The organism is Blautia acetigignens, assembly GCF_025566865.1.
Classification (GTDB): domain Bacteria; phylum Bacillota; class Clostridia; order Lachnospirales; family Lachnospiraceae; genus Blautia_A; species Blautia_A acetigignens.
In genome coordinates, this window is record NZ_JAOQJM010000012.1 from 1 (window position 1) to 57671 (window position 57671).

At 47.3% G+C, this 57671-nt stretch carries 52 protein-coding genes, 4 tRNA genes, 1 rRNA gene, 1 other RNA gene and 1 pseudogene (1 of these 59 running past the window's edge); 44 read left to right on the forward strand and 15 right to left on the reverse strand.

The features are described from left to right. Both OCV70_RS13345 and OCV70_RS13350 read left to right on the forward strand, forming a co-directional pair. A 23S ribosomal RNA gene (locus OCV70_RS13345) occupies positions 1-141 on the forward strand; the annotation flags it as partial. A gap of 178 nt (positions 142-319) precedes the next feature. Beyond that, positions 320-390, forward strand: a tRNA-Trp gene (locus OCV70_RS13350). A gap of 80 nt (positions 391-470) precedes the next feature. Here the strand turns inward: OCV70_RS13350 and OCV70_RS13355 are convergent. Continuing rightward, complete coding sequence (locus OCV70_RS13355) at positions 471-737, reverse strand: hypothetical protein (protein WP_021925679.1); 267 nt, start codon at positions 735-737, stop codon at positions 471-473. 182 nt (positions 738-919) lie between these two features. On the opposite strand from OCV70_RS13355, the gene OCV70_RS13360 reads away from it, so the two are divergent. Then, positions 920-1132: a hypothetical protein gene (locus tag OCV70_RS13360; protein WP_262579766.1), complete on the forward strand. Its 213-nt coding sequence runs from the start codon at positions 920-922 to the stop codon at positions 1130-1132. Here the strand turns inward: OCV70_RS13360 and OCV70_RS19865 are convergent. Next, positions 1102-1335, reverse strand: a pseudogene (locus OCV70_RS19865) (DUF6783 domain-containing protein). The gene OCV70_RS13360 and the pseudogene OCV70_RS19865 overlap by 31 nt on opposite strands. After that, on the reverse strand, positions 1317-1766 hold the full coding sequence (locus OCV70_RS13365; protein ID WP_262579767.1) for a DUF6796 family protein: 450 nt from the start codon (positions 1764-1766) through the stop codon (positions 1317-1319). The pseudogene OCV70_RS19865 and the gene OCV70_RS13365 overlap by 19 nt, the downstream one beginning before the upstream one ends. 39 nt (positions 1767-1805) lie before the next feature. On the opposite strand from OCV70_RS13365, the gene OCV70_RS13370 reads away from it, so the two are divergent. After that, positions 1806-2039 (forward strand): hypothetical protein, encoded by a 234-nt coding sequence (locus OCV70_RS13370; protein ID WP_262579768.1) that lies wholly within the window; start codon positions 1806-1808, stop codon positions 2037-2039. A 23-nt stretch (positions 2040-2062) separates the two neighbouring features. Here OCV70_RS13370 and OCV70_RS13375 read toward each other — a convergent pair whose 3' ends face one another. Genes OCV70_RS13375 through OCV70_RS13385 form a run of 3 tightly spaced genes read right to left on the reverse strand, consistent with a single transcriptional unit; the run spans position 2063 to position 5264 of the window. After that, complete coding sequence (locus OCV70_RS13375; protein WP_173768035.1) at positions 2063-3211, reverse strand: ABC transporter permease; 1149 nt, start codon at positions 3209-3211, stop codon at positions 2063-2065. Continuing rightward, positions 3198-4322 (reverse strand): ABC transporter permease, encoded by a 1125-nt coding sequence (locus tag OCV70_RS13380; protein WP_186900676.1) that lies wholly within the window; start codon positions 4320-4322, stop codon positions 3198-3200. Before OCV70_RS13380 ends, OCV70_RS13375 begins: the two co-directional genes overlap by 14 nt. Positions 4323-4334: 12 nt before the next feature. After that, positions 4335-5264 (reverse strand): ABC transporter ATP-binding protein, encoded by a 930-nt coding sequence (locus OCV70_RS13385; RefSeq protein WP_334292268.1) that lies wholly within the window; start codon positions 5262-5264, stop codon positions 4335-4337. 197 nt (positions 5265-5461) lie between these two features. Here OCV70_RS13385 and OCV70_RS13390 point away from each other — a divergent pair, with 197 nt between their 5' ends. The 3 genes from OCV70_RS13390 (at position 5462) to OCV70_RS13400 (ending at position 8228) form a co-directional block, all read left to right on the forward strand. Continuing rightward, positions 5462-6532 carry a sensor histidine kinase gene (locus tag OCV70_RS13390; protein WP_117853573.1) on the forward strand — a complete coding sequence of 357 codons (1071 nt, stop codon included), beginning with the start codon at positions 5462-5464 and terminating at the stop codon, positions 6530-6532. A gap of 36 nt (positions 6533-6568) precedes the next feature. After that, a complete protein-coding gene (locus OCV70_RS13395) occupies positions 6569-7189 on the forward strand; it encodes a response regulator (protein ID WP_021925551.1) in 621 nt (206 codons plus the stop codon). Positions 7190-7358: 169 nt separating this feature from the next. Beyond that, on the forward strand, positions 7359-8228 hold the full coding sequence (locus OCV70_RS13400; protein WP_117853514.1) for a DegV family protein: 870 nt from the start codon (positions 7359-7361) through the stop codon (positions 8226-8228). Positions 8229-8297: 69 nt separating this feature from the next. Here OCV70_RS13400 and OCV70_RS13405 read toward each other — a convergent pair whose 3' ends face one another. Next, complete coding sequence (locus tag OCV70_RS13405; RefSeq protein WP_408610243.1) at positions 8298-9101, reverse strand: polysaccharide deacetylase family protein; 804 nt, start codon at positions 9099-9101, stop codon at positions 8298-8300. Between OCV70_RS13405 and OCV70_RS13410 the strand changes: the two genes are divergently transcribed. The 23 genes from OCV70_RS13410 to OCV70_RS13520 all read left to right on the forward strand — a co-directional run bounded on the left by OCV70_RS13410 (position 9012) and on the right by OCV70_RS13520 (position 33873). After that, positions 9012-9263, forward strand: a complete 252-nt coding sequence (locus OCV70_RS13410; RefSeq protein ID WP_243000270.1) for a hypothetical protein — start codon at positions 9012-9014, stop codon at positions 9261-9263. The two genes, OCV70_RS13405 and OCV70_RS13410, sit on opposite strands and share 90 nt — an antisense overlap. A 517-nt stretch (positions 9264-9780) precedes the next feature. Beyond that, entirely contained in the window at positions 9781-10854 is a 1074-nt protein-coding gene (locus OCV70_RS13415) for a M24 family metallopeptidase (RefSeq protein WP_021926595.1), read from the forward strand. Positions 10855-10902: 48 nt separating this feature from the next. Then, positions 10903-11319, forward strand: a complete 417-nt coding sequence (locus OCV70_RS13420; RefSeq protein ID WP_021926594.1) for an ACT domain protein — start codon at positions 10903-10905, stop codon at positions 11317-11319. A gap of 137 nt (positions 11320-11456) precedes the next feature. Beyond that, the gene (gene eno, locus OCV70_RS13425; RefSeq protein WP_173768039.1) at positions 11457-12776 is read left to right on the forward strand and encodes a phosphopyruvate hydratase; all 1320 of its coding nucleotides are present in this window, start codon (positions 11457-11459) and stop codon (positions 12774-12776) included. A gap of 118 nt (positions 12777-12894) precedes the next feature. Beyond that, on the forward strand, positions 12895-13131 hold the full coding sequence (gene secG / locus OCV70_RS13430) for a preprotein translocase subunit SecG (RefSeq protein WP_117853505.1): 237 nt from the start codon (positions 12895-12897) through the stop codon (positions 13129-13131). A gap of 278 nt (positions 13132-13409) precedes the next feature. Further along, positions 13410-15809: a ribonuclease R gene (gene rnr / locus OCV70_RS13435; protein ID WP_244096275.1), complete on the forward strand. Its 2400-nt coding sequence runs from the start codon at positions 13410-13412 to the stop codon at positions 15807-15809. A 54-nt stretch (positions 15810-15863) separates the two neighbouring features. Further along, on the forward strand, positions 15864-16334 hold the full coding sequence (smpB, locus tag OCV70_RS13440; RefSeq protein ID WP_021926591.1) for an SsrA-binding protein SmpB: 471 nt from the start codon (positions 15864-15866) through the stop codon (positions 16332-16334). A gap of 12 nt (positions 16335-16346) precedes the next feature. Next, on the forward strand, positions 16347-16835 hold the full coding sequence (locus tag OCV70_RS13445; RefSeq protein WP_021926590.1) for an acyl-CoA thioesterase: 489 nt from the start codon (positions 16347-16349) through the stop codon (positions 16833-16835). A gap of 188 nt (positions 16836-17023) precedes the next feature. After that, the gene (locus OCV70_RS13450) at positions 17024-18973 is read left to right on the forward strand and encodes a GH36-type glycosyl hydrolase domain-containing protein (RefSeq protein WP_262579771.1); all 1950 of its coding nucleotides are present in this window, start codon (positions 17024-17026) and stop codon (positions 18971-18973) included. Next, positions 18970-20400 (forward strand): phosphoglucomutase/phosphomannomutase family protein, encoded by a 1431-nt coding sequence (locus tag OCV70_RS13455; protein ID WP_117853501.1) that lies wholly within the window; start codon positions 18970-18972, stop codon positions 20398-20400. The genes OCV70_RS13450 and OCV70_RS13455 overlap by 4 nt, the downstream gene beginning before the upstream one ends. Next, positions 20400-22055 (forward strand): ABC transporter substrate-binding protein, encoded by a 1656-nt coding sequence (locus OCV70_RS13460; RefSeq protein WP_021926587.1) that lies wholly within the window; start codon positions 20400-20402, stop codon positions 22053-22055. Before OCV70_RS13455 ends, OCV70_RS13460 begins: the two co-directional genes overlap by 1 nt. A 137-nt stretch (positions 22056-22192) precedes the next feature. Then, positions 22193-22996: a carbohydrate ABC transporter permease gene (locus OCV70_RS13465; protein WP_173768059.1), complete on the forward strand. Its 804-nt coding sequence runs from the start codon at positions 22193-22195 to the stop codon at positions 22994-22996. A gap of 43 nt (positions 22997-23039) precedes the next feature. Then, positions 23040-23876 carry a carbohydrate ABC transporter permease gene (locus OCV70_RS13470; protein WP_021926585.1) on the forward strand — a complete coding sequence of 279 codons (837 nt, stop codon included), beginning with the start codon at positions 23040-23042 and terminating at the stop codon, positions 23874-23876. A gap of 135 nt (positions 23877-24011) precedes the next feature. Next, entirely contained in the window at positions 24012-24752 is a 741-nt protein-coding gene (locus OCV70_RS13475; protein ID WP_262579774.1) for a response regulator transcription factor, read from the forward strand. A gap of 180 nt (positions 24753-24932) precedes the next feature. After that, complete coding sequence (locus OCV70_RS13480) at positions 24933-25901, forward strand: hypothetical protein (protein WP_202031113.1); 969 nt, start codon at positions 24933-24935, stop codon at positions 25899-25901. Between the two features lie 38 nt (positions 25902-25939). After that, a complete protein-coding gene (gene pyrH, locus OCV70_RS13485; RefSeq protein WP_117853560.1) occupies positions 25940-26635 on the forward strand; it encodes a UMP kinase in 696 nt (231 codons plus the stop codon). Positions 26636-26724: 89 nt separating this feature from the next. Further along, positions 26725-27279 carry a ribosome recycling factor gene (gene frr / locus OCV70_RS13490; protein ID WP_021926581.1) on the forward strand — a complete coding sequence of 185 codons (555 nt, stop codon included), beginning with the start codon at positions 26725-26727 and terminating at the stop codon, positions 27277-27279. A 71-nt stretch (positions 27280-27350) separates the two neighbouring features. Continuing rightward, entirely contained in the window at positions 27351-28097 is a 747-nt protein-coding gene (locus OCV70_RS13495; protein ID WP_262579786.1) for an isoprenyl transferase, read from the forward strand. A 1-nt stretch (position 28098) separates the two neighbouring features. After that, positions 28099-28893 (forward strand): phosphatidate cytidylyltransferase, encoded by a 795-nt coding sequence (locus tag OCV70_RS13500; RefSeq protein ID WP_021926579.1) that lies wholly within the window; start codon positions 28099-28101, stop codon positions 28891-28893. A gap of 72 nt (positions 28894-28965) precedes the next feature. Next, positions 28966-30108: a 1-deoxy-D-xylulose-5-phosphate reductoisomerase gene (dxr, locus tag OCV70_RS13505; protein WP_262579775.1), complete on the forward strand. Its 1143-nt coding sequence runs from the start codon at positions 28966-28968 to the stop codon at positions 30106-30108. 1 nt (position 30109) lies between these two features. Beyond that, complete coding sequence (gene rseP / locus OCV70_RS13510) at positions 30110-31396, forward strand: RIP metalloprotease RseP (protein WP_262579776.1); 1287 nt, start codon at positions 30110-30112, stop codon at positions 31394-31396. Positions 31397-31565: 169 nt separating this feature from the next. Further along, on the forward strand, positions 31566-32648 hold the full coding sequence (locus OCV70_RS13515) for an NAD(P)H-dependent flavin oxidoreductase (RefSeq protein ID WP_262579777.1): 1083 nt from the start codon (positions 31566-31568) through the stop codon (positions 32646-32648). A 133-nt stretch (positions 32649-32781) separates the two neighbouring features. Next, positions 32782-33873, forward strand: coding sequence for a glycoside hydrolase family 172 protein (locus OCV70_RS13520; protein ID WP_416795315.1), 1092 nt, complete (start codon positions 32782-32784; stop codon positions 33871-33873). 78 nt (positions 33874-33951) lie between these two features. Here OCV70_RS13520 and OCV70_RS13525 read toward each other — a convergent pair whose 3' ends face one another. Further along, on the reverse strand, positions 33952-35226 hold the full coding sequence (locus tag OCV70_RS13525) for a peptidoglycan-binding domain-containing protein (RefSeq protein WP_021926574.1): 1275 nt from the start codon (positions 35224-35226) through the stop codon (positions 33952-33954). 137 nt (positions 35227-35363) lie between these two features. Between OCV70_RS13525 and OCV70_RS13530 the strand changes: the two genes are divergently transcribed. Next, positions 35364-36503 carry a ComEC/Rec2 family competence protein gene (locus tag OCV70_RS13530; protein ID WP_021926573.1) on the forward strand — a complete coding sequence of 380 codons (1140 nt, stop codon included), beginning with the start codon at positions 35364-35366 and terminating at the stop codon, positions 36501-36503. Positions 36504-36613: 110 nt separating this feature from the next. Here OCV70_RS13530 and OCV70_RS13535 read toward each other — a convergent pair whose 3' ends face one another. After that, the gene (locus tag OCV70_RS13535; RefSeq protein ID WP_173768052.1) at positions 36614-37087 is read right to left on the reverse strand and encodes a hypothetical protein; all 474 of its coding nucleotides are present in this window, start codon (positions 37085-37087) and stop codon (positions 36614-36616) included. A 388-nt stretch (positions 37088-37475) separates the two neighbouring features. Between OCV70_RS13535 and OCV70_RS13540 the strand changes: the two genes are divergently transcribed. Continuing rightward, a complete protein-coding gene (locus OCV70_RS13540; RefSeq protein WP_021926571.1) occupies positions 37476-39407 on the forward strand; it encodes a nucleotidyltransferase family protein in 1932 nt (643 codons plus the stop codon). 334 nt (positions 39408-39741) lie between these two features. On the opposite strand, the gene OCV70_RS13545 is transcribed toward OCV70_RS13540, so the two are convergent. From OCV70_RS13545 to OCV70_RS13555, 3 genes are all read right to left on the reverse strand, one after another. After that, positions 39742-39826, reverse strand: a tRNA-Leu gene (locus tag OCV70_RS13545). A 56-nt stretch (positions 39827-39882) separates the two neighbouring features. After that, positions 39883-39967, reverse strand: a tRNA-Leu gene (locus OCV70_RS13550). A 67-nt stretch (positions 39968-40034) separates the two neighbouring features. After that, positions 40035-40119 (reverse strand) — tRNA-Leu (locus OCV70_RS13555). Between the two features lie 213 nt (positions 40120-40332). Here OCV70_RS13555 and OCV70_RS13560 point away from each other — a divergent pair. From OCV70_RS13560 to rnpB, 7 genes are all read left to right on the forward strand, one after another. Further along, on the forward strand, positions 40333-41343 hold the full coding sequence (locus OCV70_RS13560) for a deoxyguanosinetriphosphate triphosphohydrolase (protein WP_021926570.1): 1011 nt from the start codon (positions 40333-40335) through the stop codon (positions 41341-41343). Between the two features lie 373 nt (positions 41344-41716). Further along, positions 41717-43510 (forward strand): DNA primase, encoded by a 1794-nt coding sequence (gene dnaG, locus OCV70_RS13565; RefSeq protein WP_021924995.1) that lies wholly within the window; start codon positions 41717-41719, stop codon positions 43508-43510. Positions 43511-43548: 38 nt separating this feature from the next. Then, the gene (rpoD, locus tag OCV70_RS13570; protein ID WP_117853489.1) at positions 43549-44676 is read left to right on the forward strand and encodes an RNA polymerase sigma factor RpoD; all 1128 of its coding nucleotides are present in this window, start codon (positions 43549-43551) and stop codon (positions 44674-44676) included. Between the two features lie 10 nt (positions 44677-44686). Beyond that, positions 44687-45421 carry a tRNA (adenine(22)-N(1))-methyltransferase gene (locus tag OCV70_RS13575; RefSeq protein ID WP_173765749.1) on the forward strand — a complete coding sequence of 245 codons (735 nt, stop codon included), beginning with the start codon at positions 44687-44689 and terminating at the stop codon, positions 45419-45421. After that, entirely contained in the window at positions 45408-46190 is a 783-nt protein-coding gene (locus OCV70_RS13580; RefSeq protein WP_021924992.1) for a Nif3-like dinuclear metal center hexameric protein, read from the forward strand. Before OCV70_RS13575 ends, OCV70_RS13580 begins: the two co-directional genes overlap by 14 nt. Before the next feature lie 79 nt (positions 46191-46269). Then, on the forward strand, positions 46270-47934 hold the full coding sequence (locus OCV70_RS13585; RefSeq protein ID WP_021924991.1) for a nucleoside kinase: 1665 nt from the start codon (positions 46270-46272) through the stop codon (positions 47932-47934). Between the two features lie 71 nt (positions 47935-48005). Continuing rightward, positions 48006-48356: RNase P RNA component class A (gene rnpB, locus OCV70_RS13590), an RNA gene on the forward strand. A 160-nt stretch (positions 48357-48516) separates the two neighbouring features. Here the strand turns inward: rnpB and OCV70_RS13595 are convergent. From OCV70_RS13595 to OCV70_RS13605, 3 genes are all read right to left on the reverse strand, one after another. Then, a complete protein-coding gene (locus tag OCV70_RS13595; RefSeq protein ID WP_021926459.1) occupies positions 48517-48954 on the reverse strand; it encodes an aspartate carbamoyltransferase regulatory subunit in 438 nt (145 codons plus the stop codon). Then, positions 48948-49871: an aspartate carbamoyltransferase gene (gene pyrB / locus OCV70_RS13600; protein WP_117853487.1), complete on the reverse strand. Its 924-nt coding sequence runs from the start codon at positions 49869-49871 to the stop codon at positions 48948-48950. Before pyrB ends, OCV70_RS13595 begins: the two co-directional genes overlap by 7 nt. A gap of 77 nt (positions 49872-49948) precedes the next feature. Next, entirely contained in the window at positions 49949-50338 is a 390-nt protein-coding gene (locus OCV70_RS13605) for a putative ABC transporter permease (protein ID WP_021926461.1), read from the reverse strand. Positions 50339-50598: 260 nt separating this feature from the next. Here OCV70_RS13605 and OCV70_RS13610 point away from each other — a divergent pair, with 260 nt between their 5' ends. The 5 genes from OCV70_RS13610 to OCV70_RS13630 form a co-directional block, all read left to right on the forward strand. Continuing rightward, on the forward strand, positions 50599-51891 hold the full coding sequence (locus OCV70_RS13610; protein ID WP_173765751.1) for a bifunctional folylpolyglutamate synthase/dihydrofolate synthase: 1293 nt from the start codon (positions 50599-50601) through the stop codon (positions 51889-51891). Between the two features lie 52 nt (positions 51892-51943). Further along, entirely contained in the window at positions 51944-53074 is a 1131-nt protein-coding gene (gene pheA, locus OCV70_RS13615) for a prephenate dehydratase (RefSeq protein WP_173765753.1), read from the forward strand. 143 nt (positions 53075-53217) lie between these two features. Then, a complete protein-coding gene (locus OCV70_RS13620) occupies positions 53218-54528 on the forward strand; it encodes an ATP-binding protein (RefSeq protein WP_173765755.1) in 1311 nt (436 codons plus the stop codon). A 77-nt stretch (positions 54529-54605) separates the two neighbouring features. Beyond that, positions 54606-56141: a Ppx/GppA phosphatase family protein gene (locus tag OCV70_RS13625; RefSeq protein ID WP_021926466.1), complete on the forward strand. Its 1536-nt coding sequence runs from the start codon at positions 54606-54608 to the stop codon at positions 56139-56141. Between the two features lie 11 nt (positions 56142-56152). Further along, positions 56153-57671, forward strand: the 5' portion of a protein-coding gene (locus OCV70_RS13630; protein ID WP_173765757.1) for an RNA degradosome polyphosphate kinase. The gene runs 641 nt beyond the window's last position; only the first 1519 of its 2160 coding nucleotides appear in the window; its start codon is at positions 56153-56155; its stop codon lies off the right edge, out of view.

Genomic DNA, 57671 nt, shown 5'->3' on the forward strand with positions numbered 1-57671 from the left:
AAGCGTGAAGCCCCCCTCAAGATGAGATGTCCCATTCGAAAGAAGTAAACCCCCTTGAAGACGACGAGGTAGATAGGGCAGGGGTGGAAGTGTAGTAATACATGGAGCTGACTGCTACTAATAGGGTGAGGGCTTGACCAAAGCGCAAAGCGCACAGGTCGTTCCATTGAACGAAGCGAGATGGAGCTTCCAGGTTATTCGCAAGGTTGAAGAATGATTCAGAAAAGATTCCAGACAAGGATATGGCATGTATGTAGTTTTGAAGGTACAAAACTTTCAATGAATTGTGACTGCTAATAGTCACTTTTCTTTATAAAATAGGGGATTGGTCAAATGGTATGATAGGGGTCTCCAAAACCTTTGGTGGGAGTTCGATTCTCTCATCCCCTGCTGCAAAAGGGATATGAAATAGCTGAGTGCTGTCTCATATCCCTTTTTCGATATTATGCCGCAGGGGAATTCTGTGACATTTAACTAAGCTTAATTTTAATCACGTTTTGTGCCTGCGCCATATCTTTTTTCTCCACGAGAATTTCATACTGCTTGGATTGATCTGCCGGAATACCCGCACTTCCCACAGATCCGCGGAAGGTTCCGCTTCCGTTCCAGTCTCCTAATCGGTCTTTTACCTTATACTTGTACGGAATCCCCTCTCTGTCCAGAACATCTCGGATTTCATTAAATTTTTTCATATCCGTTCCAGTCCAAATGCTTTCTGAATGAAATATCGTAAACATTGTTCTCCCTCCTTTTCAGGTACATGATTCATATACTTTTTCAGTAAATTTTGATGTTTTTTTCATTTTACCATATTGTTATTGAAAAAACTATCTTATTTAATCCGCATTGTAACTTTGAATAGTCTATATTATAATGATTATACATTAATAGATTCGTGTTAGCTAAAGAGGAGTGAACTATGAAAGAAGGATTCATTATTAAGCTGAACTGGATCGTATATAAAAATGAAATAATCAAAAACATTCCCTTATTAACAGCTGAAAATCCCCAAAAAGTATATCAGAATGCAAGAAGTATCTATAAGCAGGCATTAAAGCAGATGGATGAGTATGGGCCAGGAGTCAATGAACTGCGGGAATTTTACCGGAAAGTAGTACTAGAGCGTGTTTGAAAAATCATTCCTGCAATCTGCACGCCCCACTTTGCGGTATATTTTGCCCGAATTCAGTTGCCGTAGCCCGCTACGGCGCCCTCATCCGGACAAAATCTCCCACAAATTGTGACGCACATCTTGCAGAAAGCCTTTTTCAAACACGCTCTAGCGGGCATGCTCCGTTTTTTTATGCAAATAAATTTCAGATCAGAATCATCCATGCCAGCATAGAAATCATAGCAGAGATGTGCAGGGTGCCGATGATTTTAAATGGAAACAGGATAATAAATATGGGTAGTATGGTAAAGATTGCTGCCCAGAGGGGCAGGGCTGCGATTCCGGTAAGAATGGCGATGATTAAAGTGATGATAAACACAATGTAACCAAGGTAGCAGATTTTGGTGATGGGAGCGCTGTTAAACAGGTCCAGCATCATGGTGTGAGCTTTTTTGTCTCTTCCAAGACGGAGAAATACATATTCTGCAAACCCGCATTTCACGTGGTGCCCAGCCCCGATCACAATAAACAGCAGGATGGCAAAAAATAAAACAGAACCATACACTGCAGAATGCGCATACACGTAAGCCGAAATTGCAAAATACCCAAGTGCCTGCAGAAACAGTGCAAAGACACCCAGTATGGCAGAGCGCATAGGAACCTTCGCAGATTTTCGTTCCTCTCCAAAGAATCCATGCGAAACCAGTTTTGCACAGACCTGTACACAAAAGTAGGGGAAAAGATCCAGACACCGGGAACTACGATCCATGTCTTTTACGCGAAAAAAATGGGGGAAAAATATCTGGAGCGTTATCACAAATATTTTGCGGATCCGGATATCTGCGAATACGACCTGCAGCACGAGGAACTGCTTCTGGATGCAGACCGCTGGACCAAAGAAGTGTGCCGCGTCTGCCAGATCCATTAAGTAGATAAGAAAAGAAGGGTATCTCACCCTTCTTTTCTATATCTGGAAACCACCAGGATCAGACTGATAAAAGCTGCGGCAAACAAAAGCTGAATGCCAATTCCAATCAGAACCTGTCCAAGAAACTCTGGACTTAAGGTGTGGTGCCTGCTCAGGATCTCATTCACCTGTTCATACCAGTAAACAGGCAGAAACTGTGCGAATTTCAGCACGGATTTGTCCATCACATCCATAGGAACAAACACGCCGCAAAGGAAGCACATGGCAAGGGAGACCAGGTTGGCCACACCGCTTAGAAGGTTGCTGTTTGTGATAAACATACCGATCAGATAGGAAAGGGACAGAGCCACTATCAGCATGGTAAAGGTATTCAAAATATAATAAACACAAAGTCCCGACTGCCAGAAGCGGCTTCCATACATGAAGGTCACGCCCAGGAATCCGATCAGCCACAGTATTACGCCGATCATTCCCGTAGCCAGCAGCCCTTCCACAGACTGGCGTCTCACAGAAATGGCAGAAGCCTCCATTCTTTTCTGAATATCCCCCTTCTTGAATGCCATCAGAATATATCCCATGGTGTAGCACAAAGCCCCCAGAAACAGATAAGGAATATAGCGGAAGTAATAAGTATAAGGGGAAGTATCGCTGGTTCCGGAATCAAAGGTAAGCTTGGTAACCGGCTCATGGGTCTCTTCTTTGACTGCCTGGATGGCTTTCTCCTGGGAAAAGCCGGCAGCCAGATAGGTCTGAATGGTGTTCAGATAGCTGCTGATCTGCTGATCCACATAAAAGGAACTGTAGGATCCGGGAACCTTTGTTACCTTCAGGCTTTCCCCGTTTACCATGCAGGTCTCATAGAAATCAGCCGGAATCTGAAGGATATATTCCACATTGCGGTAAAAAAGATTCTCCTGAAGTTGTTCCGGATTATTGTCCATAAGCATAACGTGATGGATGCCGGACAGATAATCCACAAGCCCCTGGGCTAAGGTTCCCCCATCCTCATTTACCACTCCAAGATCAATGCTTGCAGTTTCAAAAAGACTGTCCTCGCTTTTTCCTGCAGCAAACTGCATGACTATGGCTACACTAAAAAAAATAGCAAGATACATGATCACAAGTCCGATATTTTGTCTCAAAATTTTCATGTAACACTTAAATACTGTCATAGCTTTCCCTCCGAATCAGTAAAAAGGAAGCAGTTACCAGAAGCACGCTCATCAGGGCAAGGGTGATCAGATTCCGGTAATAGCGTCCCATATCGTCATACACATTGATGCAGTAAAAAGCATCGGAAATCAGCGCTGCCGGATTAATCCGGTTGAGAAACGGCGCATTTTTTTCCACCAGATCCTTCATGGTGTTGTTCATCAGTCCGGAAAGGAAACTGCAGACCATGGAAATGCCAAGGATAATTCCGATTTTGATGCCCTCCTTCATTTTTCCAAGGCTTCCCACGAAAATACCCATGGAAACGCCGATCAGGGAGCCAAGGAAGGAAATGAGAAGCATCCGCCCTATCTGTCCCTCAAAATCCAGCTTCAGAATATAGCGAAGATAGAGAAGCAGCACGATCACATCAAAGTATCCCAGCAAAAAGGCAGAAATCTGCTCGGAAAGGATCAGCTTCAGCTTGTGTGTGGGCGTGACGCAGCGCCTTGCAGCCAGGGCTGTGATATTGGCCTGCAGGCTTACCGCAGAACCAAACCCGATAAAGCATCCGTACAGGCAGGCCATTGCGATCAGCGCATAGAAAAACTGGGCGTTTCCGTTGATGGTCCGTCCGCCAAGGGAAACCTCAGTAAGAAACTCCTGACGGTTCAGCATCTGCCGGATCCCTGCCCATAGGCCGGAAGGATGGGTGCGCACAATGGTGCGGATGGTGGTTTTGCCGGTTTCGTAGCTGGAAAGAACGGACTGCAGGATACTTTGGGGAATGCCGCTTGCAGAAACGGTAAGGGAAGGTGTTTCTCCAACCACATAAATACCGGAAATCTGCTCATTTTCCAGCTGGCTGCATGCCTCATCGTAGGTCAGCTCCTTTGTGGAGATCAGCTGGTCTGCATTGTTTTCCACCTGGTCCAGAAACATCAGAAACAATGTATCTGCCTTTTCCTGGCGGACAACGGCTACGGATACCGTCGCGAAATCTGCATCGTTAATGTTTCCGAAGGCGAAGTAAAACATGGTTCCCAGAAGAATGGGAAACACAAGGGGCCAGAAGGTGGTGCCGAAATTTTTCAGCTTTACAAGAAGATTATATTTGATTAAGTGCAGCATAACAAATCCTCCCTAGTCTCTGAGCTGTTTTCCGGTGATTTCCAGAAAGACGTCATTTAAGGTGGGAAGCTCAGAGGAAACCTGGCCGAATGTGATATCCTGGCTTTGCAGGTAATTCAAAAGCCGGATCAGGTTGTGCCTGGCTCCTGTGCAGCGGACGGTGAGAACCTGGTCCTCATAGTGCAGGTCAAAAACATGGGGAAGAGTCTGGATTTCTTCCAGATTTTTTTCCGTGAGAGGAATGGCCTCTATGGTAATGGTTTCCCCGGTTTTGATCATTTTTTTCAGCTCTTCCCTGGTGCCGGAGGCGATTACATGGCCGTGATCCATAATGGCGATCCTGGTGCAGATCTGCTCCACCTCTTCCATATAATGGGAAGTGTAAATAATGGTGGAGCCCTGTTCATTCAGCTTTTTGATCCCTTCCAGGATCTTATTGCGGCTTTGTGGGTCAACGGCTACCGTTGGCTCATCCATAATGATCAGACGGGGCTTGTGGGCAATTCCGCAGGCAATGTTGAGACGGCGGAGCAGTCCGCCGGAAAGCTTTTTTGGGTGCATTTTGCGGTAATCGTCAAGGCCTGCAAAGGTGATGGCTTCCTCCACAAGGGCCTTCCTTTTTTTCTTGTCCGGGATATAAAGCCCGCAGAAATAGTCAATATTCTCATAGACAGTCAGTTCATCAAAAACAGCCACATTCTGCAGAACGATTCCAATCTGCTGTTTTACTTTATAATTATCCGGCCGCATATCTTCGCCAAAAATCCGGATGGTTCCCTTATCATATTTCAAAAGGGAAAGCATGCAGTTGATGGCTGTGGTCTTGCCGGAGCCGTTTGGTCCAAGCAGTCCGAAAATCTCGCCCTCTGCAATTTTTAAATTCAGGTGGTCAAGGGCTACTAAGTTTCCATATCTTTTTACCAGATTTTCAATCTGAACAATATTCTCTGACATCATTTTCCTCCTCGTTCTTACGATACCATCAGTATAAAAGAAAAAGCCGAAGGATCCAAGTGCCGGATGTCACAGCCTTCACATGACAAATGTCATAAAATGCCAGAAGTTTCTTTACGAGCAGGCATCTGTATACTATAATGAACAAAAGCCTGACGCAAAATAAGAAAAAAGAAGGTGGTAAAATGGGATACTTCACAGATTGCGGACTGCTTGTGCTTCTGAGCTTTTTGCGGCTGTTTTACCGTCTGCCGGATGCAGGATTTCTGATCGCATTTTTGTGCACGGTGATTCTGGTGTGCAGCACTTATGCCCTGGGGAAAAAATGTATCCGTATAGTTCTTGGCGCAGGAATGGGACTTCTGGCTCTTGTGATCCCGGAAATGTTTTTCTTTTATCCCTGCCTTTTTTATCTTTTTTTCTGTGAAAAAATGCCCCTTCTGGCCCTGGGAGCCTGGGCGCTTTTGGTGTGCCGGACTATGGGAAGCTGGGAAAACGGCCTGTTTTTTGCGGCAGCAGGAAGTCTTGGCCTTTTGTTTGCCTTTTTTATGGAAAGAAACACAAGAAAGTGCAGTTCCCTGGAAGAAGAGCTAAAAAGAACCAGGGACGATTCCAGGGAGCGTGACCTTCTTCTTTCCCAGAAAAACAAGGCTCTCCTGGAAAAACAGGACTATGAGATCTATAACGCCACCTTAAAAGAGCGAAACCGTATCGCAAGAGAAATCCACGACAATGTAGGCCATGTGCTTTCCCGGTCCATTCTCATGCTTGGGGCAGCCAGGACCATGAACAAGGAAGCCGGGCTTGCAGCTCTTCTTGAAAATCTGGAGGACTCCCTGAATTTTGCCATGAACAGCATCAGAAGCAGCGTCCATGACCTTCATGATGAAGCTGTGAATTTAAGAGAAGCAGAGGAAGGGCTTGTGCGGGACTTTACTTTTTGCCAGGCAGAGCTGACTTACGACATGACGCAGGAAATCCCACGGGAAGTGAAATACTGCTTTATCAGCATTACCAAGGAAGCTTTTGCCAATATTATGAAGCACAGCAACGCCACAAGGGTGCAGCTGATCCTGCGGGAGCATCCTGCCCTCTACCAGATGTGCGTGGAGGATAACGGGACCGGTGTCGTGTATGATCCGGGAAATGCGGGAATCGGCATCTTGAATATGAAGGACCGGGTGAAGGCCCTTGGCGGAACTTTGCAGATTTCCACCAGAAAGGGCTTTCGGATTTTTATCACCATTCCCAAGTGAGTGGTTTGCAAAAATGCAGCATGGAAGGATAGTTGAATGAAAATCATAATCGTAGACGATGACTGCCTGGTGGCAGCAGCATTAAAAACCATTCTGGAAGTAAACGAGGACGTGCAGGTAGCGGCAACAGGCGTAAATGGAAAGGAAGCCTGCCAGCTTTATGAGGAATATCAGCCGGATGTGCTTCTCATGGACATCCGCATGAAAGAGATGGACGGATTGGAAGCTTCCCAGAAGATCCTGGAGAAATTTCCAAAGGCCAACATTTTGCTTCTGACTACCTTCGCAGATGACGAATATATTGTAAAAGCCCTGCGGCTTGGGGCAAAAGGCTATCTTTTGAAGCAGGATTACGGAAGCATTCTTCCTGCCATCCGGGCTGTTGATTCCGGGCAGACAGTATTCGGAACCCAGATCACTTCCAGGCTTCCGGAGCTTCTCATGGGAAAACAGGGCTTTGATTATGGAAGCTATGACATCAATGAACGGGAGCTTGAGATCATCCGGCTGATCGCCAACGGGTGCAGCAATAAGGAGATTGCGGCGGAGCTTTTCCTCAGTGAGGGAACGGTGCGCAATTACCTCAGCTCCATTTTGGAAAAGCTGCAGCTGCGGGACAGAACCCAGGTAGCCGTATTTTATTATCAGCACAGATAGGAGAAGCCGGGAATGAACAATGAGCTTCCCATTCCGGAGAAAAAGTACACCTCAGTGAAGAACACGCTGCAAAAACTGTTACAAAATCAATGAAAATGTAAAAAAATACACATTCCAGGGGAAAAGTATGTTATAATGGGCTCACTTAACCAAACAAGGAGAACCGATTATGAGTGAATATGTAATTATAACAGATACTTCCGCAGATATTCCTGCGTCTGTTCTGGATAAAGGTCAGATCCATCTGATCCCTATGGTATATCAGTTAAATGGAGAGGAGCATCCCCATAAGGACCCGGGAAGCTGGGACAGCAAAGCCTTCTATGACCAGCTTCGTAATGGAGGTACCGGAAGCACCTCCCAGATCTCCCCGGCTGTATACACCGATTATTTTGAGCCCTTTTTGAAAGAGGGCAAGGATATCCTCTATATTTCCCTTTCCGGCGGTCTTACTTCCACCTGGCAGAGTTCCCATCTGGCAGCCACAGACCTGATGGAAGAGTATCCAGAACGTAAGATTTCCTGTGTGGATTCCCTTGCAGCCACAGGCGGACAGGGTATTCTGGTGATCCTGGCAGCACAGAATCAGGAGAAGGGAATGTCCCTTGAGGAGAATACCGCATGGCTGGAAGAGAACCGTCTGCACATCTGCCACTGGTTCACCGTGGATGACCTTGATTTCCTTAAGAGGGGCGGACGCATTTCCCCGACCATCGCCTGGATCGGCGGCAAGCTGAAGATCAAGCCGGTGCTTCGCATTGCAGAAGATGGTACCCTGGCAATCCCGGAGAAGGTGCGCGGTTCCAAGGCTGCCATGAATACCATCGTTTCCAAGTATGTAAGCTCCGGATTAAATGAGGAGCATCCTTATGTATTCCTTTGCCATGGAGATGCTCTTGAGCAGGCAGAGAAAGCCAAAGCAGCCATTTTGGAAGCTGTGCCGGGCGCGCAGGTTACCATTATGCCAATGAGCCCGATCATCGGAATCCATACTGGTCCTGGTGTGCAGGCTGTGATTTATTTCGGCAATAACCGCTAGAGCGTGTTTGAAAAAGGCTTTCAGCAAATTGTGACGTGCAGATTGCGGGAATGATTTTTCAAACACGCTCTAGAACTCACTTAAAGTTCCAAATGTATATCCCATTTCTTCCCATTTGCCCAGCAGTTCATCCAGAATCTGCCCGTTTGTGGAAGAAGTATTGTGAAGCAGGACAATGGCACCCGGGTGGATCCGTTTCAGAAGCTTATCAAAGGCTTCCTCTTTGGTCGGCTGTTTGTCCTGGTACCAGTCTACATAGGCAAGGCTCCAGAAGAAGGTTTTATACCCAAGCTCCTTTGCCATAGACAGATTGGTGGTGCTGTAAATTCCCTGAGGCGGCCGGTAGAATTTCGTCATGGATTCTCCGGTCGCTTCTTTATACAGATTTTCCACGCCCTCCAGCTGCTTCTTAAAAGCCTCCATAGAGGAGATCCCGGACATATCCGGGTGGGTGAGGGTGTGATTTCCTACCGTGTGTCCTTCTGCGATCATTTCTTTTACCAGATTCGGATTGTCTTTGATAAAATTTCCAACTACGAAAAAGGTGGCTTTTGCATTGTGTTTCTGCAGCGCGTCAAGAATCAGAGGGGTATTCCCGTTTTCATATCCGCAGTCAAAGGTAAGGTAGATTTTTTTCTCCTGAGTATCTTTGGCAAAATAGGCATCATAGGGGGCAAGCTCCTCCATGGAAGCGTTTCCCACAGGGCGTTTTCCTTCCTCCTGGAAGCTCAGTCCCCAGCTGTTGCTGCCAGACGCAGTGGTTACGGCCTCCGGTGTCCGAAAGTGCTGAACTGTGACCCGGGCCGCCTCACCTGCAAGAAAAGACAGGGCAAAAAGCAGGGGGACGCCAGCATAGTGGAGGAAATCTTTGATTACCGGGATTTTTTCAGAGGAAAAATTAGAAATCTGGGAGGGAAGCCTAAAAGGGCGTTTAAAAAAAGAAGGTCTGGAGAATTTCATGGAAACCTCGGGATGGGTTTTCTAAAGATATATGAGAGAAGAAGAGCGGGTATGCCAAAAAGGAAAGGCCTGTAAGGAACCGGGGAAAAAAGGGCATCAATTAAGCCACCAGCATCGACGTTTACTGGTGGCTTAAATCTGATCCATATCCAATGGAATGTACCTCACTTTCTTAAAATAGATTATGCGTCTAAAACAATTGGAATTAAAGGCTTAAGTTCTTGGTGGACTGTACCTTCCTTTGCTTAAATTATAAAAGAATTAAGATAAAGCGTTTAGGTTTCTGGTGGTCCGTACCTCTCTTTCTTAGATTATAAGTGGTAAATTATGTTTTCGGTGGTCTCACTCCTTTTTGTTTTATTTTGTTCTCCCTTTTGTTTTATGAGCTTACTATAACAGATTACTTCTTATTTGTCAACAAATAATTTGAAAAAATATTATTTTATTTAAAATAAAAAGTTTATATGCATAAAAAGAATACAAAATTCAGACAATATTATAGCGAAGAATGTGGTATGATGTGACTGATAGGAAATATAGTTTTTCAACGCGCTAAAGTGTATGAGGAACAAAAGATGAGGAGGAAAAAAAGATGTTGAACAATATTCTTGACGAATTAAAACTGAATGCTCTTGTAATCACAGATCCTTATAACATGCGTCATGTTAGCGGATTTCGGGGAGGAGAGGGCGCTTTATATATTTCTGCCACCCAGAAGGTGCTGATCACAGATTCCCGTTATACCGAGCAGGCTGGAAAAGAAAGTGATTTCACAGTCATCGAGGAGAACCGTGCCCACAACCGTCAGACCATTTTGAAGGAGTGCATGGAGAAAGAAACTGTGAGCGGTGATTTCCACATGGGATATGAAGACCAGTCCATGCTCTGCTGCGAGTTTGACCGTATGAAGGCTGCCCTTCCGGTTCAGGTCTGGACTCCGCTTGGAACCAAGATTGATGATCTGCGCCAGATCAAGACCGAGGAGGAGCTGACTTATCTTGCAAGAGCAGAGGAAATCGGCGACAAAGCATTTGAAAAGCTTCTGAAGGTAGTAAAGCCAGGCATGACAGAGCTTGAAGTTGCTGCAGAGCTGGAATACCTGATGAAAAAAGAGGGTGCTGAGGATTTAAGCTTCAATACCATCATCGCTTCCGGCTTGAATTCTTCCATGCCTCATGCCATTCCAGGATACAAGAAACTGGAAGTGGGGGATTTCGTTACCTGTGATTTCGGATGCAAATACAAGGGATACTGCTCCGATATGACACGTACTTTTGTCCTTGGAAAAGCAAGCGAGAAGCAGAAAGAAATCTACAATGTGGTATTAAAGGCACAGCTTGCAGGTCTTGCAGCCGTGAAGGCTGGAGTCAGCGGCTCAAGCGTGGATAAAGTTTCCAGAGATATTATCGCAGAGGCCGGATACGGCGAATATTTCGGACATGGACTTGGACACAGCGTTGGTCTGTTCATCCATGAGAGCCCCCGTCTTTCCCCGGCTGATGATACTATTCTTCAGGCTGGCATGATCGAGACTGTTGAGCCTGGAATTTATGTACCTGGCTTTGGCGGCGTGCGTATTGAGGATATGGTAGTGGTAACAGAGGATGGCTGCCGCAACCTGGCACACTCCCCGAAGGAGCTGATTGAGGTTCCGATAGAAGAATAAATATTAAAAAGTTAATATTGTTATTGAAATGCAGAAAGGAATAAGAAAATGCTGAAACAATTATCAATTTTCGCGGAAAATACAAAAGGAAGAATGCAGGAGGTAACCGGAATCCTTCTCCGGGAAGACATCAATATTTTAGGATCCGTTACCAATGACAGTGCAGAATACGGAATTGTCCGCATGGTAGTGTCCAAGCCGGAGAAAGCACTGGAGGCGCTTACCAAGGCTGGTTTTATCTGCAAGCTTAGCGATGTACTTGGAATCGAAGTAAAGGATGAGGTTGGTAACCTGAACAACCTTCTTCTCAGCCTTCAGGAGAGCAACATCAACATCGACTATCTGTACCTGTCCTTTAACCGTGCAACCGGACTTCCGATTATGGTGCTCCATGTGCCGGATATCTGCGAGGTAGAGGCTTGCCTGACAAATAAGGGATTTAACTCTATTTCTGAGGTACACTAAAATTTGTTTGCGTAAGGCTTTCTGTAAAGTGTGAGGTACATTTGGCAGGAAGCCTTTTTTCAGATATGGTTTCGTTTACGCATAGAACCGGAAAGAACGGGAAAAACTACCTCCATAAATCTTTAGGAGGTAAGGAAATGTTACGGTATTTGCCTATTCGGAAGATTCACGCAAGACAAGTTCTGGACTCCAGAGGCAATCCTACTGTGGAAGTAGAAGTAACAGTAGGCGAAGGAGTCATCGGAATCAATGGATATACAGGACGCGCTATCGTTCCATCCGGCGCATCCACAGGAAAATTCGAAGCTTTGGAGCTGCGGGACGGCGACCGGGGAAACTACACAGGATTAAGCGTCCAAAAAGCAGTGGACAACGTAAACACCAAGATTGCAGAGGCAATCCTGGGAGAAAATGCCCTGAACCAGACGTATATTGATTCTTTGCTGGTTCAGACAGACGGCACGGACAACAAAAGCAATCTGGGAGCTAATGCTACCCTCGGGGTGTCCATGGCAGTGGCGCGGGCGGCGGCCATGGCCCTTCGCATTCCCCTTTACCAGTATATCGGCGGCTGTCACGCCTGCAGAATGCCGGTTCCCATGATGAATATTTTAAACGGGGGCAGGCATGCGGACAATACGGTGGACCTTCAGGAGTTTATGATCATGCCTGTGGGAGCTTCCTGTTTTTCAGAGGGAATCCGCATGTGCGTGGAAATCTACCAGGCGCTGAAAACCATTCTGAAGAAGAAAAACCTGTCTACAGCAGTGGGAGATGAGGGCGGCTTTGCCCCGGACCTGAAGGATTCCAGGGAGGTGCTGGAGCAGATCCTGGAAGCGGTCACCAAAGCCGGATACGAACCAGGGGAGGATATTGGCATTGCCATTGACGCAGCGGCCAGTGAGCTTTATGATGAAAATAAGGATGCCTATTATTTTCCGGGAGAAAGCAAGATGACGGGAAAAGAGGTTCTTCGGGATGCATCGGAGATGATCGATTATTACGAGATGCTTCTGGATGAATTTCCCATTGTTTCTATTGAAGACGGGCTGCAGGAGGATGACTGGGAAGGCTGGAAGGATATGACCAGCCGGATTGGAAACCGGGTGCAGCTGGTTGGGGATGATCTTTTTGTCACCAATATCAAAAGGCTGTCCTGTGGAATCAGGCTTGGAACTGCCAATGCCATTCTGATCAAGGTGAACCAGATCGGAACCCTGACAGAATCCTTAGAAGCAGTGGAGCTGGCTGCCCGGGCAGGTTACAGAAGCGTGATCTCCCACAGATCCGGGGAGACAGAGGATTCCTTTATTGCAGATCTGGCAGTGGCCACAGGTGCCGGACAGATCAAAACAGGAGCTCCCTGCCGGTCCGACCGAAATGCTAAGTACAACCAGCTGCTTCGGATCCATGAACAGCTTGGCGGGTTATCGGTGTATGAGAATCCGTTTGCATGATTCTGGCAGCAAATGCTGTTTGGGTGCACAATAATTTGCCAGAATACGGGAAAAAAGAGTTGAAATCTAAAGTGGGCTATGGTACAATATCCTCTAGTTGATTAGGAGGTGTAACCACGTGCAGATTTTGAGAACGATATTGACAATTCTTTTTGTTATAGATTGTATTGCCCTTACCGTAGTAGTTCTGATGCAGGAAGGCAAGTCCCAGGGACTTGGCGCTATCGCCGGAGCAGCAGACACATACTGGGGTAAGAACAAGGGACGTTCCATGGAGGGCGGACTTGTGAAGGCAACTACTATTATGGGAGTTTTGTTCTTTGTACTGGCAGTTGTATTAAATCTGAATTTCTAAGAATGAACTGGGAAACACTCTTGTTGATCTGATCACAAGAGTGTTTTTTACTATGAAAGTCCTGTCCAGCAGCTGCGAATGAGCCATGCTTGCATGGACGAATTCGCAGATATTGGACGGGCTAGACCGTATGAGTAAGTAGGGCGATAGCCCGGATTACGAATACGGTCGGCAGTTACGGGAGCACCGTAGGTGCGGAGTAACTGACTTTCATGGATATGTCGCCGACAGGCGACATATCCTCATTGCACGTGTGTTTGACATAGAAAAGGAGATAAATGAGTAAAGACAGAGATTTTGACAAACGAAAAAAATTTATGATGGAGCTTCTGGGTGACCCGGTGTACCAGCCTATGCGCTTTCGGGAGATCGCAGGCCTGCTCCGCCTTTCCAAGGATGAGAAAAAGGATCTGTACCGTGTGCTGGATGACCTGGTAGCAGAGGGCAAGGCAGACCTGGATTCCAAAGGCCGCTATTCTAAGGTAACCGGAAGAAAGCGCGGAAAAGAAAAGCTTCATAGAAGAAAAGAAGAGAAATCCGAGAAGCGCCTGGACAAATACAAGGAGGAAGCATCCGGAAGAAAATCAAAAAAAAATTCCGGGGACCGCAAAGAGAAATATGGCTCCCGCAATGACCACGGACGTGACGGCCGGGGCAGATACGAGGACAGGCGCTCTGGCAGACGTTATGAGGAGGAAGATTCGGAAATTCGTCTTGCCCGCCTGGAAACGGAATACGCAGACTGCCCGTCTGTAGAGGGAACTTTCATCGGCCATCCCAAGGGCTTTGGCTTCGTGGAAGTAGAGGGCGAAGAAAATGACGTATTTATTCCCGAGGATTGCACCGGAACGGCTATGCATCAGGACAAGGTTCGTGTTATAATCACAAAAGAGCCGCAGGAAGGCAGGCGCAGGGAAGGAATCGTAGTGAAGATCCTGGAACGCGGCATGCCGGAAATCGTGGGAACCTACGAGAACAGCCGGGATTTTGGCTTTGTGATCAGCGACAATCCCAAGTTTTCCAAGGATGTATTCATTCCCCGCAAGGATTCAAATGGGATCAAGGACGGAGATAAGGTAGTTGTGGAGATCACCAGCTACGGAAGCAAGAACCGCAACCCGGAAGGCAGGATCAAGGAAAATCTTGGCAGCTGCCGTGCACCGGGAACCGATATCCTTGCCATTGTAAAAAGCTTCGGTATTCCAAGTGAATTCCCAGAGAAGGTAATCCGACAGGCGAACCGCGTGCCGGATCGTGTGCTGGATGCAGACCGGGATGGAAGACTGGACCTTCGCCATCTTCAGACCGTCACCATTGACGGGGAGGATGCCAAGGATCTGGACGATGCAGTTACCCTGACCAAAAAGAACGGCATCTATCACCTGGGTGTTCACATTGCAGATGTCAGCAACTATGTCCAGGGAGGAAGTGCCCTTGACCGTGAGGCACTGAAGCGCGGAACCAGCGTTTACCTGGCTGACCGCGTCATTCCCATGCTTCCGGAGCGGCTTTCCAACGGCATCTGTTCTTTGAACCAGGGACAGGACAGGCTGACCTTAAGCTGCCTGATGGACATTGATGAAAAAGGCAATATGGTTTCCCACAAGATCGCAGAGACGGTGATCTGTGTGGATGAACGAATGAATTATACAGATGTGAAAAATATTCTGGAAGATACAGACGAAGAAGCAAAGAAACGGTATGCAGATCTGGTTCCCATGTTTTTCCTGATGAAGGAGCTTTCCCAGATCCTGAGGGGAAACCGTCACCACAGAGGTTCCATTGATTTTGATTTCCCGGAAAGCAAGATCATTCTCAATGCAGCAGGCCGTGCCATTGACATCAAGCCTTACGAGGCAAATGTGGCAACCCGGATCATTGAGGATTTCATGCTCATGGCAAACGAGACAGTGGCAGAAGAGTGCTGCAGAGACGATATGCCGTTTGTATACCGTACCCACGAGAATCCGGATCCGGAGAAGGTGGAAAGCCTTCTCACTCTGCTTCACAATCAGGGTGTTACGGTGCAGAAAATGGGACAGGAGATTACTCCAAAGGAGATTCAGACGATTCTTGAGGGCATTGAGGGACTTCCAAATGAACCACAGATCAGCCGCCTGACCCTTCGTACCATGAAGCAGGCCAAGTATACCACTGAGTGCAGTGGCCATTTTGGGCTGGCAGCCAAATATTACTGCCATTTTACCTCCCCCATTCGTCGCTATCCGGATCTTCAGATCCACAGAATCATTAAGGATAAGCTGCGGGGACGTCTGGAAAGGGAAGGAAAGACAGAACACTATAAGGAAATCCTTGAGGATGTGGCAAGACAGTCAAGTGTATGCGAGCGCCGTGCAGATGAGGCAGAAAGAGAATCCGATAAACTGAAAAAGGCAGAGTATATGTCCTATCATATTGGAGAAGAATTTGAGGGAATCATTTCCGGCGTTACCGGATGGGGCTTTTATGTGGAGCTTCCCAATACCGTAGAGGGACTGGTACACGTAAATACGCTGAGAGATGATTACTATACCTTTGATCAGGACGCCTATGAGCTGCGGGGAGATGTGACCGGAAAGGTTTTTGCCCTGGGACAGAAGGTGCGCGTGCGTGTGGCAGAGGCAGATACAATGCTTAAGACAGTAGATTTTGTTCTGGCAGAGCAGCATGACTGGTAAATAGTATTATGATTAGTGTCACCTACAGGTGACAATCCATACAGGGAGGAACTTATGGCAAAGAAACCAGGAATCAAACTGATTGCAAATAATAAAAAGGCCTTTCACGATTATTTTATCGAGGATACTTATGAGGCTGGAATCGCCCTTGCAGGAACGGAAGTAAAATCCCTTCGCATGGGAAAATGCAGCGTAAAGGAATCCTTTGTGCGAATCCAGAATGGAGAGGTTTATATTTACGGAATGAATATCAGTCCATATGAAAAAGGAAATATTTTCAACAAGGATCCCCTGCGCATTCGCAAGCTTCTGCTTCATCGCAGCGAAATTAACAAAATGGAAGCAAAGCTGAAGGAAAAAGGACTGACCCTTGTGCCGATCAAGGTCTATTTCAAGGACAGCCTAGTAAAGGTTGAAATCGGTATGGCAAGAGGTAAGAAGCTTTATGACAAACGCCAGGACATCGCCAAGAAGGATCAGAGAAGAGAAGCTGAGCGTGATTTTAAAGTGAAAAATCTTTATTAGAAGAGGTCAGGTATGGAAGAGAAAAAACGTGTGATGAAAACGGTGGATGATTCCCGTACGGAGCAGGTGCATCTGATCATGCACCAGCATCTGAATGCAGGAGGAAGGCTGTTCGGCGGAATGCTGATGCAGTGGGTGGATGAGGTATCCGGCGTGGTTGCCATGCGCCACTGCGGCACTTACCGTGTGACCACTGCAGCTGTGGATAATCTGCAGTTCAAGGAGCCTGTCTATGAGGGCGAGATCCTTGTGATGATCGGCTATGTGACTTATGTGGGCAACACTTCCATGGAGGTGGAAATCGATTCTTACGTGGAGCGTTCAGATGGAATGCGCTACATGGTGAACCGTGCATTTTCCGTGATGGTGGCAGTAAACGAGAAGGAACGGCCCACGCCCATCCCGGGACTTCTCATCCGCACAGAGGCCGAGAAAGGCCGCCACGAGGCAGCACTTCTTCGCAGGGAAATGCGCAAAGAAAGAAGAGACGCCGGATTCTGATGATCAAATTCCGGAAAGGAACCATAGCAGAAGAAATTCTGCTTCTGGTTCCTTTTTATTTTCCTGGTTTTCAAAGAGCTGTTTTTCTTGCACAAGTATAGACAATTTTTCCCATAAGCAAACATTCCGAAGTCCGGCAAAAAATCCTATAATGAGAATAAAGATTGGGGATAACAGGAGGATTTCTTATGCAGTATGGACATTTTGATAATGAAAACAGGGAATATGTGATTGACCGTGTAGACCTTCCCACCTCATGGACCAACTACATTGGCGTGAAGGATATGTGTGCAGTATTGAACCACACAGCAGGAGGGTATATTTTCTACAAATCACCGGAGTACCACAGGATCACCAGGTTCCGTCCAAACGGAGTTCCCATGGACCGGCCTGGACACTATGTATATTTGAGAGATGACGAGAGCGGGGATTACTGGAGCGTCTCCTGGCAGCCGGTTGGCAAGCCCCTTGATCAGGCGAAGTATACCTGCCGCCACGGCATGTCCTATTCCGTCTATGAATGCGATTATAGCGACATCTTTGCCTCCCAGAAAATGTCTGTAGCCATGGACGACCCGGTGGAAATCTGGGATGTGCGGATCAAAAACAACAGCGACCGCACCCGTAAGCTCAGCGTTTTTTCCTATCTGGAATTTTCCTTCCATCAGATTGCCATGGATAACCAGAATTTCCAGATGAGTATGTATGCGTCCGGTTCTTCTTATGAGGACGGAATCATTGAGTGCGACCTGTTCTACGAGGAGTTCGGATATCAGTTTTTCACAGCGGATTTTACACCGGACAGCTACGACTGTCTGAGAGATAAATTTATTGGCAGTTACCGCACGGAGGACAATCCCATTGGAGTTGAGAACGGCCATTTAAGCGGCAGCAGCGAGCTTGGAAACAACCATTGCGGCGCTCTGCACAAACAGCTGGTTCTGAAGCCAGGAGAAGAAGTGCGTGTGATTTTCCTTCTGGGAGAGGGTACCAGGGAAAATGGAAAGAAAATCCGTGCCAAATATGCAAACGGTCCGGCGGCAGACCATGTCTATGAGCAGCTGAAGGTATGCTGGGACAAGAAGATCAACCGCCTGCAGATCCATACCCCGGATGAGGGTATGAACACCCTGATCAACACCTGGACCCTGTACCAGGCAGAGGTCAATATTATGTTCTCCAGATTTGCATCCTTTATTGAGGTAGGCGGACGTACCGGACTTGGCTATCGTGACACCTCACAGGGTTCCATGACCGTTCCTCATTCCAACCCGGAGAAATGCCGCCAGAGAATTGTGGAGCTTCTTCGCGGCCTGGTAAAGGAAGGCTACGGACTTCATCTGTTCCAGCCGGAGTGGTTCGACCCGGAAGAAAAAGGCAAAAAGCCTTTTAAATCACCTACCGTTGTGCCAACTCCTAAGCTTGACGATATGATTCACGGAATTGAGGACACCTGCTCGGACGATGCCCTGTGGCTGGTGGCTTCCATCAATGAATACATAAAAGAAACGGGAGAGTTTTCTTTCCTGGATGAGATCTATACCTATGCAGACGGCGGTGAAGGAAGCGTTTATGAACATATGAAACGAATCCTGGATTTCTCCTGCAGGCAGGTGGGAGAGGACGGCATCTGCAAAGGCCTTCGTGCAGACTGGAACGACTGTCTGAACTTAGGCGGCGGAGAGAGTGCCATGGAATTTTACCACGCTCTTTGTCCGTACTATCAGAATGATAAGATCGAGATCCGTGAGGCGGAGCCTTATTCCTACTGCCAGTTTGTTGTGGGAAAAGATCACACCGCTTTTGGAAGGGCCAGACATCCCTTTATGACTGGAACCGGCGGCTGGGCTTACTATTCCGCAACGCATTACATGCTTGGAATCCGCCCCGGCATGGATGCTCTTGAAATCGATCCCTGCATTCCAAAGGGCTGGGATGGCTTTACCCTGACCAGACAGTGGCGGGGTGCACAGTATGACATTACGGTAGAAAATCCGGAGCATGTATCCAAGGGCGTGTGCCAGATTTTCCTGGATGGAGCCCTGACGGAAAAAATACCGGTACAGGAAGCCGGAAGCACACACAAGGTGCGGATCGTAATGGGAAGCACCCAAGATGAGAAGGAGGAAGCAAAATGATAAAGTTCGGTACAGGCGGCTGGCGAGCCGTTATCGGAGATGAGTTTACGAGAGCGAATATCCAGATCCTGGCAGAAGCGCTTTCCAGGAAAATGCAGGATGAGGGAGTGGCAGACCAGGGACTTTGCATTGGCTATGACCGCCGCTTCCTTTCCAAGGAATCGGTTAAGTGGGCCTGCGAGACGCTGGCGGCAAACGGCATCCGCAGCTGGTTTGTAAACAAATCCTCACCAACGCCGCTGATCATGTACTACGTGATGGCACATGACCTGCCTTACGGAATGATGGTGACTGCAAGCCACAACCCTGCTATTTACAATGGAATCAAGGTGTTCACAAGAGGGGGCAGGGACGCAGATCAGGAGCAGACCCAGGAAATCGAAAACTACATCCGGAACGTGGAAGCAGACATAGAGGCTGGCAAAGCAGTTCCCCGCATGGATTACGAGGAAGCGAAAAATGCCGGGTTGGTTGTGGAATTTAATCCCCTGAACGAGTACATTGACAGCATTATTTCCAGGATCAATATGCAGGCCATCCGGGACAGAGGCCTTCGGGTGGCATTAGATCCCCTTTACGGCGTCAGTCAGACTTCTTTGAAGACGATTCTGTCCATTGCAAGATGCGAGGTGGAGACCATCCACGAACGCCATGACACCCTGTTTGGCGGAAAGCTTCCGGCACCCAATGCCACCACCCTTCGTCCGCTGCAGAATTATGTGCTGGACCGCTACTGCGATATCGGAATTGCCACAGACGGAGATGCAGACCGGATCGGCGTCATTGATGACACAGGAAGATTCCTTCACCCCAACGATATCCTTGTACTTTTGTACTATTATCTGGTAAAATATAAGGGATGGTCAGGTCCGGTGGTCCGTAATGTGGCAACTACCCATATGCTTGACCGTGTGGCCGAAAGCTTTGGACAGGAATGCTGCGAAGTTCCTGTAGGCTTTAAGTACATTTCCGCAAAAATGCAGGAGACAGACGCTGTGATCGGAGGAGAATCCTCTGGCGGTCTTACTGTGAGAGGACATATTAACGGCAAGGACGGCATCTATGCAGCTTCCCTGCTGGTGGAGATGATCGCGGTCACAGGCAAAAAGCTTTCTGAGATTGCAAAGGAAATTGAGCAGGAATATGGGGAAATCCATATGGTGGAGCGGGATTACCGCTTTACCCCGCTTCGAAAGGAACAGATCCACAAGACTCTGATGATCGACAAACTTTTGCCGAAGCTGCCTTATGCCATCAGCAAGGTATCCTATCTGGATGGCTGCAAGGTATATTTCCAGAATGGAGGATGGATCATAGCACGTTTTTCCGGAACAGAACCTTTACTGCGCATATTCTGTGAGATGGAAAGTAAGCTGGCTGCCATGGAACTGGTGGACATCTTTGAGGAGTTTCTGGAATTAAAATAATGAATAAAGATAAAAAAATACGCTCTCTGAAATGGAAATTTGCAAAAATTATGCTGCTGTGCTGGGTACTTCCGTTCCTGGTGATCATTGGACTGGTCGGGTCCTACATGCTGATCACTCAGCGGGAGAACCAGATGGAACGTCTTGCTGCACAGGCCGGGCTGAATACCCGGACCTGCGCAGAGCGCCTGAACGGGGCCATCGCAGACTCCCGCCAGGCTACCTATGACGGTACCCTGTTTGAACAGTACAGGCAATATAGAAGGCAAGGCTCCAGCGGAGAGCGTATTTTTTCCAATGGAGTACAGAATTATCTGAATGCGCAGTACTCACACAAGAAAAATAATATTTTTACCGTATTGATGCTAAAAGAAGATCCGCTGAATAAACATTATACAAGCTATAACTTTGGTACCGGGGGAAGTTATGGCATGATCCAGCACTTTTTCAGCCAGGACCGGGATCAGGTATTAGAGCTGGCCAAAAGCCTGGATACGGCTGTGGGATTTCTGAAAACAGACAACGGCTTTTACATTGTCCGCAACATGATGGACCGCAGCTTTACCGCATGGGGAATTTTGGTGAGCCGGGTGAATGTTAACTACTGTTTTGAGCCTGTGAAAACTGCATGGGAGGATTTCCATGTGCAGCTGAACATATCCGGCAATCCGTTTGTAGAAGCTGGCAAGGTTGTTTCCATCGAGGACATCCGCGCTGAGTATCCGGAATATGCTTCCAATATGAAAGATGACATGATTCCGGCATCCCCGGCAGACGGCGTACAGTACGCAGTTCCATTCTATGGCTACTGGGAAGGCCTTTACGTAAACAAAGCAGTTATGGAAGCTGCCGGTGCTGAGATTCCTACCGCAGACACCACATGGGATCAGTTCCTTGAGACCTGCCAGGTGATCAAGAACGCAGGCTATACCCCAATCGCTACTTCCCTTGCAAAAGAGCCGCACTACTGGTTCGAGTTTGCAATTTACAATCACGACAGCGCAAAGACACACACCACAGTTCCGGAAGCTGTTGACGATGCAGCCGGAGAGGCTTGGCAGGCTGGTCTTGCAGATATCAAGGACCTCTATGAGAAAGGATTCTTATCCGAGAACACCAACACTGCAACCGGTGACGAGGTATTCCAGAGCTTCCTGGAAGGTAAATCTGCATTCTATCTTGACGGCTCCTGGAAAATGGGCGGTATCAAAGAAGGAACCGATGACATTGACAACTTTACCGTAACTTATGTACCTGGAAACGGTGACAGAAAGAGCACAGACATTATCGGCGGTCTTTCCTCCGGATGGTATATTTCCACAAAATGCTGGGAAGACGAAGCAAAACGTGACGCAGCTGTATCTCTTGTAGAGAAATTCATCAGCGATGAAACCGTATCTGCTTTTGCAGGAACCGCTACCACCGCTCTGAAAAACGGTGCAGAGATTGACGAGAGCAGCCTTACCAACCTGGAAAAAGATGCCCTTGCAATGCCGAAGGACACCACTGGCATCACAGGCGCTGTACAGGATCTTGTTACACAGGATGAGAGAGCTCCGATCTTCGACAACATGCCTCAGATCGTAGAAGGACAGACTGAGATCACAGACGCTCTGCAGGAAATGCTTGATATCATTGAGGAAAATGCAGAATAAGCACCCTGAAAAATGAAAGCAGCAAATGGGCCGGAGGAGACGCTTCTCCGGCTCTTTTATAAGAAAGGGGTGTTACTGTGAACGTATATAAGAATAAAAAACCTGCATGGGTGTTTCTGATTCCTGCGTTTCTTTTCATGGCAGTATTTCTCTACTATCCGTTCCTTCAGAACATTGTAAACAGCTTTATGAAGATCCGGAATCTGGGCGGAGGAGCCAAAGGGGTCAACAATCCATTTTATAAAAACTATGCGGAACTGCTCACTGATCCAAACATGAGAGTGGCACTGAAAAATACCGTGATCATGATCTTTGTTACCCTGTTCGGTGAGGTAGGACTGGCCGTTATCCTGGCAATGCTGGTAGATAACGTAAAAAGAGGAACCAAGTTTTTCCGTATCGTATACTTTTTCCCAATCGTCATTTCTGCAACTGCACTTGGTGTTCTGTTCAACCTGATCTTCCAGTATGACGGAGGAATGCTCAGTCAGCTGGTTGGAGAGAAGACCAACTGGAAGGAGCTGTATCCGCTGACGGTTATGATGACTCCGGTTGTCTGGCAGTATGTAGGATTCTACTTCATCATTCTGGTAACCGGACTGAACAACATTCCGGAAGAACTGTACGAATCCGCAGCCATTGACGGAGCAACCAGATGGCAGAAGGTAAGATATATTTCCTGGTCGCTGCTTCACAATGTGGTCTGTACCTGCGCCGTACTTGCAGTGACAGTAGCATTGAAGGTATTCGATCTTCCATGGGTGATGTTCCCAAATGGGGCACCTCTTGGAAAAACCTGGCTGACAGGAACCTATATGTATTATAAGACCATGCAGGCACCTGACATTGATTACAGCTCTGCAATCGCGTTTTTCATTGTAATCCTTGGCGTGATCCTTTCAAAGGTGGTCAACAAAATTTTCAAGGAACGGGACTATTGATCCAGAAGGAGGAACAAAAAATGAAAAAAATCATATTAAGAGTGTGAATACATTCCTCATTTATATCGTTCTGATCTTCTGGGCGGTTACGACCATTTATCCGATCTTCTGGGTAATTTCAAACTCCTTTAAGGACAAGAAAATGATCATGTCCGATGCTTTTTCCCTTCCATTGGGAAAGCTGTTTACAACAGCCAACTACACAGACGCATTCTCCAAAATGAACATTCTCAATGCGTATAAGAACAGCATTATTATTTCAGGATGTGTGGCAGCAGTGGTGATCCTGCTGGCTGGCATGGCGTCTTTCGCTCTGGTAAGATACAGCTTTAAGGGCAGCAAGCTTCTGTACAATATTGTAATTGCGGCTATGATGTTCCCGGTTTTTTCCACGATCATTCCGGTATTCCGCATGGAGTTCGGATGGGGAATCGCAGGCTCAGGCAAAACCTGGATGTCGCTGTTATCCGTAATCCTTCCCCAGATCGCAGGAAATATGGCATTTGCCATCGTGGTGCTTACGGGATACATACGAAGCCTGCCTATTGATCTTGAGGAAGCGGCGTTTATGGAAGGCTGCAATGCCTACCAGATCTTCTTCAAGGTGATTATGCCTCTTACCAAACCGTCTTTTGCAGCTGTTGGAATCTTCAGCTTCCTCTGGAGCTACAACGATCTTTTTACCCAGCAGTTCTTCCTGAGAAACAAGGATGAGTGGGCGATCACAAGACTTCTTCTTGAAATTTCTTCCAAAGAGGGTACCAACTACGGTCTGATGGCAGCGGTTGTAACACTGGTAGTAGTTCCGCTTCTGATCGTGTATGTATGCTTGCAGAAATATATTGTAAAAGGTATGACAGCTGGAGCTGTAAAAGGTTAAAAAGGCAAAGGGCTGGGGAATTGTTGGAAAAGACAATTTCCCGTTTTTTGCTGTCCGGAAATTTTGACCTGGATCCGGCTTTCGGGTATAATAGAAATACAGCAAAAACTGCTGTAATGGGGGAGGAAAAAAGAAATGTACCATGTAGTGATCATTGACGATGAACCGATTATTGTAGAGGGAATTTCCAAACTGGTTCCCTGGGAAAAATATGACTGCTGCGTAACAGCCTGTGCCTACGGTGGAAAAGAAGGACTTGTTACCATCCGGGAGAAGAGGCCGGATATTATTTTTACGGATATTTCCATGCCCGGACTGGACGGGCTGAAAATGATCGCAGCTTTGAAATCCGAATTTCCGGATATGCAGATCAGCATTCTTACCGGATTTCGGGATTTTGATTATTGCCAGGAGTCCATCCGCCTTGGAGTGTGCAGATTTTTGCTTAAGCCTTCCAAGCTGGAGGAAATCGAGGAGGCTCTTGCTGTGATGGCAGAGAACCTGAAGAAAAAGGGCGTGGCTTCCCATGAGGAGAGTCAGGAAGAGAACAGCGCAGGAAGCTTTATTGTGAAAAATGCCCTTGCTTATATGGAAGAGCATTACAATGAGAAGCTGACGCTGGCTCTGGTTGCGGAAAAAAACTATGTAAGCCAGTGGCATTTGAGTAAGCTTCTGAATAAACATGAGAACCGGAATTTCTCCGAGATCTTGAATCAGATCCGGGTGGAGCATGCCAAAGAGCTTCTGAAGGAAATGCAGCTTCGCATTGTTGATATTTCAGAAATGGTAGGCTTCACAGATGTGGCTCATTTTTCCAGGGTGTTCAAGAAAATGGAGGGAATTTCTGCCAATGAATATCGAAATACAAGGCTTTGAAGCTTTTTTATAAATGTACAGAAAACATCGAAAAGTCTAAAAATTGTATGAAATCATTCCGCCTTCGGTTGACAAGTCTGCCATACTCTGTAATAATAATGGAGAACAAAAAGTGGAGAACTGGCATGGCGGATCCTGAACTTTCGCTGCACTGGTTCCGTTTTGTGGGAGGAATATATTATGAAAAAACGTTACTTAATTCTTGCAGCGATTATGATAACTGCAATAACAGCAGTCGGATGCGGTAAGAAGAAAACCGAAGAACCCAAGCAGGAAGCACAGGCAACTGTAACCCCTGCTGAGAATACAGATACAGCAGGCAATGATGAAGGCACACTGGTTGATATGCAGAAGTCAGATGACAGCGATATTAAGAATGTGATCGGTGATAAGACTACTACAGCATCCAAGCTGATTATTGTTAATGAAACAGGCTCTGATATTGCAGGTATTTATGTGCGTCCAACTACAGATGACGATGATGACTGGGGAGATGAGCTGATCAAGGGATTATTTACCCTGAAAGACGATGACAAGGCACTTTATTACTACGATAAGAACGTGAAGGACGCTTCAGGAAAGACAGTGACAAGCTTTGATATCCGCATTGTGTATGCAGACGACAGCCTGACAGACTGCTATTTCCGCAAGCTTCCTCTTACGACCATCACACAGATCACTTTGAAGATGGATGGAAGCGGAGATGACGCGATCCCGTATGCGACTTATCTCACTGCATCCAGCAAGAAGGAGACTTCTACTCTGAATGAGGTGAAGAAGCGCCTGGGACTGGATGACAGCAGCAGTGATGAGGAGGACGATGAGACTCCGGACCCGACAGCGACACCGGTTCCGAACAGCACGGCAGCTCCAACTGCCACACCGACTCCGAACAATCCGGCAGCTGATCCGACTGCTACACCGGTTCCGGATAATCCAGGCAGTAATGACGGTCCTACCGCAGACCAGGCGAAGTCCTATATCGGCCAGCCTCTTTCCAGTCTGATTGCAGCTCTCGGTGAGGCCAATGGAAGCGACTATGAGAATGAGCCAGAGACAGGTGAGACCGGCTATCATTATTACGATACTTTCACAGTTTCTACTACAGTAGATGAAAGCGGCAACGAAGTTGTTGCAGGTGTTTGGTAATTCATTATTAAAATATAAGGCAGGACAAAAGAATGGAAATGAAAAGAGTATTATTAAAATTAAGCGGAGAGGCTCTTGCAGGCCCGAAGAAAACAGGATTTGACGAGGCAACAGTTCTGGCTGTAGCCAAGCAGATCAAGGCAATTTCTGACGAAGGCGTACAGATTGGAATCGTGATCGGCGGTGGAAACTTCTGGAGAGGACGTACCAGCGAGACCATCGACCGCAGCAAGGCAGACCAGATCGGAATGCTTGCAACCATTATGAACTGCATCTATGTATCTGACCTTTGCAGATATACCGGAATGCAGACTGAGATCTACACTCCATTTGCATGCGGCGCATTTACCAAGCTGTATTCCAAGGACAGCGTGGAGGAGAGCTTTGCACAGGGCAAGCTGGTATTCTTTGCCGGCGGTACCGGACATCCGTATTTCTCCACAGATACCGCTACTGTTCTTCGTGCAGTTGAGATCGAAGCAGAGGCCATCCTTCTTGCCAAGGCTGTTGACGGTATCTATGACAGCGACCCGAAGGTGAACCCAAATGCAGTGAAATATGACGAGATCTCCATCCAGGAGGTTGTTGACAAGAAGCTTGCAGCCATGGACCTGACCGCATCTATTATGTGCCTGGAGCAGAAGATGCCGATGCTGGTATTTGCCCTTGATGAGGAAAACAGCATTATCAATACCGTTCACGGCAAATTTACAGGAACTAAGGTGACTGTATAATCGGAGGATTGCGGGAGCTGCTTTGCAGCGGAGCAATTCGTGGATATCAAGTTAGGATTACAAAAATATTTTAGAGGGAGATTAAATACATGGATGAAAGAATTCAGAAGTATGAAGAGAAAATGAAAAAAACACTGGCAAGCCTTGAGGCAGAGCTGGCTACGATCCGTGCAGGACGCGCCAACCCGCACATTCTGGACAAGCTGACCGTAGACTATTACGGAAGTCCAACACCTCTTCAGCAGGTAGCCAATATTACCGTTCCGGAAGCACGTATGATCCAGATCCAGCCATGGGAATCCAGCCTGATCAAGGGAATCGAGAAAGCAATCCTTACCTCTGACCTGGGACTGAACCCGAACAACGATGGTAAAGTGATCCGCCTTATTTTCCCGGAGCTTACAGAGGAGCGCCGTAAAGATCTTGTAAAGGATATCAAGAAAAAAGGCGAAGCTGCCAAGGTTGCAGTCCGCAACATCCGCCGTGATGCCAACGATGCATACAAGAAACTGAAAAAAGAAGAGGATGTATCCGAGGACGAGATCAAAGAACTGGAAGACAAGATCCAGAAGCTTACAGACAAATACATCAAGGATGTAGATGCAGCAGTTGAACTCAAGGGAAAAGAGATTATGACTGTATAAAAGGATATGTCTGCTGTCTGCCCCTTTTGCAGGGAAACAGCGTAAAGAGAGCTCTGGAAAAGAGCTCTCTTCTGCCTTATAAAGAAAAACGAAAGAACAGGGAGAGAACTATGAACGTACCCAATCATATTGCCATCATCCTGGATGGAAACGGACGCTGGGCGAAGGCAAAGGGAATGCCCCGCGGCTATGGACATATAAAAGGCTGCGCCAATCTGGAGCAGGTCTGCTATGATATTAAGGATCTGGGCGTGAAATACCTGACGGTCTACGCTTTTTCCACAGAGAACTGGAAGCGTTCCAGGGAGGAAGTAGACGGTCTGATGAAGCTGTTCCGCAGCTATCTGAAGAAGTGTATTAAGATTTCCAGAGACAATAAGATGAAGATCAAGATCATCGGTGATATTTCTGCTTTTGCACCGGATATCCAGGAGAGCATCCACAAGCTGGAGGAGTTTTCCAAGGATTACGATGAGCTGTATTTCCAGATTGCCATGAATTACGGAAGCCGTGATGAGATCACAAGAGGCATGAAAAAAATGGCCCAGGATGTAGCCGACGGAAAGCTTTCACCGGATGAGGTGACAGAGAGCAGGATTGAAAGCTATCTGGACACAGCAGGCGTGCCGGACCCGGATCTTCTGATCCGCACCAGCGGGGAGCAGCGGCTTTCCAATTTCCTGATGTGGCAGCTGGCCTACACGGAATTTTATTTTACCGATGTGGCATGGCCAGATTTCCACAAACCAGAATTAATACAGGCTATCGAGAAATATAATCAAAGAGACAGAAGATACGGCGGAGTGAAGGAGGAATAACATGTTTAAGACACGACTGTTAAGCGGAATCGTGCTGGTGGCAGTGGCGCTTCTCACCATTATCAGCGGCGGCTACGTGCTGTTCTTCACACTGCTTGGCATTTCCCTGATCGGAATGCAGGAGCTGTATAAGGCCATGAAGGTTCGCACAGATCAGTTTAACGCACTGGAAATTGCAGGATACTTAGGTGCTGTGATCTATTATGTGCTGATGGCAGCAGATTTTGAGAAATATGGAATGATGGGCGTTATTATTGCGTTCATGATCTTTATGTTTGTGTATGTATTTAATTATCCCCGTTTTCATGCCGAGCAGGTAATGCCTGCATTTTTCGGCGTGGTATATGTGGCAGTGATGCTTTCCTTTATTTATCTTACCAGAAACCTGCCGGATGGCAAATTCCTGGTATGGCTGATCTTCCTTTGTTCATGGGGATGTGATACCTGTGCATACTGCGTGGGAATGCTGATCGGCAAGCACAAGATGGCACCTGTTTTAAGCCCGAAGAAATCTGTGGAAGGCGGAATCGGCGGCGTGGCAGGAGCAGCTCTTCTGGGCGTGATCTACGCAGCTGCTACAGGCGGCCCTATGGCAGAGTATGCCCTGATCTGTGCAGTGGGCGCTTTGATTTCTATGGTAGGAGACCTTGCAGCTTCTGCAATTAAGAGAAACCAGGGAATCAAGGACTATGGCAAACTGATTCCGGGACATGGCGGAATTCTGGACCGTTTTGACAGTGTGATCTTTACCGCACCTGCCATTTACTTCCTGGCGAAGCTGGTGCTGGGAATCTGATCCTGGAAACATGGATGCCTTGAGGCGAGGTTTTCCGGAAGTGGTTCATATTGAATTTGAGAGGATATTTACATGAAAAAAATTGCAATTTTAGGCTCTACAGGGTCCATTGGTACCCAGACACTGGATGTGGTAAGAGCCAATGGTGATATTGAAGTGCTGGGAATCAGCGCCGGAAGAAATGTAAAAATGCTGGAAGAGCAGGCAAGGGAGTTTCATCCTAAGCTGATCGCAGTGTGGGATGAAAATGCGGCAAAGGACCTGGCCGTCCGCCTTCAGGATATAGATGTGAAGATCGTATCCGGAATGGATGGGCTTCTGGAGCTTGCCCGTATGCCTGAGACGGACATTTTGGTAACAGCTGTTGTGGGAATGATCGGAATCCGTCCTACTATGGAAGGAATTAAGGCAGGCAAGGACATTGCCCTTGCCAATAAAGAGACTCTTGTAACAGCTGGTCATTTGATCATTCCAATGGCAAAAGAATACGGCGTTCAGATCCTTCCTGTGGACAGTGAGCACAGTGCCATTTTCCAGGCCCTTCACGGGGAAAAAAGAGAGCAGGTGGAGAAGCTTCTGATCACTGCATCCGGCGGTCCTTTCCGCGGAAGAAAAAGAGATGAGTTAAAGAATGTAACTCTTGCGGATACCCTGAAGCACCCCAACTGGGTGATGGGACAGAAGATCACCGTAGATTCTGCTACCCTGGTGAACAAAGGCCTTGAGGTAATGGAAGCCAAGTGGCTGTTTGATGTAGACCTGGATCACATTCAGGTAGTTGTCCAGCCAAAGAGCATTATCCACTCCATGGTGGAGTTTAAAGACGGCGCGGTGATGGCCCAGCTTGGAACTCCGGATATGCGTCTTCCCATCCAGTATGCCCTTTACTATCCGGAGCGCAGATACTTAGAGGGAGAGCGTCTTGATTTCCACAAATTAAAAGAGATCACCTTCGAGGATCCGGATATGGAAACCTTCCTGGGACTTCCTATGGCAATGGACGCTGCCAGGGCAGGAGGCAGCATGCCGACTGTATTTAATGCGGCAAATGAGCTGGCAGTTAAGAAATTTCTGCAGGAAAAGATCGGCTTTCTGGATATTTATGAGATTATCGGACAGTCTATGGACAGACATCAGGTAATCGCAAATCCTGACCTGGACGAAATACTGGCTGTTGAGGCGGAGACTTATAAATGGATCGAAAGCAGGTGGTAGATTGAAAATTATTCTGGCAATTTTGATTTTCAGTGGGATCATTCTTTTTCATGAGCTGGGACATTTCCTTCTGGCAAAGAAAAATAAAATCGTAGTAACAGAGTTTTCTCTTGGAATGGGACCAAGACTTCTCAGTACGGTGAAGAACGGAACCAGGTACTCTCTGAAGCTGTTTCCCATCGGCGGTTCCTGTGCCATGATGGGAGAGGATATGGAGGACGAAGCGCCGGGAACCTTTAACGGAGCGCCTGTATGGGGCAGAATCGCCACAGTTGCGGCAGGACCTGTGTTCAACTTTATCCTGGCATTTGTGATAACAGTGATCATTGTTTCTCTGGTGGGATATGATCCAGCTGAGGTTACCCAGGTGGAAAGCGGTTCTACAGTGGCAGAGGCTGGTCTTCAGGAGGGGGATATCATCAAGGAATATCAGGGGTATCACATAGACCTGGCAAGGGACCTGTATCTTTATATGTACCTGAACAGCGTCCAGGAGGATGAGACCATCCACATGACCGTTGAACGGGATGGGAAAGATGTGGAGCTGTCTTTCAAGCCGGATGTGCAGGTTCGGTATCTTCTTGGCTTTAACCGGAAGAATACGGATTCCCTTGAGGTAGAATCCCTGATCCCGGGAATGGGTCTGTCAGAAACCGGTGTGGAGCCTGGGGATGTGATTACTTCCATCAATGGCACCCGCCTGGAGAATGCAGAGGATTATACCAATTATCTTGCAGATCATCCTCTTACCGGCGAGACTGTGACCATCACCTATGAAAGAGACGGTCTGGAATACACTGCAGATGTAACGCCTAAAGAGTACCGCACTGCGGTTCTGAAATTTTCCTACAACCTTGCCTATACCAAGGCAGAGGGCTTCGGCGTGCTGAAATACGGTGCTCTGGAAGTAAAATATCTGATCCGCTCCACCTTGCTTAGCCTGAAGGAGCTTCTTACAGGAGGTCTTGGGGTGAAGGATCTCAGCGGGCCGGTTGGCGTTGTGGATGCCATCGGAAGCACCTATGAGGAGAGCAAGAGTGAGGGAATGCTGGCAATTTGGGTGAATATGCTGTACATGGCAGCCCTGCTGTCCGCAAACCTTGGGGTTATGAACCTTCTTCCCCTGCCAGCACTGGACGGCGGCCGTCTGGTATTCCTCATCATTGAGGCAGTGCGCAGAAAGCCTGTCAACCGCCAGGTGGAAGGCACCATCCATTTTGCCGGGCTGATGGTACTGATGGTTTTGATGGTTGTGGTCATGTACAATGACATTCTGAAAATATTCTGAAAATAAAGATGCATTTACCACCAGGAGCTGATGCAAACCTTTACGTTTGCACAGCTCCTGGTTTTTTTGTTTTTTGATGGGAGCTTGACAGAATATGAATAACCCTTTATAATAAAATAGTTTTATAATCAAACTAAATGCCAAACTAAATACTATGGAGGGTTTTATTGTGGATAGAGAGTATAAAAGCAGTCTGAAATGTCTTAGAATCGGAGATAAAATTGCAGAGCTTCCCATTATTCAGGGAGGAATGGGAGTCGGAGTCAGCAGAAGCTCTCTGGCTGGGGCTGTAGCGGCCGAAGGAGGCGTAGGGGTTATTTCTACAGCACAGATTGGATACGATGAGGAAGGCTTTGGAAAAGATCCGGCAGCCTGTAATCTTCGCGCAATCCGCAGGCATATTTTAAAAGCCCGTGAGATTGCAAAGGGACGGGGACTGATTGGTGTTAATGTTATGGCAGCATTGAAGCATTACAAAGAACATATACATGAGGCTGTGGCAGCCGGTGCAGATCTTATTATCAGCGGCGCAGGACTTCCTGTAAACCTGCCGGAACTGGTGCCGGAAACCTGCAGAACAAAGATTGCACCAATTGTCTCATCTAAACGTGCAGCACAGCTGATACTGAAAATGTGGGCACACCGTTATAACCGCACGGCAGATCTGATCGTCATTGAAGGACCGGAGGCTGGGGGACATCTGGGCTTTTCCAGGGAGCAGCTGGACCATAGGGCAGATCTGGATTTTGATCAGGAAATCCGAGATATTATTTCCTGTAAAAAAGAGTATGAGGAAAAGTTTTCCAGGGAAATTCCTGTGGTTGTAGCAGGTGGGATTTTTGACCGAAGTGACATTGATCATGTGCTGTCGCTTGGAGCAGATGGTGTGCAGATTGCAAGCCGGTTTGTGGCGACCGAAGAGTGCGACGCAGATGAGCGGTACAAGCAGGCATACATTGATGCAAGGGAAGAAGATATCCAGATTGTACAAAGTCCTGTAGGAATGCCGGGAAGAGCTGTGAGAAATCACTTTGTGGAGACTGTGGAAGCCGGCCGTATTCCTGTGAAAAAATGTTATCACTGCCTGGAAAAGTGTAATCCCGGGCAGGTTCCCTATTGTATTACAAATGCCCTGATTCAGGCTGTGAATGGGGATGTGGAGAATGGTCTGATTTTCTGCGGCTCTAATACAGGCCGGATTCGGGAAATCACTACAGTATCTGCGCTGATGCGGGAGCTGGCAGAAGGCTGAAGTATTCAGAACTAGATGGATGCCATACTAGGGAAACCTTGTTTGGAAAAAAATAACAGGAATCTCTTGAATTGACAGAATACCTGTGGCAAAATATAGAAAAATTCAGGAGGTGCTGTTAATTATGAATTTTATGCATGATATTTTGCCTTATGGCAAATTCGGACGTTCAAGGGCCATTAATGCGGAGAACCCTACAGGGGAAAAAGGCAAGGGAGGAACAGCAGCCAGTAACCTTGGCACAGGAAGGAAGGGAAGTCCCTGCCTTTTGAATCTGCTGCCGGGGAGTACTACAGTTCTTGGTGATATTAAGGGCTGCGGAGTGATCAACCATATCTGGATTACAGTAGATGCCAAAACCTCAGAAGGAGACTGCTTTGTGCTCCGTGATCTGGTTTTGCGGATGACCTGGGATGATGAGGAGCACCCGTCTGTGGAAGTGCCTCTGGGAGACTTCTTCTGTTGTGGTTTTGGCAAAGAGTGCACTGTAAATTCATACCCCATTGCTGTAGTCCCTGCAAGAGGAATGAACAGCTATTTTTCCATGCCATTTACCAAAAGGGCGAAAATTGAACTGATAAATGAACACAAAAATCCTATCCCGGCATTTTTCTATCAGATTGATTACTGTCTGTACGACAGTCTTCCGGATCCTGTTCTGTATTTCCATGCAAAATGGAACCGGGAGTCTGTAACTGAAAAAAAGAAAGATTATACCATTCTGGATGGTGTCCATGGAAGAGGAATTTATGTGGGAACTTACCTTGCTCTGCAGACCTTGGAGAGATATTGGTGGGGCGAAGGCGAAGTGAAATTTTATCTGGACGGAGATGTGGAATTTCCAACAATCTGCGGAACCGGAACAGAGGATTATGTAGGTGGTTCCTGGAGCTTTGCCAAGCAGGAGGACGGCAGAACAGTGGAGCAGACTTATTCTACACCATTTTTAGGTTATCCTTATTATTCAAAACAGGACGAACTGACTTACCACCCCTATTACAACGATGACTGTCCTCCTATGCGAGGCATGTATCGCTTCCATATTCCGGATCCGGTTTATTTTGAGGAAGATATCCGCGTGACCATCCAGCAGATTGGTATGTGCCATAACGGCCTGTTTGAGAGACAGGATGATGTTTCCAGTGTGGCATACTGGTATCAGGAAAAAGGTGGACAAAATGACTACTCCCCGCTTCTGCCCAGGGAAGAGAGATGGCCAAGATAAAAAACTGTATTACAGGCTGCCGCTTCGCAAAAGAGAAATCTTGGCGTAAGCGGCAGTGCTGCGTTGTGCGAAGGCTTTTTACTGAAGCTCGGCGATTCGGGTGACACCTACGTAGACTTCCTGAACTTTGTACCAGGTGGGATAGTCTACGATTCCGGTTTCCGGCAGTCCGAAAATGTTCTGGAATTTTCGCACGCAAGCCTGAGTCTGAGAGCCATATATGCCATCCGGATTTACCTTTGGAAGTGCGGGGTATGCCTGACTGATGGCATTTAACTGCTCCTGGAGCTGTACAACCTTACTTCCTGATGCACCTATATCCAAGTCGTAACCCGGCCAGGAAGAAGGGATGCCGGAAATCTCCTCCGCAACATTGATATACATGTCACTTCCATAAAAATAGCGCAGAATCTCAATAGGGGAATATCCCTGATCTCCAAGGCGCTTACTTCCCCACTGGGTCATCCATCCCCGGTCACGGCATTGCACTCGTTCTCCGTCACAGTATTGTGTAAGAATGGGCTGACGTACATTTGGCCTGGAAAGATAGTTTTCAAACAGTTCATCTACTATGCGGTCAATGGTATTAAAAATATTTCTTCCACGGATCCATTTGTGGTCATAAGCAGTGGAGGAGGTGATGGTATAGTCTTTTCCCTTGTTGCGGTACCACTCTGTGTATACCCGGTTTAGGGTAAAGGACATAATTGCCAGAACATTGGCTCGGATCGTATCGTCGGGCCAGGTGGCGTAGATTTCACTGCTGGCAACATTTTTGATGTAATCCCGGTAGCGCACATAATAGTTGGAGGCGGAATTATCGCCTACGGGTCCGTCGTGAACAACAATATATTCAGGGATAACTACTTTGCTCAGCACGATTTCTCCGGTTTCATTTACTGGCTTGATTTCAGATTCCTGTATTTTGGGCGGATACTCGTAAAAAAGTGTGTGTGGAGGAATGACGACACGGCTGTCGGCGACAGAGCTTTGCCGCGGGTTTAAAAGTACAGGCTGTTTGGCGAGGATAGCCGGAAGGACTTCTGTGCCTGCAATTTCCTCCGAATGGAAATCCTCAGCTTCAATCTGCATGGAATATTCTGCGTAGGGCTGGGCTTCCTCAGTAGCATTTAAGCTGTATTCCAAAGGCGGCGTTTTCAGCTGGAGGACAGGGGTATTGCCGGAAGAATCGGTGCGGACCTCTTCAATCACACTATTGGGATCGCCAGTGTAGGAAATGCGAACCAGTGCATTTTCTACAGGACGGTTGTCGGCTTCAGAGCGCACGGTTATCTGCAAGGTTCCCTGATCTACATTTTCCTGCTGTGCATGTAAGGTTTTTCTGAAATACATGGACGACCTCATAAAATGCTCTTCTGGGTATTATATGCCGGATGTGTGGGAAAGATGAGCTGAGAAAATTCAGGGCTGTTTGTTGGTACGAAGTTCGGTTATAATAGAAACAGAAAATATACGAAAGAAGGGAAAAAATGAAAAATTTAAGAAAACGTGTGGGAAGATTTCTGCTGATGTTTGCAATGCTCTTTGCAGGAATTCTGCTTCCGCAAAATACGAAAGCGGTTTGGGCAGCAGATGGCAGCATGACGGTACATTTTCTGGATGTAGGGCAGGGGTTGTCTGTTCTGGTGGAATCGGAAGGGCAGACTTTGCTGTATGATGGCGGTCCCAGAAGCGCATCCAGCTTTGTGGTATCCTATTTGCAGGAACGGCAGATTTCGGAGATTGATTATCTGATTTCTTCCCATTATGATGAGGACCACGTCAGCGGATTGATTGGATGTTTGAATGCCTTTGATGTGGCAAATGTGATTGGAGCAGACTATGTCCACGATTCCTCGCTGTATGATTCCTTTATGGATGGAGTCGCAGCGCAGGGGCTTACGGTACAGCATCCGGCTGTGGGAACAGAATATGAATTCGGTTCCGGGAAATTTACGATTTTGTCTCCGCAAAATATCAGCAAAGAGAGCAATGCCAATTCTGTGGCAATCAGGCTGACAAATGGGGAAAACAGTTTTATTTTTACCGGGGATGCGGATTACAACAGCGAGGCTGACATGGTATCTTCCGGAATTGACCTTAGCTGTGATGTGTTAAGTGTGGGACATCACGGATCTGCAACATCCACCAGCTGGGATTTTTTGCAGGCGACAGTTCCGGAGTATGCAGTGATCAGCTGCGGCGCAGGAAATATGTACGGACACCCTCATGAAGAGACGATGGAAAAACTGTCCGACATGGGTATCCAGGTGTATCGTACAGATGAACAGGGGACGATTGTAGTTTCTTCTGACGGGAATTCTCTTTCCTGGAATATGGATCCCTGTAATGATTATACTTCCGGGGATGGAAAAAGTCCTGCGGGAGAAAGCGAGACGCAGGGATTTGCCGGGGAACAGTATGATGATCAGGGAGAATCGAATGATACGGATTCCATAGAAGCTGATTCAGCTCAGAACAGCCAGGAAGAGATGGTATGGATCTCTGCTACAGGAAGCAAATACCACAGCATTCCGGACTGTGGTAATATGAACCCGGATAAGGCCTATCAGGAGCCTCTTTCCCAGGCAGAGGCCCAAGGGTATGAAGCCTGTAAGAAGTGTTTCTGAAAAAGCTTTTTATGAAAATTGAACAGACCTTATACCAGAGCCTGTTTCAAACACGCTCTGGAGCCTTTTTTTAATCGGCTCTAAGGCCAGGGATATGTATGCAGAACTGGTCAGGATGCTATTACAGTTTTTTCAAGGTTGTCAACCCGCATTTCCAGGTTGGCAACCTTTTCGCGTGTTTCAGCGTTTTCCTGACGGTGACGTATTTCATCAACGCGGGAATCGAAGAGGACGCTGATCTTGCGGTTGGTTTCGTTTTCCAGCGTTAAGTGGATCTTGTGTACAGAGTCGTCAAGGGTATCCATCCTGGATTCCAGCTTATCTACTTTGGATTCCAGTTTATCTACTTTGGATTCCAGCTTATCTACTTTGGATTCCAGTTTATCCATCCTGGATTCCAGTCTATCCATTCTGGATTCCAGCTTAGCTACATCAGAGCGCAGCTCAACCATTTGGGACTTCAGTATAGTTACGTCGGACTTCAGCTCATTCACATCAAAACGCAGTTCATTCATTCCTACCTGCAAGGTGATAACATTCTGGTTAATGTTAAGAAGAACATCTTTTAATTCGGGATCGATCATGGGAAATACACCTCCTTTTAGAAAAATACATTTCAGATACGAAATATTGTTTAGATATACTATATCACAGCCAAAGTATAAAGTCTATTCAATTTTCATAAAAGTCTGGAACATAAAACGAAAACAGAATTCATTTTCAGATTGGAATAAAGATTTTTCAGATGTTCAGACAAGTATATTCCATAGCTGGCGAAAAAGCAACTGCTTTTTGTAAAAATCTTATCCTTAATTTTTTCCATGATATTTCGGATTATCCCTTTTTTATTTGTTGAAATTCTGGTATACTGAAGTGTATGTTTAGTGACAGAAACGAAAAGAAAAATGGTTTCTGACATGTATTGTTTAAAAGAACGTAAGAAATGTAGAATAAATTGGTGGTGTAGAATTAGTGAGTGAACAGAAACGAGTAATTTTCACAAAGGAGGAATTGGCTGCTAAGGTGAAGGTTCCGGCTATTGTGGAACAGGATCTGAAGCGCATTATCAGTGACCGTCTGGAGCAGTGCGGCTTATATTACAGGGTTTTTTCCAGGATTAAGACCGCATCCTCCATGGCTCATAAATTTGCCCTGAAGGATTATGGCGCAGAGAATAAGAAGCTTCAGGATCTGGTGGGTGTCCGGATCAATCTGTACTTTGATGATGATGTGGAGATTTGCCAGAATATTGTGGAGAATACCTTTGATGTGATCGGATGGTCCACTTCCGAGCGCAGTGAGGAGGAGTTTAAGCCCACCAAGCTAAACGGTGTGTGCAGGCTTCCTGAATATTTAAGATCTGAGATTTCCCCGGAGACATGGGATATGTATATTGATGATACCTTTGAAATCCAGATCAAGACCATGTTTTTCGAAGGCTGGCATGAGATTGAGCATGACATGCGGTACAAGGGAGAAGAGCTGTGGAAGAACTACAAGGGATTTTCCCGGTATTTTAACAGCATTCTGGCGACGTTGGAGCTTTGTGATAAATCCATGGTAACCCTGTTTGAGGATCTTGGACATTCCCTTTACAAATCCGGAAGATGGAGCGATATGATCAAGAGCCATTTTCGTTTGAAGCTTGGAGAGGGACAGCTCTATCCTGAGGTGGCACAGCTTCTGGATGAGGACTGTAATCTGCAGGTGGAGAATCTGGCCAAGCGTATTTACAAGACCAGCAAGCAGACTCTGGTGGATCAGCTGCTTCACCGCAGCCGCAAGGTGCCGATCAATGTAAATACCATTATTGCGCTGTTAAACGACAGCCAGTTTCATGACAGCCGCTTAAGTGCTATTTTTAAGGAACGTGACGTATACAATGATGGCCGTGAGGAAAGCCTTGGAGAGTCCTGGCATTACGAAATGAAGCCGCTGATTCGGCACAATGTATTCCAGATGTGCACAAAGGTAGACGGAAGCCGTCTGAAGGAGGGAACTTCTGCTTCTGCTTCCGAGATTTTCCAGCAGGCAGCAGACGGCATTTACAGCTGGATCGTGGGCAAATATGGCGTTTTGTTTAAAGGAATGCCCCAGAAGACCAGCACCTATCATGCGGATATTCTGGCCTATCATGTAGCTGTGAATTATGATCCTGCCAATCGCCGTCTGAATATGCACGTAAGGCATATGGATATGGAGGTGGGCGGCCGCATCTGGTATTCAGAGGCAGGACTTGAGGTTTCCAGGCAGGAAGAAGTCATCTTGAAGGTTTGCAACGGATATGCGCAGCCGGAGCGGGAGCATACCATTCAGGATCCGGGGGTTACATTTTTCAGCTATCCAGGATATTACAAGACAATTGTTGACAATATCGGAATTGTCAATGGAACCGAGTGCTCCAACAGACGCCGCATTATAAGAGAGGAAATGTTTGGAAACCTTCTTACGGCACTGAAAGATCCGGAACGGTTATTCCCTATAGTGGTGATCGTATCCAGAGAGACCCAGGACGGAATGATGGACGAGGACTGGCTTGGACAGTTCCGCGTGTCTGATTTTACAAGAACGGTATGGCGCTATTCCCATGTGTTTACGGCGCATGAATCTGTGGGCAAGAAGTTCTTAAGGCTGGCAGGCATTGATCTTCGCCAGATTGATGACATTCCGCGGCTGTATATTTTCTGGCCAGGCGGGGATGTGGATGACTATGGTCCTGAGGATGTGACCAACTGCAGCTTTGGCCGTCACTTGGAAGCAAGAGGGGATGCGCGTACTTATGACATTGTCCGCGGCGGACAGGCTTTTTATCATAAGATCGTTACGGATTTAAGAGAGTGGAATATTTCCGCGGATATGTGGGAAGGCTTTAAGCTGGAGACGGTGACGGAACTGCCGAAGTAAGGAAAATTTTTCTAAGATAAAAAGAATACCATCCGTAATTTGCACCTGGTTAAAACAGGAAACAAATTATGGGTGGTATTTTATTATGAAAGTTCCAGAAGGTGTCCAAGAATAAGCCATGCCTGCATGATCGAAAGCCTGTGAGTAAGCATGGCAACCCGGATTACGAATGCGGTCGACAGCTGCGAGGGCATCCATAGGCGTGCAATAGTTATGCTTTATAAATTATGATGTCGTCTACGGCAGGCAACATGTCCGTTTTGTATGAAATTAAAAAAGACCTGCAAAACAGGCATGTTGCAGGCCATTAACATTTCTTGAATAAAATAAAAAATGCGGAAGATGGGACTTGAACCCACACGAGCGCAATGCTCACAAGATCCTTAGTCTTGCTCGTCTGCCAGTTCCGACACTTCCGCATATCGCATTTCGTAGAGATCAGAAATCTCTGCGCGATCAAATATTTAATTGTACATGCGGAAGATGGGACTTGAACCCACACAAGCGCAATGCTTACAAGATCCTTAGTCTTGCTCGTCTGCCAGTTCCGACACTTCCGCATATCGCACTTCATAGAGATCAATCTCTGTGCGATTAAATATTTATCATACTACCTTAAGTAGTACATGCGGAAGATGGGACTTGAACCCACACGAGCGCAATGCTCACAAGATCCTTAGTCTTGCTCGTCTGCCAGTTCCGACACTTCCGCATATCGCGTTTCTCATGGAGAATTGTTTCTTTCTCGCTGCGACGGATATTAGTATAACAAAGGGGTATGGGATTGTCAACACATTTTTTGAAAAAAAATTAAAAATTTTATTTTCTTTTTGAAAAAAAGAGGAATTTGAAATTTTGTGTAGAATATAATTAATAGGAGGAAGATTATCAATACACCTGTCAGTCTTTGGAGGATAGTGAATCTATGAATATCAGAGAGAGCATGGAAGAAAGAGAACTGGAGCTGCTCTGCCCTTATGCGGCGTACAGCGGCAAGTCCAGGGGAAGAGACCGCGAGGAGGAAGAGTGCGATGTGCGCACTGTGTATCAGCGGGACCGTGACAGGATTCTGCACAGCAAGGCTTTTCGCAGAATGAAGGATAAGACACAGGTGTTTCTGGCACCGGAGGGAGATCATTACAGGAACCGGCTTACCCACACATTAGAGGTTTCCCAGATCGCTCGTACCATAGCCAAGGCGCTGCGTCTGAATGAAGACTTGGTGGAAGCCATAGCCTTAGGCCACGATCTTGGACATACTCCATTCGGACACTCAGGAGAGACTGCACTGAACCAGGTACATCCCGGCGGCTTTGCCCACTATCAGCAGAGCATCCGTGTGGTGGAGGTACTGGAGAAGAACGGAGAGGGGCTGAACCTTACCTGGGAGACTAAGGACGGAATCCTGAACCATCGTACCAGCGGCAGTCCGTCTACACTGGAAGGACAGGTGGTACGCTTTTCCGATAAGATCGCATATGTCCACCATGACATGGACGATGCCCAGAGAGCCGGAATTATCACGGAGACGGATATTTCATCAGGCCTCAGGGAGTTTCTGGGACAGACCACAAGAGAGAGGCTGAACACCTTTGTCCATGATGTGATCGAGAACAGCATGGATAAGCCGTCCATACAGATGTCTCCAGCTGTGGAGCAGGCACTGATGGATTTGCGCCAGGAGATGTTCCAGAAGGTATATCTGAATCCCATAGCGAAAAAGGAAGAGTCCAAGGCTATCAAAATGCTGACGGAACTTTACCAGTATTACATAGACCATCCGGAGGCCATGTCCAGGGAGTACCTTGCCCTGATCGAGAAAAGGGGCGTGCCCAAAAGCAGGGCGGTATGTGACTGGCTGTCAGGCATGACGGATCAGTACTCTATGAAGAAATTCAAGGAGATCTTTATCCCGAGAGCCTGGGAGGTATATTAGAAGTTACTGTTCACTGGTAATGTTCCGCGAGGTGTTTTACTATGAAAGTCCCAGACGGCAGCCAAGAATGAGCCATGCTTGCATGAGCGAATTCTTGGATATCGGATGGGCTAGACCGTATGAGTAAGTAGGGCGATAGCCCGGATTACGAATGCGGTCGGCAGCTGTGGGAGCGCCCATAGGCGCGGAACAGCTGACTTTCATATATGGTGATGTCGCCGGCAGGCGACATGTCCGTTTGGTGAACAAAGTTCACAGAAAACCCGAGAAGTGCGGCGCGAAATCATGCAAAGCATGATTTCTGTGCATCGCGAAGCGTGTTATTGGGCACGAAGTGAACAGTAACTATTAGAAACAGAAATGGAGGATAAGCATGCGTTATTCTGACGATATCATTGAAGAAGTACGTATGAAAAATGATATTGTAGATGTGATATCCCAGTATGTGAGACTGACCAGAAAGGGAAGCTCCTATTTTGGTCTGTGTCCTTTTCATAATGAGAAGACGCCGTCCTTCTCCGTAACCCCGTCCAAGCAGATGTATTACTGCTTCGGCTGCGGAGCAGGAGGAAATGTATATAATTTTGTAATGCAGTACGAGAATTATTCCTTTGGAGAAGCCCTTTCCCATCTGGCAGAGCGTGCCGGCGTGGAGCTTCCCAAGATCGAATATTCCCAGGCTGCCAGGGCGAAGGCCGAGAAGCGGGCCACCCTGCTTGAGATCAACAAGAAGGCAGCCCAGTATTTTTACTACCAGCTGCGCCGTGAAAACGGCAAAACCGCTCACGACTATCTGACAGGCAGAGGCCTGAGCGAGGAAATGATTAAGAAATTTGGTCTTGGCTATTCGGACAAATACAGTGATGACCTGTACAAATATCTGAAAGCCCAGAATTACACTGACGATCTGCTGCGGGAATCCGGACTGTTTAATGTGGATGAGCGGCAGGGGATGTACGACAAGTTTTGGAACCGTGTTATTTTCCCCATTATGGATGTAAATAACCGTGTGATCGGATTTGGAGGACGTGTGATGGGTGACGGCAAGCCCAAGTATCTGAACTCCCCGGAGACCCAGATCTTTGATAAGAGCCGTAATCTTTACGGACTGAATATTGCAAGGACCACCAGAAAGAATTACCTGATCCTGTGCGAGGGCTATATGGACGTAATCTCTATGCACCAGGCAGGTTTTACCAATGCGGTAGCCTCCCTTGGAACAGCTCTTACGTCCGGCCATGCAAGCCTGGTGAAGCGTTACACCCAGGAAGTGCTGCTGTTATACGACAGTGATGAAGCTGGAGTAAAGGCTGCGCTGCGAGCCATTCCCATTCTTCGGGAAGCCGGGGTGAATTCCAGAGTGGTGAACCTGCGGCCCCATAAGGACCCCGATGAATTTATTAAGACCGAAGGGGCAGAAGCCTTTGAAAAAAGGCTGGAGGCAGCCATGGACAGCTTTATGTTCCGGGTAAGCATTGCGGCAGGAGAGTTTCCCATGGAGGAGCCTCAGGGACAGAACCGGTTCTTTGACCGGTGCGCCCAGTATCTTCTGGAGCTTTCCGATGAGCTGGAGCGGAACCTTTACATTGAAGCAATCGTGAAGGAATACCGCAGATACGGAATCAGTGTGGAGAACCTGCGCAAGCGTGTGAATTCCCTTGCCATGAAGGGAACTCCCGCAGAGAAGCGGATCCAGCCCAAATCAGGAGACCCGGCAGTCCGGAAGAAGGAAAGTGCAGGGGAAAAATCCCAGAAGCTGATGCTTACTTGGCTTGTCACCTATCCGGGAATTTTTGAGACAGTAGAGAAATATCTGACGCCTTCGGATTTCGTGGTTCCTCTTTATAAAGAAGTGGCAGAGATGCTCTGGAATCAGCGAAAGGAAGGGGATGTGAATCCAGCCAGACTTTTGAATGCATTTACAGACAGCGACGAACAAAAAGAAGTGGCGTCCCTGTTTAATGCCACTATCCATCTTGAGACCAGGGAAGAGCAGGAGAGAGCTTTCTCAGACGCTCTTCTTCGAATCAAGCAGGAGAGCCTGGCTAAGAAAAATGAAAACTGGGATCCGACAGACATGGCAGCCCTGCAGGAGCTTGTGCAGGCCAAGAAAAATCTGGAGGATCTTGGAAGAAAAAGGCAGCAATTGCATATTTCTTTTGAATAAGGATAAAATATTAACACTATATGGAGGTTAGAGTACCTATGGAAATGAATATGGGCAAATTCAGTGAGAAACTGGTGGAGCTTCTGGAACTTGCAAAAAAGAAGAAAAATGTACTGGAATATCAGGAGATCAGTGACTTCTTCAAGGACCAGCCCCTGGATGCGGAACAGATGGACAAGATTTTTGACTTTCTGGAAGCAAGCGGCGTGGATGTGCTTCGAATCACAGACAATGGCGCAGACGATCTGATGCTGGATGATGATATGGATATTGATGGCCTGGACGATGAGGAAGAGGTAGAACTGGACAAGATCGACCTTTCCGTTCCGGAAGGCGTAAGCATTGAAGACCCGGTTCGTATGTATCTGAAAGAGATCGGTAAGGTTCCCCTTCTTTCCGCTGAGGAGGAGATTGAGCTTGCCAAGAGAATGGAGCAGGGAGATGAGAATGCCAAGAAACGTCTGGCAGAGGCCAACCTTCGTCTTGTTGTCAGCATTGCAAAGCGTTATGTAGGACGCGGAATGCTGTTCCTGGATCTGATCCAGGAAGGTAACCTTGGCCTGATCAAGGCAGTTGAGAAATTTGATTACCGCAAGGGATACAAGTTCAGTACCTATGCAACATGGTGGATCCGTCAGGCCATCACAAGAGCCATCGCAGACCAGGCACGTACCATCCGTATTCCGGTGCATATGGTTGAGACCATCAACAAGCTGATCCGCGTTTCCAGACAGCTGCTCCAGGAGCTTGGACGTGAACCTACCCCGGAGGAAATTGCAGAGGAGATGGACATGCCGGTTGACCGTGTGCGTGAGATCCTGAAGATTTCCCAGGAGCCGGTTTCCCTTGAGACCCCTATCGGTGAGGAAGAGGACAGCCATCTTGGCGATTTCATCCAGGATGACAATGTTCCAGTTCCGGCTGACGCAGCTGCCTTCACACTTCTGAAGGAACAGCTTGTGGAAGTTCTTGGAACTCTTACCGAGAGAGAGCAGAAGGTGCTTCGTCTTCGTTTCGGACTGGACGACGGACGTGCCAGAACCCTTGAGGAAGTTGGTAAGGAATTCAACGTTACCAGAGAGCGTATCCGCCAGATCGAGGCAAAGGCCCTTCGTAAGCTCCGTCACCCAAGCCGCAGCCGCAAGCTGAAGGATTATCTGGATTAAGGAGAGGGACATGCAGTTATCCTTACGGTTGTCTGCAATCGCAGATATGGTAACAACAGGGAACAGGCTGGTAGATGTGGGATGCGACCACGGATATCTGCCAGTGTACCTGATACAGCAGAAAAAAATTCCATCGGCCATTGCAATGGATGTACGAAAAGGCCCTCTTTCCAGGGCGAAGGAGCATATCCGGCAGTATGGTCTGGAGGAGTACATACAGGCCCGGCTGTCAGATGGGCTTGAGAATCTGAAGGCCGGGGAGGGGGACACTCTTGTAATCGCAGGAATGGGAGGTCCTCTTATGGAAAGAATTCTCACGGACGGCCAGTCTGTGAGAGATTCTTTTTCTGAGATGATTTTGCAGCCCCAGTCGGATATTCCCCATTTTCGCAGATTTATCCAGTCACAGGGGTTTCAGATCGTGGAAGAAAAAATGGTGGAGGAAGAGGGTAAATTTTATCCTATGATGCGTGTGGTGAGGACATGTCCGGAAGGTGATGGGAATGAGAATCTGGTTTCGGAAGCGGCGCCCTACACCTTGGAGGAAGCTTTTGGGAAATTTCTTTTGAAGGAGCATAATCCAGTTCTTTACCGCTATCTTTTAAGAGAGGAACGAATCCGTGCAGATATTTTAAAGCAGCTTCAGGCTGCGCCTCAGGCGGAGGCAGTGACGGCACGCATCCGGGAAGTAAAGGAGGAAGCGCAGCTGATTAAGGCAGCGCTGGCAGAATATGAAAGTAAATGAACTGACAGGCTGGCTGGATGAACATTTTCCGGCAGCTGCGGCAGAGGACTGGGACAATGTGGGACTTCTTACAGGGGATGATGAAAGGGAAGTGCACCATGTTTTTCTGGCCCTCGACCTGACAGATGAAACGCTTGAGGAAGCCATAGAGGCAGGGGCAGACATGATCGTCACCCACCATCCTATGATTTTTTCAGGCATTAAGAAAATCAACAACCACAGCTTTACAGGACGCAGGATCCTAAAGCTGGTGCGTGAGGGAATCTCCTATTATGCCATGCATACCAACTATGACATTCTTGGAATGGCTGATTTAAGTGCCGGATATCTGGAATTATCAGAGACAAAGGTGCTCTCTGCCACCGGTGAGATGGATGGGGAGACCATTGGATTTGGCCGCGTTGGCAAAATTCCTGCGAAGATGACGCTGAAGGAATATGCGCTTCTGGTGAAAAAGAATCTGAAACTGGCAGATGTGAAGGTATACGGCAATCTGGATCAGATGGTGGAGACTGCAGCAGTTTGTACCGGATCCGGGAAAAGCATGATTTCCGATGTGCTGGCTGCCGGGGCTGATGTGTATGTGACCGGGGATATTGACCACCATACCGGAATTGATACCGTTGCCCAGGGGCTTTGCATCATTGATGCGGGGCATTACGGCACAGAATACATTTTCATGGAAGACATGAAGGAACGGCTTGAGAAGGCCTTTCCGGAACTGAAATTCACCTGCGCGAAGGTGAAGAGTCCTTATACAATATTGTAACGAGATTGCGGGAGCCGCATAGCGGCGGAGCAATCCGGGGTATCAATGAGTGGCATGTCATACCGGATAAGGAGGGCTTATGGATCAGACAGTAAGGCTTACGATAAACGGAGAAATAAAGGAGTTTCCTGTTGGAATTTCCTATAAAGAAGTAATAAAAGATTATGAGAAAACTACAGATGCCCCTGTTATTCTGGTAATCGCAGGAGGCAAGATCCGGGAGCTTCACAAAAAGGCGAACCGGGACTGTGAAGTGAAGCTGATCACAACCAGGGACAGCATTGGAAACAAAACCTACAAGCGTACCGCCTGCCTGGTGCTTCTAAAAGCCATCTATGATCTTGCAGGCAAGGAAAAGATAGAGAAAGTGGTGCTTCACTATTCTGTTGGAAGCGGCTTTTATTTTACCATGGAAGGAAAACAGGAGCTGGATCAGGCATTTCTTGACCAGGTGAAGACAAGAATGACAGAGCTGGTAAAGGCACAGATTCCGGTGAAAAAGCGAAGCGTAAATACCGATGAAGCCATCGCTCTTTTCCACCATCACGGCATGTATGACAAAGAGAAGCTGTTTCGCTACCGCAGGGTTTCCAGGGTAAATATTTACAGCATAGAGAACTTCGAGGATTATTTCTATGGGGCAATGGCCTATGATACAGGCTATGTGCCATATTTTGACCTGCGGCTTTATGATGAGGGATTTGTGCTTATGCTTCCCGATGCGAAAGCACCTGATGAGATCCCGGAATTTTTGCCCCAGGATAAAATCTTTCAGGTTCAGAAGGAATCGGAGGAGTGGGGGAAGAAGCTGGATATTTCCACAGTTGGGGAGCTGAATGACCAGATTACCAGCCAGGGAATCCAGAAAATCCTTCTTATGCAGGAGGCAATTCAGGAGTCTCAGATTTCCAGAATCGCGGAGCAGATCGCCCAGGCTGGAAATAAGAAGTTTGTAATGATTGCAGGCCCATCTTCTTCTGGCAAGACTACCTTTTCACACAGGCTGTCTATACAGCTGGCGGCTCACGGACTGAAGCCTCATCCTATTGCAGTGGACAATTATTTCGTGAACCGGGAGCATACCCCTCTTGATGAATTCGGGGAAAAGGATTATGAATGCCTGGAAGCCATTGATGTAGAGCAGTTTAACAAAGACATGCTGGCACTCCTTAAAGGGGAGCGCGTGGAGCTTCCGGTGTTTAATTTCAAGACAGGACAGAGGGAATATAAAGGGGATTTCCTTCAGCTTGGAAAAGAAGATATCCTGGTAATTGAGGGAATCCATGGGCTGAATGACAGGTTAAGCTATGCGCTTCCGAAGGAGAGCAAGTTTAAGATTTATATCAGCGCCCTGACCCAGTTGAATATTGACGAGCACAACCGGATTCCGACTACAGACGGCAGGCTGATCCGCAGGATTGTGCGGGATGCAAGAACAAGAGGTACTTCTGCCAAGGAGACCATTGCAAGGTGGCCTTCTGTGAGACGAGGAGAAGAGAAAAACATTTTCCCGTATCAGGAAGAGGCGGATGTAATGTTTAATTCTGCCCTGATTTATGAGCTGGCGTGCCTGAAAGTGTATGCGGAGCCGCTGCTCTTTGGAATTGCCAAGGAGGATCCGGAGTATCTGGAGGCCAACAGGCTTCTGAAATTCTTCGATTACTTTGTTCCGGTGCCAAGCGAGGAAGTGCCGAATAATTCCCTGCTTCGGGAATTTATTGGAGGAAGCTGCTTCAATACCTGATCGGTCACGGTTCAATATTTTAAAATTTAGGCTTTACAGAGCAAAGGAATAATGTTAGAATAGCAGTTGCGCAAGCAAGCCAGGTGATCGCGGCTGGACAGACGAAAGGGTTCAGACGAGGAAAGTCCGGGCTTCACAGGGCAGGATGCCGGATAACGTCCGGTGGAGGTGACTCCCAGACCAGTGCAACAGAAATAAACCGCCATGGCTTCCATGGTAAGGGTGGAAAGGCAGTGTAAGAGACTACCGCCGTCCTGGTAACAGGCCGGGCACATGTAAACTCCATTCGAAGCAAGACCGAGAAGAAAGCGATACGGCTGCCCGTCGTGCTTTCAGGTGGGTCGCTTGAGCCTTCTGGCAACGGAAGGCCTAGACAGATGATCACTCAACGACATAACCCGGCTTATCGGTTTGCTTGTGCAGCAAAAAAGAAATTCTGAGAAGATTTTGTGTATGCAGAGTCTTCTCATTTTTTTATTCCGTTTGCTGTCAGAAAATAAAAAAGTTCTCGCAGAAGCACTTTCATACTTCTACGGGAACTTTGTTAGTATTGTTATTAAATTGCGCAAATATAATCAAAAATTACTTATTTCTGTGACCTCTGTATTTCTCTTCGCAATATTTGCATCTGTAAACTTCGTTCTCCTCATCGGCAAGAACAAATACCTGGTCAAGGCCCTGCTCGATGGAAGTGATGCAGCGCGGGTTCTTGCATTTGATCACGTTGACAACCTGCTTCGGAAGACGAAGGTCTTTCTTCTCAACAATCTGCTCGTCCTTGATGATGTTTACGGTGATGTTGTGATCGATGAAGCCAAGGATGTCAAGATCCAGGTCTTCGATCGGGCATTCTACTTTGATAATGTCCTTTTTGCCCATCTTATTGCTGCGGGCGTTCTTGATGATCGCAACGGTACAGTCAAGCTTGTCCAGCTTCAGATCATGATAAATAGTCATGGCCTTTCCAGCTTTGATATGGTCTAATACGTAACCTTCACGAAGTGCTCCAACATTTAACATGGCAGTTCCACCTCCAATAATGTAAGAATCAGGGCCATACGTACATATACGCCGTACTGAGCCTGTTTGAAATATGCAGCTCTCGGATCATTGTCCACTTCAACGGCAATCTCGTTGACACGTGGAAGCGGATGAAGAATGTACATATCGTCTTTTGCAAGGGAAAGCTTCTGTTTGTCCAGTATGTAGAAGTCTTTCATGCGAACGTAATCCTCTTCGTTGAAGAAACGCTCCTTCTGAACACGGGTCATGTAAAGGATATCAAGATCCGGGATGGCATCCTCAAGACGCTCTTCCTCTACGAACTCGATGTTGTTTTTCTTCAGCACGTCCTCACGGATGTAGCTTGGGATGCGAAGCTCTTCCGGTGAGATCAGCACGAATTTTACATTCGGGTAGCGTACCAGCGCCTCGATCAGGGAGTGAACGGTACGGCCGAATTTCAGATCTCCGCACAGACCGATGGTAAGGTTGTCAAGACGGCCTTTTAAAGAACGGATAGTAAGTAAGTCTGTAAGAGTCTGAGTGGGATGCTGATGACCGCCGTCTCCGGCGTTGATAACAGGAATATTGGAAACCATAGAAGCTACTAACGGAGCACCCTCCTTCGGATGACGCATAGCACAGATATCTGCGTAACAGGAAACGACACGAATGGTATCGGAAACAGTTTCGCCTTTGGCTGCGGAACTGGAATCTGCGGATGAGAAACCAAGAACCTTGCCGCCAAGGTTCATCATAGCAGCTTCAAAACTGAGACGGGTACGGGTACTTGGCTCATAGAAAAGAGTGGCAAGACGTTTGTCGTCGCAGGTATGGGCGTATTTTTTGGGGTTTTTCTCAATATCGCTGGCAAGGTCCAGAAGCTTCTCAAGTTCCGGAACACTTAAGTCCAGCGGACTCATTAAGTGTCTCATGATCTACCTCCATTTGTAATCATTATTTTATAGTTCAAAATCTCTTCGACCTATCATATACTACTTGGGATGATTTTTCAAGAAGATTTTGTAAGTATTTTTTCAAAAAATAATCCGGTGAGAAACCACACGGGAAGATAGTCCAGACGGATGATTCCCCGGTACTGGTGAGGAGCACCGGAATAGTCCCAGGGGCACATGTGAAAAGCCTGCAAAATAGAGCCGCTGGTAAATTCCCCGAAGTAAAAACCGGCAGTATACAGGCATCCGCGAAGAAAAATGGGAAGATTTTTGATCCTGCGGTAAGCAGGGATGATCAGCGCCGCACAGCCGTAAATGGGGAACATAAGAAGGGATGTGGTGCCTTTCATGGCAGCATCTCCCCGAAGCAGGGAATGAAGTCCCGTCCAAAGTATTTCCAGACACCATCCGGTGAATCCGCAGAAGAGAAATGGATGTTTGTTCATTGGTAAGCCTCCCTCGTAAAAAGTTAAAATTAACATTCCCATTCTTGCCAATTTTATACGGTAAGGGTATAATGAAGGAAATATGCGAGGCGTAGCATCGGATATTTCCGCTACGCAAACGGAGCGAAGCGGAGTTCGCGGTTCCCGAAAAGCGAGGCGTAGCATCGGATATTTCCGCTACGCAAACGGAGCGAAGCGGAGTTCGCGGTTCCCGAAAAGCGAGGCGCAGCATCGCATATTTCCGACAGGAGGACTTTTTTATGAACTATCAGGAGTGCCGGGCATATATTGACGATTCGGCGAAATACGGTTCCGTACTGGGACTTGACAACATGCGGGAAATGTTAGGCAGACTGGGAAATCCTCAGGATGATGTTCCCTTTGTGCATGTAGCCGGAACAAATGGCAAAGGCTCGGTAATCGCATATTTATATACCACCCTTACAAGGGCAGGCTACCGCGTGGGCAGATACATATCCCCCACCTTATATTCCTACAGGGAACGTCTGGAGGTGGCAGGGGAGCGGATCTCCAGAGAGAAATTCGCCGGGCATGTTGCCAGGATCTCCCAGGTCATCACCCAGATGACAGACGCAGGCCTGAACCATCCCACCCCATTTGAAATCGAGACAGCGGCAGCATTTTTATATTTTAAAGAAGAAAATTGTGATCTTGTCCTTCTTGAGACAGGCATGGGCGGCAATCTGGATGCCACCAATATTATAAAAAACACCAAGCTTGCCGTACTGGTTTCCATCAGTATGGACCACATGTCATTTCTTGGAAATACCCTGGAAGAAATTGCACAGAAAAAAGCCGGCATTATCAAGCCAGGCTGCAGGACGGTAACCACCAGACAGGAGTCGGAAGCTATAAAGGTCATTACGAAAACCTGTGAGCAGCTGGGCGTTTCCTGTACAATAGCAGACCCGGACGAGGCAGTTCTGGGGCAGGAGAGCGTGTTCGGGCAGAGCTTTACTTATGAGGGACAAAAATTTGACATTTCCCTTGCGGGAGTTTACCAGAAGGAGAACGCGGTGCTGGCTCTTAAGGCACTTGAAATTCTGGAGGAGCTGGGATGGCATACTACCATGGAACAGCGAAAGGATGGACTTTCCCATACAAGCTGGAAGGGAAGATTTACAGTGATCTGCCGGAAGCCTTTGTTTATTGTGGATGGTGCCCACAATGCCGGGGCAGCGGATAAGATGGAAGAATCCATCCGCCATTACTTCAATGGGAAAAAGCTGATCTACATTATGGGCGTTTTTGCAGACAAGGAGTACCGCACCGTTCTTGAGAAAACCGCTCATTTTGCAGAAAAAATCTACACCATAGAGACACCGGACAATCCCCGTGCACTGCCGGCGGAAGAACTGGCAAAAGCAGCAAGGGAATTCAATCCCGGCGCAGAGAGCACGAAGAGCATTGCAGACGCAGTGGAGAAGGCATTTGCTTATGCGGGGGATGATGAGAACAGCGTGATTCTGGCTTTTGGTTCCCTGTCCTTTATCGGGGATCTGACAAGAGCGGTAGAAGAGAGAATTTCATAAGAAACTGCCGTGTGCGTGCGGCGTATTACAACAGAAATTGAGAGGACACAACATGACAGATTTGCAGGAATGCAGACGGAAAATAGATGAGATCGACAACCAGATGGTAGAGCTTTTTGAGAAGCGGATGAAGGTCTGCGAGGAAGTGGCAGAGTACAAAATCCACACAGGAAAGAAAGTGCTGGATCCGGAAAGAGAGTATGCCAAATTAGAAGAAATTCGGAAAAAAGCCCACGGAGAGTTCAATGAGCTTGGCGCTCAGGAGCTTTTTCAGCAGATCATGGCCATCAGCCGGAAGCGTCAGTACCAGCTTCTTACTGAGCATGGTCCTAAGGAAGAGGAAGATTTTCAAATGGTAGAGGAGCTTCCCAGAAACAATGTGACCGTGGTTTTCCAGGGGGTAGAGGGGGCTTACAGTTATGGTGCTATGCGGGCTTATTTTGAGGAAGATATTAAGAGCTATCACGTGAAGCTGTTCCGGGATGCAATGGAAGAGGTGGCAGCCGGAAGGGCAGATTACGCGGTTCTTCCCATTGAGAACTCCACTGCTGGAATTGTAGCAGATATTTATGATCTTTTAACCGAATATAACCTGTTTATCGTTGGGGAGCAGGTACTGAAGGTAGAACATGTACTTCTTGGATTGCCGGAAGCAGAGCTTTCTGATATTTCCTGCGTTTACTCTCATCCTCAGGGACTGGCACAGTGCAAGGAATATCTGGAGGAGCACAGAAGCTGGAAACAGACGGCTGTGAGCAACACCGCTGCTGCGGCGAAGAAGGTCAGCGAAGAAAAAGACAGAACCCACGCAGCCATTGCAAGCAGGGATGCGGGAGAATTTTATAATCTGAAGGTACTGGCAGAGAACATCTGCAAAAATGACAGCAACGTAACCAGATTTATTATCCTGGCGAAAAAGCCTGTGTACGAGAACAACAGCTCCAAGATCAGCGTCTGCTTTGAGGCACGCCATGAAAGCGGAACCCTTTATAATGTGCTTTCCCACATGATCTACAACGGGCTGAACATGACCAAGATCGAGTCCCGCCCCATCCCCGGCAAAACCTGGGAATACCGGTTCTTCGTGGATTTCGAGGGAAATCTTCGGGACAGTGCTGTGAAAAACGCACTGCGGGGAATGGAAGCAGAGACAAGTTATTTGAAGATTCTTGGAAATTATTAGGGAAAAAGATACAGAGAATTTAAGAAGATTTTATCTGTTTTTAATATAACAAAAGTAAAATAGAAAAACGGCTGCAGAGGAAGGCTCTTTTTGAAGTGACAGATCGAGCCGTATCTGCACCATGAAATTGAGAGGAAACAAAAATGGCAAGAACACAGGAATGTATCCTTTACCGTGATTTTGAAAACGGTGAGATACTGGACACAATGACATCACTGATGAACAGCTATGAGGCAAAAGAAGAAGGCTTTGAAAACCGGAAGGAAGAATTTTTCCATATGGCAGGAAGCCTGGTGGAGATGGCTGGAATGTACGGATTTTCCGGGAATCTGTGGCACAATTACCTGACACAGCTTCTGGTAAACCACGAAAACGCATTCAGCACCGCTTCTGAGATCAGAGGCGCGGTGAAGGGCAGCATCAACCATCTGGCTATGCATGACTTTGAGATTTTCAAGGAACTTTACGATTATGATCTTGCTGTTTTTGACAAAGCTTTTGGAACAGACTGCACCGATTTTCTCTGCAATTATGTGAATACAGGATGCAACAGTAAGGTGTATAACCAGAGAATCTGCGACCGCATCTGTGACACGAGTAAACGTCTGGCAGAGGCTTCCACTGTGGAAGAATTTATGGCAGATATGGTGCAGTTTTATAAGGATTTCGGGGTTGGAAAGCTGGGCCTTAACAAGGCATTCCGCATTGAGCATGGCAAAGACGGGAAGCCGGTGATCGCGCCTATTACCAGAATCGCGCATGTGAACCTGGACGATCTGGTTGGCTACGAGATTCCCAAGCAGAAGCTGATCGAGAATACAGAAGCCTTTGTAAGAGGAAGAAAAGCCAACAACTGTCTGCTTTTCGGCGATGCGGGAACCGGTAAATCATCCAGTATTAAGGGAATTCTGAACCGCTACTATGACGAGGGACTTCGTATTATCGAGGTGTATAAGCATCAGTTCCAGGATCTGAATGATGTGATCGCCCAGATCAAGAACCGCAACTACAAATTTATTCTTTACATGGATGATCTTTCCTTTGAGGAATTTGAAATCGAATATAAATATCTGAAGGCTGTGATCGAGGGTGGCCTGGAGAAAAAGCCGGACAACATTCTGATCTATGCAACCAGCAACCGGCGTCATCTTGTGCGCGAGAAATCCGGAGACAAGCTTGAGGTAGCAGATGATGAAGATCTGCATTCCTCCGATACCGTACAGGAGAAGCTTTCCCTGGTTTACCGCTTTGGCGTGCGCATCTATTTCGGGGCGCCAAACAAGAAGGAATTCCAGAACATTGTTACGACTTTGGCAGAGCGTTACGGAGTCACGATGCCGACAGAGGAGCTTCTTATGAAAGCCAATGCCTGGGAACTTTCCCATGGCGGCCTGACGGGAAGAACCGCACAGCAGTTTATCGATCATATACTTGGTACCAGCGAAGAACAGTAATCCATATGTCAGACAAAGGCTGGCGGGGGAGTCGTGACCGGCAGCCAAGAAATAACCCTTGCAGGAGGAAATAAGGTATGGCAGTAACCACATTTGCGGCAATTGATATCAGTTCATACGAGATCAGTATGAAGATTTTTGAGTTTTCCAGGAAGGGCGGGTTCCGGACCGTTGACGATATCCGGTACCGCCTGAATCTTGGCGTGGGAGTATATTCTGGCGGAACCATGGAAGTAGACAAGGTAGATACCATCTGCGAAGTGTTAGGAGATTTTAAGCGGATCATGGCGGAGTACGGGGTAAAAGAATACCGCGCCTGCACCACCAGCGTTTTCCGGGAAATGAAAAATCCCATCATCATCATCGAGCAGATCTACAGAAGAACCGGAATCCACGTAGAGGTTTTAAGCAATGCGGAACAGCATTTCCTTGGCTACAAATCTATTGCAGCCATCGAAAACGGCTTCAAGAAAATGATCCAGAAAGGAACTGCCATCCTGGATGTAGGCGGAGGAAACCTGCAGATTTCCCTGTTTGACAAGGATGCCCTTGTGACTACCCAGAGCCTGAAAATGGGAAGCGTGCGTATCCGCCAGAGACTGAAAGAGCTGGAGAAAACCAACACCAACTACGCACAGCTGGTGGAAGAATTTATCCGCAACGACCTGACCGGATTCAAGCGGCTTTATCTGAAGGACCGGGACATTAAGAACGTGATTCTGATGGGAGATTTCCTTACCGAGACTCTTTTCAAAGAGGAACGGCAGGACAACATTATCACAAAGGCGGAGTTTTTAAACCGCTATGAAAAGACGGTTTACAAAACTGAGGAGGCACTGGCGGAGGAGATGGACATTGATCCGGAATATGCGGCTCTGATCGTGCCTACCATGGTCATCTGCAAGGACTTTATTGACCTGTTCAATGCAGAAGCCCTTTGGATGCCCGGTGTTTCCCTTCTGGACGGAATCGCCTATGATTTTGGGGAAAAGAAGAATTTCATCAAGAGTGTGCACAATTTTGAAAATGATATTCTGGTGGCAGCGCATAACATTGCAAAGCGCTATTCCACCGGAAAAGATCATATCAAAGGAACTACAGAACTGGCGCTGGCTATTTTTGACAGCATGAAGAAGGTACATGGAATGGGCGACCGGGAGCGGCTGCTTCTGCAGATTGCCGTACAGCTTCATGACTGCGGAAAATACATCAGCATGGGAGATGTGGCGGAGTGCTCCTATCGGATCATTATGGCAACAGAAATCATCGGACTATCCACAGAGGAGCGGCAGATCATTGCAAATGCAGTGCGCTACAACACAACGGAATTTGTTTACTACCAGGAGATTGCAGGGGAGATCGGAATGGACCGCTCTGTTTACCTGCTGATCGCCAAGCTGACTGCCATCCTTCGCATTGCCAATGCCATGGACCGCAGCCATTACCAGAAGGTCAAGAATATGAAAGCTGTGCTGAAGGACAGAACACTGCTTCTTACGGTTGATTCTGAGCAGGATATTTCCCTTGAGCTTGGACTTCTGATGGATAAAGTTGAATTTTTTGAAGAAGTATTTGGTATCCGCCTGGTATTCAGGCGGAAGAGAAAAGTGTGAGGAGGGGCACCATGGATCTGAAAAATTTTGAAAAACCGGAATATTTTGTGAACAGGGAGTTAAGCTGGCTGAAGTTTGACGACCGTGTTCTCTCAGAAGCAAGAGATAAAAGCCTGCCTTTGTTTGAAAGGCTGAAATTCACCAGTATTGTGTCTTCCAATCTGGATGAGTTTTATATGGTCCGTGTAGCGTCTTTGAAGGATCAGGTGCATGCAGGCTACGCCAAAACAGACATTGCAGGCATGAGCCCGAAGGAGCAGTTAAAGGAGATCAGCGCACAGACCCATGAGCTGGTGCGTTCCCAGTACAGCACCCTGAACCGTTCCCTTCTGCCTGCTCTTGAGAAGGTAGGGCTTCACCTTGTGATGGAGCATGAGAAACTGAATGAGGAGCAGCAGGCGTATGTGGACCGTTATTTTGAGGATAATGTGTATCCGGTGCTTACCCCTATGGCAATGGATTCTTCCAGACCGTTTCCGCTGATCCGAAATAAGACTTTGAACATCGGAGCTCTGATTTCCAAAAAGGATAAGAAAAAAGGCAAGGAGGTTCTGGTGTTTGCCACCGTTCAGGTACCTTCTGTGCTGCCCCGTGTGATCGTGATTCCTTCTGCAAAGAAAGAGGATACTACCGTGATCCTTCTGGAGGAAATCATTGAGCGGAATATTGACAAGCTTTTCCTGGGTTATGATGTAGTCTGCGCGCATCCTTACCGTATTATGCGAAATGCGGACCTTTCCATTGACGAGGACGGAGCTGAGGATCTTCTGGTGGAGATCCAGAAGCAGTTGAAAAAGCGCCAGTGGGGCGAGGTGATCCGCCTGGAAGTGGAGGATAAGATCGATTCCAGACTTCTTGGCATTCTGAAAAAGGAATTTGACATTAAGGAAGAGGATATTTTCTACATCAACGGGCCTCTGGATCTGACTATGCTGATGAAGGTGTACGGCCAGGATGGCTTCGACCAGTATAAAGAGCCGAAATATACCCCTGCTGTAGTTCCTGCATTTGCGGATGCCGGCAAGGACATTTTCCAGGTGATCCGGGAGGGAGATGTGTTCCTTCACCATCCATACATGAGCTTTGATCCGGTTGTAAATTTCGTGCGCCAGGCTGCCAAGGATCCGGATGTTCTGGCCATCAAGCAGACTCTGTACCGTGTCAGCGGCAATTCCCCTATTATTGCGGCTCTTGCACAGGCAGCAGAGAACGGCAAGCAGGTTTCTGTTCTGGTGGAACTGAAGGCCCGTTTTGATGAGGAGCACAACATTGTGTGGGCAAAAATGCTGGAAAAAGCAGGCTGCCATGTTATTTACGGTCTGGTTGGCCTGAAGACCCACAGCAAGATTACCCTGGTAGTGCGCCGTGAGGATACGGGAATCCGCCGTTATGTGCATCTTGCAACCGGTAACTACAATGATTCTACAGCCAAGCTGTATACAGACTGCGGTATTTTCACCTGCGATGAGCGGTTCGGGGAAGACGCAACTGCTGTATTCAACATGCTTTCCGGATATTCTGAGCCGAAGA

Bases quoted from the DNA above. Each gene is read 5' to 3' on its own strand.
- OCV70_RS13355 (WP_021925679.1), bottom strand. From the start codon at position 737: ATGTTTACGATATTTCATTCAGAAAGCATTTGGACTGGAACGGATATG.
- OCV70_RS13360 (WP_262579766.1), top strand. From the start codon at position 920: ATGAAAGAAGGATTCATTATTAAGCTGAACTGGATCGTATATAAAAAT.
- OCV70_RS13365 (WP_262579767.1), bottom strand. From the start codon at position 1,766: ATGCGCTCTGCCATACTGGGTGTCTTTGCACTGTTTCTGCAGGCACTT.
- OCV70_RS13370 (WP_262579768.1), top strand. From the start codon at position 1,806: ATGCGAAACCAGTTTTGCACAGACCTGTACACAAAAGTAGGGGAAAAG.
- OCV70_RS13375 (WP_173768035.1), bottom strand. From the start codon at position 3,211: ATGACAGTATTTAAGTGTTACATGAAAATTTTGAGACAAAATATCGGA.
- OCV70_RS13380 (WP_186900676.1), bottom strand. From the start codon at position 4,322: ATGCTGCACTTAATCAAATATAATCTTCTTGTAAAGCTGAAAAATTTC.
- OCV70_RS13390 (WP_117853573.1), top strand. From the start codon at position 5,462: ATGGGATACTTCACAGATTGCGGACTGCTTGTGCTTCTGAGCTTTTTG.
- OCV70_RS13395 (WP_021925551.1), top strand. From the start codon at position 6,569: ATGAAAATCATAATCGTAGACGATGACTGCCTGGTGGCAGCAGCATTA.
- OCV70_RS13400 (WP_117853514.1), top strand. From the start codon at position 7,359: ATGAGTGAATATGTAATTATAACAGATACTTCCGCAGATATTCCTGCG.
- OCV70_RS13415 (WP_021926595.1), top strand. From the start codon at position 9,781: ATGTTGAACAATATTCTTGACGAATTAAAACTGAATGCTCTTGTAATC.
- OCV70_RS13420 (WP_021926594.1), top strand. From the start codon at position 10,903: ATGCTGAAACAATTATCAATTTTCGCGGAAAATACAAAAGGAAGAATG.
- eno (WP_173768039.1), top strand. From the start codon at position 11,457: ATGTTACGGTATTTGCCTATTCGGAAGATTCACGCAAGACAAGTTCTG.
- rnr (WP_244096275.1), top strand. From the start codon at position 13,410: ATGAGTAAAGACAGAGATTTTGACAAACGAAAAAAATTTATGATGGAG.
- smpB (WP_021926591.1), top strand. From the start codon at position 15,864: ATGGCAAAGAAACCAGGAATCAAACTGATTGCAAATAATAAAAAGGCC.
- OCV70_RS13445 (WP_021926590.1), top strand. From the start codon at position 16,347: ATGGAAGAGAAAAAACGTGTGATGAAAACGGTGGATGATTCCCGTACG.
- OCV70_RS13450 (WP_262579771.1), top strand. From the start codon at position 17,024: ATGCAGTATGGACATTTTGATAATGAAAACAGGGAATATGTGATTGAC.
- OCV70_RS13455 (WP_117853501.1), top strand. From the start codon at position 18,970: ATGATAAAGTTCGGTACAGGCGGCTGGCGAGCCGTTATCGGAGATGAG.
- OCV70_RS13460 (WP_021926587.1), top strand. From the start codon at position 20,400: ATGAATAAAGATAAAAAAATACGCTCTCTGAAATGGAAATTTGCAAAA.
- OCV70_RS13465 (WP_173768059.1), top strand. From the start codon at position 22,193: ATGGCAGTATTTCTCTACTATCCGTTCCTTCAGAACATTGTAAACAGC.
- OCV70_RS13475 (WP_262579774.1), top strand. From the start codon at position 24,012: ATGTACCATGTAGTGATCATTGACGATGAACCGATTATTGTAGAGGGA.
- OCV70_RS13480 (WP_202031113.1), top strand. From the start codon at position 24,933: ATGAAAAAACGTTACTTAATTCTTGCAGCGATTATGATAACTGCAATA.
- pyrH (WP_117853560.1), top strand. From the start codon at position 25,940: ATGAAAAGAGTATTATTAAAATTAAGCGGAGAGGCTCTTGCAGGCCCG.
- frr (WP_021926581.1), top strand. From the start codon at position 26,725: ATGGATGAAAGAATTCAGAAGTATGAAGAGAAAATGAAAAAAACACTG.
- OCV70_RS13500 (WP_021926579.1), top strand. From the start codon at position 28,099: ATGTTTAAGACACGACTGTTAAGCGGAATCGTGCTGGTGGCAGTGGCG.
- dxr (WP_262579775.1), top strand. From the start codon at position 28,966: ATGAAAAAAATTGCAATTTTAGGCTCTACAGGGTCCATTGGTACCCAG.
- OCV70_RS13520 (WP_416795315.1), top strand. From the start codon at position 32,782: ATGCATGATATTTTGCCTTATGGCAAATTCGGACGTTCAAGGGCCATT.
- OCV70_RS13525 (WP_021926574.1), bottom strand. From the start codon at position 35,226: ATGTATTTCAGAAAAACCTTACATGCACAGCAGGAAAATGTAGATCAG.
- OCV70_RS13530 (WP_021926573.1), top strand. From the start codon at position 35,364: ATGAAAAATTTAAGAAAACGTGTGGGAAGATTTCTGCTGATGTTTGCA.
- OCV70_RS13535 (WP_173768052.1), bottom strand. From the start codon at position 37,087: ATGATCGATCCCGAATTAAAAGATGTTCTTCTTAACATTAACCAGAAT.
- OCV70_RS13560 (WP_021926570.1), top strand. From the start codon at position 40,333: ATGAATATCAGAGAGAGCATGGAAGAAAGAGAACTGGAGCTGCTCTGC.
- dnaG (WP_021924995.1), top strand. From the start codon at position 41,717: ATGCGTTATTCTGACGATATCATTGAAGAAGTACGTATGAAAAATGAT.
- rpoD (WP_117853489.1), top strand. From the start codon at position 43,549: ATGGAAATGAATATGGGCAAATTCAGTGAGAAACTGGTGGAGCTTCTG.
- OCV70_RS13575 (WP_173765749.1), top strand. From the start codon at position 44,687: ATGCAGTTATCCTTACGGTTGTCTGCAATCGCAGATATGGTAACAACA.
- OCV70_RS13580 (WP_021924992.1), top strand. From the start codon at position 45,408: ATGAAAGTAAATGAACTGACAGGCTGGCTGGATGAACATTTTCCGGCA.
- OCV70_RS13585 (WP_021924991.1), top strand. From the start codon at position 46,270: ATGGATCAGACAGTAAGGCTTACGATAAACGGAGAAATAAAGGAGTTT.
- OCV70_RS13595 (WP_021926459.1), bottom strand. From the start codon at position 48,954: ATGTTAAATGTTGGAGCACTTCGTGAAGGTTACGTATTAGACCATATC.
- pyrB (WP_117853487.1), bottom strand. From the start codon at position 49,871: ATGAGACACTTAATGAGTCCGCTGGACTTAAGTGTTCCGGAACTTGAG.
- OCV70_RS13605 (WP_021926461.1), bottom strand. From the start codon at position 50,338: ATGAACAAACATCCATTTCTCTTCTGCGGATTCACCGGATGGTGTCTG.
- OCV70_RS13610 (WP_173765751.1), top strand. From the start codon at position 50,599: ATGAACTATCAGGAGTGCCGGGCATATATTGACGATTCGGCGAAATAC.
- pheA (WP_173765753.1), top strand. From the start codon at position 51,944: ATGACAGATTTGCAGGAATGCAGACGGAAAATAGATGAGATCGACAAC.
- OCV70_RS13620 (WP_173765755.1), top strand. From the start codon at position 53,218: ATGGCAAGAACACAGGAATGTATCCTTTACCGTGATTTTGAAAACGGT.
- OCV70_RS13625 (WP_021926466.1), top strand. From the start codon at position 54,606: ATGGCAGTAACCACATTTGCGGCAATTGATATCAGTTCATACGAGATC.